The organism is Psychroflexus gondwanensis ACAM 44, assembly GCF_000355905.1.
GTDB lineage: Bacteria > Bacteroidota > Bacteroidia > Flavobacteriales > Flavobacteriaceae > Psychroflexus > Psychroflexus gondwanensis.
The window spans coordinates 1-54,684 of the sequence record NZ_APLF01000014.1 but is presented as its reverse complement, the minus strand read 5'-3'; the positions used below and the strand labels follow the sequence as shown (position 1 = coordinate 54,684).

At 36.8% G+C, this 54,684-nt stretch carries 60 protein-coding genes, 1 tRNA gene and 1 pseudogene; 49 read left to right on the top strand and 13 right to left on the bottom strand.

Annotation, left to right across the window (positions count from 1 at the left end):
* From PGOND44_RS12215 to PGOND44_RS12205, 3 genes and pseudogenes are all read right to left on the bottom strand, one after another.
* Positions 1–463 (bottom strand): annotated as a pseudogene (locus PGOND44_RS12215) (RagB/SusD family nutrient uptake outer membrane protein); the annotation flags it as partial.
* Positions 464–478: 15 nt separating this feature from the next.
* Positions 479–3,715: a SusC/RagA family TonB-linked outer membrane protein gene (locus tag PGOND44_RS12210; RefSeq protein WP_003442720.1), complete on the bottom strand. Its 3,237-nt coding sequence runs from the start codon at positions 3,713–3,715 to the stop codon at positions 479–481.
* A 119-nt stretch (positions 3,716–3,834) separates the two neighbouring features.
* Positions 3,835–5,490: a ShlB/FhaC/HecB family hemolysin secretion/activation protein gene (locus tag PGOND44_RS12205; protein WP_003442719.1), complete on the bottom strand. Its 1,656-nt coding sequence runs from the start codon at positions 5,488–5,490 to the stop codon at positions 3,835–3,837.
* A 239-nt stretch (positions 5,491–5,729) separates the two neighbouring features.
* Here PGOND44_RS12205 and rpsL point away from each other — a divergent pair, with 239 nt between their 5' ends.
* The 33 genes from rpsL to carA all read left to right on the top strand — a co-directional run bounded on the left by rpsL (position 5,730) and on the right by carA (position 23,807).
* Positions 5,730–6,104, top strand: a complete 375-nt coding sequence (gene rpsL / locus PGOND44_RS12200; protein WP_003442718.1) for a 30S ribosomal protein S12 — start codon at positions 5,730–5,732, stop codon at positions 6,102–6,104.
* A gap of 19 nt (positions 6,105–6,123) precedes the next feature.
* Positions 6,124–6,600 (top strand): 30S ribosomal protein S7, encoded by a 477-nt coding sequence (gene rpsG, locus PGOND44_RS12195; RefSeq protein WP_003442717.1) that lies wholly within the window; start codon positions 6,124–6,126, stop codon positions 6,598–6,600.
* Between the two features lie 6 nt (positions 6,601–6,606).
* Entirely contained in the window at positions 6,607–8,715 is a 2,109-nt protein-coding gene (fusA, locus tag PGOND44_RS12190) for an elongation factor G (RefSeq protein ID WP_003442716.1), read from the top strand.
* A 12-nt stretch (positions 8,716–8,727) separates the two neighbouring features.
* Positions 8,728–9,033: a 30S ribosomal protein S10 gene (rpsJ, locus tag PGOND44_RS12185; RefSeq protein ID WP_003442714.1), complete on the top strand. Its 306-nt coding sequence runs from the start codon at positions 8,728–8,730 to the stop codon at positions 9,031–9,033.
* A gap of 176 nt (positions 9,034–9,209) precedes the next feature.
* Entirely contained in the window at positions 9,210–9,824 is a 615-nt protein-coding gene (rplC, locus tag PGOND44_RS12180; protein ID WP_003442712.1) for a 50S ribosomal protein L3, read from the top strand.
* Complete coding sequence (rplD, locus tag PGOND44_RS12175) at positions 9,824–10,453, top strand: 50S ribosomal protein L4 (RefSeq protein WP_003442706.1); 630 nt, start codon at positions 9,824–9,826, stop codon at positions 10,451–10,453. The genes rplC and rplD overlap by 1 nt, the downstream gene beginning before the upstream one ends.
* 5 nt (positions 10,454–10,458) lie before the next feature.
* Positions 10,459–10,749, top strand: coding sequence for a 50S ribosomal protein L23 (rplW, locus tag PGOND44_RS12170; RefSeq protein ID WP_003442703.1), 291 nt, complete (start codon positions 10,459–10,461; stop codon positions 10,747–10,749).
* A 9-nt stretch (positions 10,750–10,758) separates the two neighbouring features.
* Complete coding sequence (rplB, locus tag PGOND44_RS12165; RefSeq protein WP_003442700.1) at positions 10,759–11,586, top strand: 50S ribosomal protein L2; 828 nt, start codon at positions 10,759–10,761, stop codon at positions 11,584–11,586.
* A gap of 3 nt (positions 11,587–11,589) precedes the next feature.
* Complete coding sequence (gene rpsS, locus PGOND44_RS12160; protein ID WP_003442697.1) at positions 11,590–11,868, top strand: 30S ribosomal protein S19; 279 nt, start codon at positions 11,590–11,592, stop codon at positions 11,866–11,868.
* A 7-nt stretch (positions 11,869–11,875) separates the two neighbouring features.
* Positions 11,876–12,283: a 50S ribosomal protein L22 gene (rplV, locus tag PGOND44_RS12155; RefSeq protein ID WP_003442693.1), complete on the top strand. Its 408-nt coding sequence runs from the start codon at positions 11,876–11,878 to the stop codon at positions 12,281–12,283.
* A 7-nt stretch (positions 12,284–12,290) separates the two neighbouring features.
* Positions 12,291–13,001: a 30S ribosomal protein S3 gene (rpsC, locus tag PGOND44_RS12150; protein WP_003442691.1), complete on the top strand. Its 711-nt coding sequence runs from the start codon at positions 12,291–12,293 to the stop codon at positions 12,999–13,001.
* 22 nt (positions 13,002–13,023) lie between these two features.
* The gene (rplP, locus tag PGOND44_RS12145) at positions 13,024–13,443 is read left to right on the top strand and encodes a 50S ribosomal protein L16 (protein ID WP_003442689.1); all 420 of its coding nucleotides are present in this window, start codon (positions 13,024–13,026) and stop codon (positions 13,441–13,443) included.
* Between the two features lie 6 nt (positions 13,444–13,449).
* A complete protein-coding gene (gene rpmC, locus PGOND44_RS12140; protein ID WP_003442686.1) occupies positions 13,450–13,641 on the top strand; it encodes a 50S ribosomal protein L29 in 192 nt (63 codons plus the stop codon).
* Between the two features lie 11 nt (positions 13,642–13,652).
* Positions 13,653–13,910, top strand: coding sequence for a 30S ribosomal protein S17 (gene rpsQ / locus PGOND44_RS12135; RefSeq protein ID WP_003442683.1), 258 nt, complete (start codon positions 13,653–13,655; stop codon positions 13,908–13,910).
* Positions 13,911–13,912: 2 nt separating this feature from the next.
* Complete coding sequence (rplN, locus tag PGOND44_RS12130; protein ID WP_003442681.1) at positions 13,913–14,281, top strand: 50S ribosomal protein L14; 369 nt, start codon at positions 13,913–13,915, stop codon at positions 14,279–14,281.
* Positions 14,282–14,290: 9 nt separating this feature from the next.
* Positions 14,291–14,602, top strand: a complete 312-nt coding sequence (rplX, locus tag PGOND44_RS12125) for a 50S ribosomal protein L24 (RefSeq protein ID WP_003442678.1) — start codon at positions 14,291–14,293, stop codon at positions 14,600–14,602.
* Between the two features lie 2 nt (positions 14,603–14,604).
* The gene (rplE, locus tag PGOND44_RS12120; protein ID WP_003442676.1) at positions 14,605–15,156 is read left to right on the top strand and encodes a 50S ribosomal protein L5; all 552 of its coding nucleotides are present in this window, start codon (positions 14,605–14,607) and stop codon (positions 15,154–15,156) included.
* Positions 15,157–15,158: 2 nt separating this feature from the next.
* On the top strand, positions 15,159–15,428 hold the full coding sequence (rpsN, locus tag PGOND44_RS12115; protein WP_003442674.1) for a 30S ribosomal protein S14: 270 nt from the start codon (positions 15,159–15,161) through the stop codon (positions 15,426–15,428).
* Between the two features lie 22 nt (positions 15,429–15,450).
* A complete protein-coding gene (rpsH, locus tag PGOND44_RS12110; protein WP_003442672.1) occupies positions 15,451–15,849 on the top strand; it encodes a 30S ribosomal protein S8 in 399 nt (132 codons plus the stop codon).
* 18 nt (positions 15,850–15,867) lie between these two features.
* Positions 15,868–16,410 carry a 50S ribosomal protein L6 gene (rplF, locus tag PGOND44_RS12105; RefSeq protein ID WP_003442669.1) on the top strand — a complete coding sequence of 181 codons (543 nt, stop codon included), beginning with the start codon at positions 15,868–15,870 and terminating at the stop codon, positions 16,408–16,410.
* Between the two features lie 2 nt (positions 16,411–16,412).
* Positions 16,413–16,769, top strand: coding sequence for a 50S ribosomal protein L18 (gene rplR, locus PGOND44_RS12100; protein WP_003442666.1), 357 nt, complete (start codon positions 16,413–16,415; stop codon positions 16,767–16,769).
* 4 nt (positions 16,770–16,773) lie between these two features.
* Positions 16,774–17,298 carry a 30S ribosomal protein S5 gene (gene rpsE / locus PGOND44_RS12095; RefSeq protein WP_003442665.1) on the top strand — a complete coding sequence of 175 codons (525 nt, stop codon included), beginning with the start codon at positions 16,774–16,776 and terminating at the stop codon, positions 17,296–17,298.
* Between the two features lie 11 nt (positions 17,299–17,309).
* Entirely contained in the window at positions 17,310–17,492 is a 183-nt protein-coding gene (gene rpmD, locus PGOND44_RS12090; protein WP_003442664.1) for a 50S ribosomal protein L30, read from the top strand.
* Positions 17,493–17,496: 4 nt separating this feature from the next.
* Positions 17,497–17,949, top strand: coding sequence for a 50S ribosomal protein L15 (gene rplO / locus PGOND44_RS12085; protein ID WP_003442663.1), 453 nt, complete (start codon positions 17,497–17,499; stop codon positions 17,947–17,949).
* Positions 17,950–17,960: 11 nt separating this feature from the next.
* A complete protein-coding gene (gene secY, locus PGOND44_RS12080) occupies positions 17,961–19,301 on the top strand; it encodes a preprotein translocase subunit SecY (protein ID WP_003442662.1) in 1,341 nt (446 codons plus the stop codon).
* Position 19,302: 1 nt separating this feature from the next.
* Complete coding sequence (gene infA, locus PGOND44_RS12075) at positions 19,303–19,518, top strand: translation initiation factor IF-1 (RefSeq protein ID WP_003442661.1); 216 nt, start codon at positions 19,303–19,305, stop codon at positions 19,516–19,518.
* A gap of 5 nt (positions 19,519–19,523) precedes the next feature.
* Positions 19,524–19,640 carry a type B 50S ribosomal protein L36 gene (gene ykgO / locus PGOND44_RS15365; protein ID WP_003442659.1) on the top strand — a complete coding sequence of 39 codons (117 nt, stop codon included), beginning with the start codon at positions 19,524–19,526 and terminating at the stop codon, positions 19,638–19,640.
* Between the two features lie 2 nt (positions 19,641–19,642).
* Positions 19,643–20,017, top strand: coding sequence for a 30S ribosomal protein S13 (gene rpsM / locus PGOND44_RS12070; RefSeq protein ID WP_003442653.1), 375 nt, complete (start codon positions 19,643–19,645; stop codon positions 20,015–20,017).
* 9 nt (positions 20,018–20,026) lie between these two features.
* Positions 20,027–20,410, top strand: coding sequence for a 30S ribosomal protein S11 (gene rpsK, locus PGOND44_RS12065; RefSeq protein WP_003442651.1), 384 nt, complete (start codon positions 20,027–20,029; stop codon positions 20,408–20,410).
* 75 nt (positions 20,411–20,485) lie between these two features.
* Complete coding sequence (gene rpsD / locus PGOND44_RS12060) at positions 20,486–21,091, top strand: 30S ribosomal protein S4 (RefSeq protein ID WP_003442648.1); 606 nt, start codon at positions 20,486–20,488, stop codon at positions 21,089–21,091.
* Between the two features lie 21 nt (positions 21,092–21,112).
* Entirely contained in the window at positions 21,113–22,105 is a 993-nt protein-coding gene (locus PGOND44_RS12055) for a DNA-directed RNA polymerase subunit alpha (protein WP_003442645.1), read from the top strand.
* Between the two features lie 27 nt (positions 22,106–22,132).
* Positions 22,133–22,615: a 50S ribosomal protein L17 gene (gene rplQ, locus PGOND44_RS12050; protein ID WP_040556129.1), complete on the top strand. Its 483-nt coding sequence runs from the start codon at positions 22,133–22,135 to the stop codon at positions 22,613–22,615.
* A gap of 73 nt (positions 22,616–22,688) precedes the next feature.
* Positions 22,689–23,807, top strand: coding sequence for a glutamine-hydrolyzing carbamoyl-phosphate synthase small subunit (gene carA, locus PGOND44_RS12045; protein WP_003442638.1), 1,119 nt, complete (start codon positions 22,689–22,691; stop codon positions 23,805–23,807).
* A gap of 140 nt (positions 23,808–23,947) precedes the next feature.
* Here carA and PGOND44_RS12040 read toward each other — a convergent pair whose 3' ends face one another.
* The gene (locus PGOND44_RS12040; RefSeq protein ID WP_040556134.1) at positions 23,948–24,493 is read right to left on the bottom strand and encodes a fasciclin domain-containing protein; all 546 of its coding nucleotides are present in this window, start codon (positions 24,491–24,493) and stop codon (positions 23,948–23,950) included.
* A gap of 217 nt (positions 24,494–24,710) precedes the next feature.
* Here PGOND44_RS12040 and eno point away from each other — a divergent pair, with 217 nt between their 5' ends.
* The 3 genes from eno to azu all read left to right on the top strand — a co-directional run bounded on the left by eno (position 24,711) and on the right by azu (position 28,137).
* Entirely contained in the window at positions 24,711–26,003 is a 1,293-nt protein-coding gene (gene eno, locus PGOND44_RS12035) for a phosphopyruvate hydratase (RefSeq protein ID WP_003442633.1), read from the top strand.
* A 304-nt stretch (positions 26,004–26,307) separates the two neighbouring features.
* A complete protein-coding gene (locus PGOND44_RS12030; protein ID WP_003442631.1) occupies positions 26,308–27,594 on the top strand; it encodes a citrate synthase in 1,287 nt (428 codons plus the stop codon).
* A gap of 30 nt (positions 27,595–27,624) precedes the next feature.
* On the top strand, positions 27,625–28,137 hold the full coding sequence (gene azu, locus PGOND44_RS12025; protein WP_003442628.1) for an azurin: 513 nt from the start codon (positions 27,625–27,627) through the stop codon (positions 28,135–28,137).
* Positions 28,138–28,208: 71 nt separating this feature from the next.
* Here azu and PGOND44_RS12020 read toward each other — a convergent pair whose 3' ends face one another.
* The 8 genes from PGOND44_RS12020 to miaB all read right to left on the bottom strand — a co-directional run bounded on the left by PGOND44_RS12020 (position 28,209) and on the right by miaB (position 36,308).
* Positions 28,209–29,702 (bottom strand): S10 family peptidase, encoded by a 1,494-nt coding sequence (locus PGOND44_RS12020; protein WP_003442625.1) that lies wholly within the window; start codon positions 29,700–29,702, stop codon positions 28,209–28,211.
* 201 nt (positions 29,703–29,903) lie between these two features.
* The gene (gene groL, locus PGOND44_RS12015) at positions 29,904–31,535 is read right to left on the bottom strand and encodes a chaperonin GroEL (protein ID WP_003442622.1); all 1,632 of its coding nucleotides are present in this window, start codon (positions 31,533–31,535) and stop codon (positions 29,904–29,906) included.
* 27 nt (positions 31,536–31,562) lie between these two features.
* Positions 31,563–31,838: a co-chaperone GroES gene (locus PGOND44_RS12010; RefSeq protein WP_003442619.1), complete on the bottom strand. Its 276-nt coding sequence runs from the start codon at positions 31,836–31,838 to the stop codon at positions 31,563–31,565.
* 133 nt (positions 31,839–31,971) lie between these two features.
* Positions 31,972–32,301, bottom strand: coding sequence for a preprotein translocase subunit SecG (gene secG, locus PGOND44_RS12005; protein ID WP_003442616.1), 330 nt, complete (start codon positions 32,299–32,301; stop codon positions 31,972–31,974).
* Complete coding sequence (locus tag PGOND44_RS12000; RefSeq protein WP_003442613.1) at positions 32,301–33,062, bottom strand: hypothetical protein; 762 nt, start codon at positions 33,060–33,062, stop codon at positions 32,301–32,303. Before PGOND44_RS12000 ends, secG begins: the two co-directional genes overlap by 1 nt.
* Complete coding sequence (locus PGOND44_RS11995; protein ID WP_003442610.1) at positions 33,062–33,562, bottom strand: LptE family protein; 501 nt, start codon at positions 33,560–33,562, stop codon at positions 33,062–33,064. Before PGOND44_RS11995 ends, PGOND44_RS12000 begins: the two co-directional genes overlap by 1 nt.
* A complete protein-coding gene (locus PGOND44_RS11990; RefSeq protein ID WP_003442607.1) occupies positions 33,562–34,836 on the bottom strand; it encodes a sigma-54-dependent Fis family transcriptional regulator in 1,275 nt (424 codons plus the stop codon). The genes PGOND44_RS11995 and PGOND44_RS11990 overlap by 1 nt, the downstream gene beginning before the upstream one ends.
* A gap of 14 nt (positions 34,837–34,850) precedes the next feature.
* Positions 34,851–36,308, bottom strand: coding sequence for a tRNA (N6-isopentenyl adenosine(37)-C2)-methylthiotransferase MiaB (miaB, locus tag PGOND44_RS11985; RefSeq protein ID WP_003442604.1), 1,458 nt, complete (start codon positions 36,306–36,308; stop codon positions 34,851–34,853).
* Positions 36,309–36,518: 210 nt separating this feature from the next.
* Here miaB and topA point away from each other — a divergent pair, with 210 nt between their 5' ends.
* The 7 genes from topA to PGOND44_RS11950 all read left to right on the top strand — a co-directional run bounded on the left by topA (position 36,519) and on the right by PGOND44_RS11950 (position 46,132).
* Positions 36,519–39,092, top strand: a complete 2,574-nt coding sequence (gene topA / locus PGOND44_RS11980; RefSeq protein WP_003442601.1) for a type I DNA topoisomerase — start codon at positions 36,519–36,521, stop codon at positions 39,090–39,092.
* A gap of 9 nt (positions 39,093–39,101) precedes the next feature.
* The gene (locus PGOND44_RS11975; RefSeq protein WP_003442598.1) at positions 39,102–40,259 is read left to right on the top strand and encodes a formimidoylglutamase; all 1,158 of its coding nucleotides are present in this window, start codon (positions 39,102–39,104) and stop codon (positions 40,257–40,259) included.
* Positions 40,260–40,334: 75 nt separating this feature from the next.
* A complete protein-coding gene (gene porK / locus PGOND44_RS11970; RefSeq protein WP_040556128.1) occupies positions 40,335–41,711 on the top strand; it encodes a T9SS ring complex lipoprotein PorK/GldK in 1,377 nt (458 codons plus the stop codon).
* A 36-nt stretch (positions 41,712–41,747) separates the two neighbouring features.
* Complete coding sequence (porL, locus tag PGOND44_RS11965) at positions 41,748–42,398, top strand: type IX secretion system motor protein PorL/GldL (protein ID WP_003442594.1); 651 nt, start codon at positions 41,748–41,750, stop codon at positions 42,396–42,398.
* A 24-nt stretch (positions 42,399–42,422) separates the two neighbouring features.
* Complete coding sequence (gene porM / locus PGOND44_RS11960) at positions 42,423–43,991, top strand: type IX secretion system motor protein PorM/GldM (protein ID WP_003442591.1); 1,569 nt, start codon at positions 42,423–42,425, stop codon at positions 43,989–43,991.
* A gap of 10 nt (positions 43,992–44,001) precedes the next feature.
* Positions 44,002–45,027 (top strand): type IX secretion system ring subunit PorN/GldN, encoded by a 1,026-nt coding sequence (gene porN / locus PGOND44_RS11955; RefSeq protein WP_003442589.1) that lies wholly within the window; start codon positions 44,002–44,004, stop codon positions 45,025–45,027.
* 55 nt (positions 45,028–45,082) lie between these two features.
* Complete coding sequence (locus PGOND44_RS11950; RefSeq protein ID WP_003442588.1) at positions 45,083–46,132, top strand: NAD(P)/FAD-dependent oxidoreductase; 1,050 nt, start codon at positions 45,083–45,085, stop codon at positions 46,130–46,132.
* On the opposite strand, the gene PGOND44_RS11945 is transcribed toward PGOND44_RS11950, so the two are convergent.
* Positions 46,104–46,499, bottom strand: coding sequence for a DUF983 domain-containing protein (locus PGOND44_RS11945; protein WP_003442587.1), 396 nt, complete (start codon positions 46,497–46,499; stop codon positions 46,104–46,106). The genes PGOND44_RS11950 and PGOND44_RS11945 overlap by 29 nt on opposite strands.
* A gap of 63 nt (positions 46,500–46,562) precedes the next feature.
* On the opposite strand from PGOND44_RS11945, the gene PGOND44_RS11940 reads away from it, so the two are divergent.
* The 6 genes from PGOND44_RS11940 (at position 46,563) to PGOND44_RS11915 (ending at position 54,635) form a co-directional block, all read left to right on the top strand.
* On the top strand, positions 46,563–48,473 hold the full coding sequence (locus PGOND44_RS11940; RefSeq protein ID WP_003442586.1) for an ABC-F family ATP-binding cassette domain-containing protein: 1,911 nt from the start codon (positions 46,563–46,565) through the stop codon (positions 48,471–48,473).
* A 62-nt stretch (positions 48,474–48,535) separates the two neighbouring features.
* The gene (locus PGOND44_RS11935; protein WP_003442585.1) at positions 48,536–49,705 is read left to right on the top strand and encodes an efflux RND transporter periplasmic adaptor subunit; all 1,170 of its coding nucleotides are present in this window, start codon (positions 48,536–48,538) and stop codon (positions 49,703–49,705) included.
* A complete protein-coding gene (locus PGOND44_RS11930) occupies positions 49,702–52,965 on the top strand; it encodes an efflux RND transporter permease subunit (protein ID WP_003442584.1) in 3,264 nt (1,087 codons plus the stop codon). The genes PGOND44_RS11935 and PGOND44_RS11930 overlap by 4 nt, the downstream gene beginning before the upstream one ends.
* Positions 52,966–52,970: 5 nt before the next feature.
* Positions 52,971–54,296, top strand: coding sequence for a TolC family protein (locus PGOND44_RS11925; RefSeq protein WP_040556126.1), 1,326 nt, complete (start codon positions 52,971–52,973; stop codon positions 54,294–54,296).
* On the top strand, positions 54,296–54,478 hold the full coding sequence (locus PGOND44_RS11920; protein ID WP_003442576.1) for a CPXCG motif-containing cysteine-rich protein: 183 nt from the start codon (positions 54,296–54,298) through the stop codon (positions 54,476–54,478). Before PGOND44_RS11925 ends, PGOND44_RS11920 begins: the two co-directional genes overlap by 1 nt.
* An 84-nt stretch (positions 54,479–54,562) precedes the next feature.
* A tRNA-Met gene (locus tag PGOND44_RS11915) sits at positions 54,563–54,635 on the top strand.
* Positions 54,636–54,684 lie beyond the last annotated feature (49 nt).

Below are 54,684 nucleotides of genomic sequence, written 5' to 3'. Positions count from 1 at the left end.
CCATTAAATCAGCTTCCTCTTCTGGTTGTGGTTCCTGTAAAACAGTCTCAATAACCAAATTTGATCTATTTATTACTCTATAGTAGTATCTCCATCCTTGGTAGTTCTCTTGTTGAGTAAAATCTAAAGGAGCTTGAAATTCTGTAATAGCAGCTCTGTACCATCCGTAAGTACTTAATGTAAGGGCTATGTCACCAGTTAGCATATCGCTATAAATATCAAAACCTTTCTGGCCAAAATCCGATTGTGAACCAGTTCCTCCTGTTCCTGTTGTGAACATTGTAGAGTAAACGCCAGTCATAAAGGCACCATTAATCTCTGGATTTACCGCACCAGCTTCTCCTATTTGTTTAATGGTAGGCTCATTCCCAGTTGGCTCTTCGACAAGAAAGTCATCACCGCAACTTACTAGAAGTAAGGCTATAACGGAGAACCACATCGTGTTTAAAATTGTTTTTTTCATGTTTATCATTTTTTATTAAAATTTAACTTTCACTCCTAATGTAAACGTAGATAATGGCGCATATAATCCTCTACCTGAGTTACCAGCCTGACTTGTTTGTGGGTTAAACCCTTCTCTTGAACTGCTTATAAATAAGTTATCACCAGACGCATATATATCTAAAGCGCTAATTCCAACTTTCTCCAGATACTCTCTAGGCACATTATAGCCTAAAAGTATATTATTCAACGCTAGAAAATCTGTTTTAGTAATAAACCTTGTTGACTGTGAACTAATATTTGGTATAACTCGATCTGCAATTAAAGGCACATCTGTAACATCACCAGGCTGTCTCCATCTGTTTCTTACATCTTTGTGCCTATTGGTGCCAATTATACCTGAATTATTGTCATGCATTAATTCTGCATATTGAGCATCGTAACCATACCCACCCACAGAATAGGTAAATTGAGTAGACAATCTAAAGTTATTAAATCTTGCGTTAAGTCTAAATGCACCAGCTAAGTCAGGGATACCTGATTTTCCAACGTATTTTTCAGTTGATTCTGCATAAGTCTTAGTGATCTGACGTTCTATATTCGCATCTGGGTTATCTCCTAAATAAGGGGTCAAACTTTGGATGGTTTCGTCTGTTCCAGGATTGAAAGTACCATTACCGTCAACATCGTTGTAATATTGATACCACATTGGGTAACCATCAGCAGTATCTACTCCTGCGTATTCTCTCATGTAGAAATCAAAAATAGAACTTCCTTGAGAGTATCCATATCTACCAACATTATTAAATAGTGCTGGAGCACCTGTTTCTGGATCTATTGGCATTGTAGTCAATTCGTTTTCATAAATAGCACCATTAACCGAAACTCCTAAACCAAATTTATCTGTTTCAATGACTTTAGCATTAAGATCGAATTCAAAACCAGAGTTTCTTAAAACTCCATCATTTACATCAATTACAGCTACACCGGAAGATGGAGCATTTCTTCTTGTAAATATTAGATTTTCTGTATCTTTTATATAATAATCGACACCTAAATCTAACCAGCCTCCAATACTTGATTCCACACCAATTTGATACATATTCGACTCTTCCCAAGTTAAGTCAGGATTAGCAAATAATTCAGGTGCTATAGAAAAACCATCTCTAACATTAGTAACACTAAATGTATTAATACCCGTGTAAACACCACCTATGTTTTCATCTCCTATAACCCCGTAAGATGCTTTTAACTTTAAAAATTCAATGATTTCAACATCAGCCAGGAAGTCTTCATTAGACATTACCCAAGATGCACCTACAGAGCCGAATGTACCCCATTTGTTATTAGCGAATCGAGATGAACCGTCACGTCTTGCAGTGGCAGATAAGTAGTACTTATCGTCAAAACTATAATTACCTTGTACAAAGTAAGATTCTAAGGTTCTTCTGTTTGTAAAACCTGTTGGTTGTTGTAAGTTAATAATATAATTATTTAGTTCCAACCCACCTGGAATAATGGCCTTGCCTTTAAAAGCAGTTTCGAAAGACTGTTCAAAATCGTTAGTTTCATGTGCAGCAAATACTTCTAAACTATGATCTCCAAAAGATTTTTTATAACGAAGTAATTGTAAAAAGTTCATGGTAGTCGTTTCTGTGTTTTGTACAAATAAATCTCCTTGAGTCACTGTACCAACACCATAGAATTGATTTGACCTAGACTTAAACGCGTTGTTTGAGTATTGTAGACCAAATCTAGTTTCAAAGGTTAAATTCTCTGTTAGATTCAATTCAGCATTGAAACTACCAATTATCTCATTTCTTATATCCCCGTTAAAATCATAACGTGCAGAACCAATTGGATTTAATGTATTTGAAGCTGCTCTATCTCTAAATCCTGATGCTCCACCATAATCAAGCTGATTTCCGCCAAAAATAGGGTCTGCTACTAAATTGTACTCATCATCTCTAAGGAAAACTGGATAAAAAGGATTCATTTTGTCTGCAAACTCAAATAAATTTTCAGCACCATCAGTTTGTCCATTCTGTATGTTTTCAGAATAGGTGTAACCAAGGTTTACATTAATCTTCATCCAATCCTTAACTTGAGAGTCTAAATTTAATCTCGTGTTATATCTAGTGTAGCCAGTGTTGATTGCATAACCATTATCATCTAGAAAACCTCCAGAAAAAAAGTATTTAGATTTTTCATCACCACCGCCCATTCTTACGTTAGCTTCAGTTCTAAGAGCCGGATTGAAGGCTACATCAGCAAAGCTTTCTGGAGTGTAACGTCTCGTTACTCCATTTCTAACCTGGCCAGTAGCTGGGTCAATAAGCTCACCACCGTTAGCGACATTCCACATATTGTAACCCGGAGGTAATATAGCGTTTGCTCCTGTTCCAAATAGATTGTCATTTACAAATCCAACAGGGTCTGGGTTTCCATTCAATCTTGCTCTGTTGACTTTAGCTTCCCATGCCAAACCAATTGATTCTTCTGGAGAAGTAATTACATCATAGCGCGGTATGATTTGAGTATTTAAACCAGTTCTCATATCAACTTCGATAAAATTCTCACGTGCAGTACCTGCTTTAGTTGTGATTAAGACAACACCATTAGCACCTCTAGATCCATATATGGCGGTAGCACTTGCATCTTTTAATATTATAGTGTTTTTAATATCACCTGGATTTATAGCATTTAAGCTTCCTGAGTAAGGAACCCCATCAACTACATATAATGGAGCTCTGTTTCCATTCACAGAACCAAATCCTCTAATTCTAACTTGAGAAGTTGTTCCTGGTTGTCCGGAGGTGTTAATAACATTTACACCTGAAGCCTCACCTGCTAGAGCCTGAGAAACATTCGAGAAGTTTTTATTCTCAATGTCTTCTGCGGAAACAACTGATGCTGTACCTGTAAAAGCTTGCATTGTCGAAGTACTATATCCCACAACTACAACTTCATCCAAAGCTTCTCCTCTTCCAAGTTGAACATCTATGTTGGTTTTGGTTCCAACATCAATGGTTTGTTTCTCAAAACCTATGTACGAAAATGTCAACTTATCAGAGCTACTAGCTTGAATGGAGAAATTTCCATCAAAATCAGTCTGAGTTCCCGTTCCTTGTCCCTCAATTAATACGTTTACACCTGGCAGCGGGAGCCCGTCAGGATCTGTTACCGTCCCAGTAACAGTTTTTGTCTGTGCAAAGGTTATTTGCATCACTAACACTAAAAGTAGCGTTAAAATTCCATTTAACTTTGTTCTCATTTGTTTGTTTATTTGAATTAGCCAAGTCCAAAAATCAAAAAATAAAGTTAATCCTACAACTTATATTGGTTTTATTTTAATATAAAAACTGTTAAATCTTAATATCTACATAATATTTATTAGAAAAAAGATGTGAAATTGATATGTATTCTCGTGTTAGAAAAGGTAGATTCTTGCACATCAGAGACCGAGTTTGCTATGATGAGGTTAAAAATGCCTGCCTGAGATTTTAGGCCAATACCTGCACCGTATCCCAGTATATTTTCGTTAACATTATTGAGTCTATTTTCATAATTTCCTACATCTATCACAGTATTTGCATAGAGATTTGCATCTAAAATGTATCTATATTCAGTTTGTAGGACTGCAAACCTAGAGGCTAAAAGGCTGTTTTCGGCAAACCCGCGTATAGAGTTGACCCCTCCGAATCGAAATAACTCATTGTTAAGAAAGTTGTCAGAAATTAGGATTTGGCTATTGAGATTCAGGTAAAGCCTGTTGCGATAATTGATGTTGATTTGATGTTGGCCGCTTAAACTTAGCTTGTACTGCTCTGTGTCATTTTTAGTTTTCCTGCTCCCCGCAGAAAGATTTAGATTCACAAACGTATTTACCCCAAAAAGTTGTCTAGGGCCTAGTTTTAGATATTCTGCACCAATTCCATAGAAGGAAGAGTTGTAATCATCTATTTCTGATATCGAATTGAGGTTTTCCTGTTCTAGACTGGTCGAGTTTGTGAATTCTGCTGCCCCTTTCAAGTTGAGCTTTTCATTGAGATAGTATTTAAGCTCCACAGTTTGTGAGCTATTGGAAAATGCAGAGTCTCTTCGGAAGATTCTTAAATCGGCTCCAATTGTTACAGGAGAGCTAAATACAAATGGTAATTCTACATTCCCTTCAAACGTTTGTTGTCCATTTCCATCGTTTTTATAAATCACCCCGAGTCGTTCTCCGAAATTCAGATTATTTAGAAGCACCATGTTCAGATAGCCATTTAGTTCGAAGTCGCTGGTTTCATTATTTCCGAACCCTAGAAAACCATCGAAGGTGTTGGAATTGAATTTTTCTAAATAAAGGAAGAGTTCCGTAGAGTCTTTTTTAAATAATACTTCAGTAGGTTTTTTAACAGAGATGAAAGGGATGTTATCGAGCTTTTCTGTTTTTTGTTGAATCTGTGACTCTATAAATTCGGATCCGATTTTAAGACCAGTTAGATAGGATATGTAGCTTTTGGGTAGTGATTCGTATCCTTTTATATTTATTTTATCAATTCTTCTTTTTAGGCCGCTGTCTATAACGAGTTTTGCATTTAGAGCATGGGCATTTCTATACTCTAGATCTGTTAAAAATGATTTACCAAAAGATAAGCCTTGAGCCTTCAGTTTTTCAATAATAGCTTTTTGAAAGATTTCAACATTCTGGTAGGGTAGACCAATTTCCAAATCATCGATTTTAATCCCCTTAGGAATATAAATTAAGTCTTCTTTTTTTATACCTATATATAAGGAGTCTATTTTTTGGTTTAAACGGATGGTAGCTAGAAGTTTTTTATCGGTAATCTGTTGGTCCAACTCTAAGAAAGGATACCCAACTCTTTTTAAGCTATCCATTTTCAGTTTTAATTCGGTTTCTGCTGCATTGAAGGAGTCAAATGTAAACTGCTTGGAGCTTAGCAAGGAATCCTTCAATGTGTCCACTTGTAAGTGGATGGTTTGGCAATGAGAATGAAAAGGAAGACCCACAACGCATAAAAAAGTAAATAGTAGTTTGAGCATGTTGCTGCAGAGGTCTAAGTTATATTTGTAATAGTATAGATATGCAAACGATTTTTATAGAGGAAGCGTATGTATAATTGCATGCTGTTGAATTGGATTGAATACTAAAGACGAGCCTAAGAAATCTTAAACGTCTTAATTGCTGAAAATTAATCAATTAAAATTTGTTATTTAGAATTATATATCTACATTTGCAATCCTTAAAAATAAGAGAATTTTTAAACAATACAAGTAAAACTATGCCAACAATTTCACAGTTAGTAAGAAAAGGAAGAACCAAGATGACTAAGAAGAGCAAATCGGCGGCTTTAGATTCTTGTCCTCAAAGACGTGGAGTTTGTACTCGAGTTTACACAACTACACCAAAAAAACCTAACTCAGCAATGCGTAAAGTTGCTCGTGTTAGATTAACAAATGGTAAGGAAGTAAACGCATACATTCCAGGTGAAGGACATAATCTACAAGAGCACTCGATAGTATTAGTTAGAGGCGGGAGAGTTAAAGATTTACCTGGTGTAAGGTACCATATTGTTCGTGGTGCTTTAGATACAGCAGGAGTAGAGGGTCGTCTGCAGCGCAGATCCAAGTATGGAGCTAAGAGACCTAAAAAATAATCAGAGTTAAAGTAAAGACATGAGAAAAAGACAGGCCAAGAAACGTCCTATACTTCCAGATCCAAAATTTCACGATCAATTGGTAACCCGATTCGTGAATATGATGATGTGGGACGGAAAAAAATCAATTGCTTTCAAGATTTTTTATGATGCAATGGATATCATAGAAGAGAAAAAGCAAGATGATGAAAAATCTGCTCTAGAAATTTGGAAAGAAGGATTATCTAATGTAATGCCTCACGTTGAAGTAAGAAGTAGACGTGTAGGAGGTGCTACCTTTCAGATTCCTTCTCAAATAAGACCAGATAGAAAAATATCTATTGCTATGAAATGGCTAATAGGTTATTCTAGAAAGCGAAATGAAAAAACCATGGCAGCTAAATTAGCTGGCGAGTCTATGGCCGCTGCGAAAGAAGAAGGTGCAGCAGTTAAGAAACGCTTAGATACACATAAAATGGCTGAAGCCAATAAAGCATTTTCACATTTTAGATTCTAAATAATAATGGCACAAAGAGATTTAAAATTTACCAGAAATATAGGGATTGCTGCTCACATCGACGCTGGTAAAACAACTACGACTGAGCGTATCCTTTATTACACGGGTATAAGTCACAAAATAGGAGAGGTTCATGATGGTGCGGCTACCATGGACTGGATGGAGCAGGAGCAAGAAAGAGGAATTACTATTACATCTGCAGCTACTCACTGTAAATGGTTATATAGAGACCAAGAATTCATCGTTAATATCATTGATACTCCAGGGCACGTTGATTTTACTGTTGAAGTAGAGCGTTCTTTAAGAGTTTTGGATGGTGTTGTTGCTTTATTTAGTGCAGTAGATGGTGTTGAGCCACAATCTGAAACTGTTTGGAGACAGGCCGATAAATATAAAGTTCCACGTCTTGGTTTTGTTAATAAAATGGATAGACAAGGGGCTAATTTCTTTAACGTGTGTAAGCAAGTTAGAGAAATGCTAGGAGGTAATCCTGTCCCATTACAAGTTCCAATTGGTGACGAGATTGACTTTAAAGGTGTTGTAGACTTAATTTCTAAGAAAGCAATTATCTGGAATGATGATGATTTTGGTATGACTTACGAGGTCATTGATATCCCTGCTGAGTTAGAAGCTGATGTGACAAAATATAGAACTGAACTCGTTGAAGCTGTTGCTGAATATGATGATCAGCTGATGGAGAAATTTTTCGAAGATGAAAACTCTATTACTGAAGACGAGATTATTGCTGCGTTAAGAGCTGCTACTATCGATATGTCTATCATACCGATGATGTGTGGTTCAGCGTTCAAAAATAAAGGTGTTCAAGCTATGCTTGATGCCGTGATGAGATATCTTCCATCTCCTGTAGATGTAGAAGCTATTGAAGGTCACAATCCAGATACTGGGGATGTTGAAACTAGAAAACCTCACGTAGATTCTCCATTTTCTGCCTTAGCTTTTAAAATTGCTACAGATCCATTTGTTGGTCGTTTAGCATTTTTTAGAACTTATTCTGGTAGACTAGAAGCAGGATCTTATGTCTTGAATAACCGTTCTGGTAAAAAAGAACGTATTTCAAGAATGTATCAAATGCACTCCAATAAACAAGAGCCAATTGATTTTATTGAAGCTGGAGATATTGGTGCTGCCGTAGGTTTTAAAGATATTAAAACTGGAGATACACTTACAGATCTTAAAAACCCAATCGTTTTGGAATCTATGACGTTCCCAGAACCTGTTATTGGTATAGCTGTTGAGCCAAAAACTAAAGCTGATGTTGAAAAACTAGGTGTTGCTTTAGGTAAACTTGCTGAAGAAGATCCAACATTTAAAGTGAAAACCGATGAAGTATCAGGTCAAACTATTATATCTGGTATGGGAGAGCTTCACATCGAAATCTTAGTGGATCGTTTAAAACGTGAATTTAAGGTGGAAGTGAATGAAGGTGAACCTCAAGTCGAATACAAAGAAGCTGTAACTAAAACGGCAAACCATAGAGAGGTTTATAAAAAGCAATCTGGTGGTCGTGGTAAGTTTGCTGATATTTTATTCGAGATGGGACCAGTAGATGAAGATTTTGAAGGACCTGGTTTACAATTTGTCGATAAAATTAAAGGGGGTAGAATTCCTAAAGAATTTGTTCCTTCCGTTGAAAAAGGATTCACAGAAGCCATGAAAAATGGTCCTCTTGCTGGATTTAGAATGGATACGTTGAAGGTGACTCTTTTGGATGGATCTTTCCACCCTGTGGATTCCGACCAACTTTCTTTCGAACTCGCTGCAAAGCTTGGTTACAAGTCAGCTGCAAAAGGTGCTGGAGCTATCGTTCTTGAGCCTATCATGAAAGTAGAGGTTGTGACTCCAGAAGAGAATATGGGAGATATTGTTGGTGACTTGAACAGAAGAAGAGGTCAAGTAAATGACATGTCCGACAGGTCTGGTGCGAAAATCATCAAAGCTGATGTGCCGCTTTCAGAAATGTTTGGTTATGTGACTACTTTAAGAACTTTATCTTCAGGTCGTGCAACATCTACAATGGAATTTTTAAAATTTGAAGAAACACCTTCAAGTATTTCAGAGAAAGTAATCAAAAGTGCTAAAGGTTTAAACGAATAATTAGAACTTATTATGAGTCAAAAAATAAGAATTAAACTAAAATCATATGACTATAACTTGGTAGATAAGTCTGCCGAGAAAATCGTCAAGACAGTTAAGACAACTGGTGCTGTGGTTACTGGACCAATTCCATTACCTACGCAACGTAAAATCTTCACTGTATTAAGATCTCCACACGTTAACAAGAAAGCGAGAGAGCAATTTCAATTAGATTCTTTTAAGCGATTATTAGACATCTATAGCTCATCATCAAAAACTATTGATGCTTTGATGAAGCTTGAGTTACCAAGTGGTGTAGAAGTAGAGATTAAGGTTTAATACAATATTGGAAGTGTTGCTTAAAGTAACCTTCAATAGCAAATCCTAAACTAGGTTTAGGGTAACATGTCCCGAGCATTTGACGAGGGAAAAACGGAAGAAAAATACATTCAGGGCGAACGTTTTTTTCGGCCCTGAATTTTTTTTAAATAAATAGTAATAATCAAAAATCAATTATGTCTGGGTTAATAGGAAAAAAAATCGGCATGACTAGCATCTTCGACGAGAATGGAAAGAATATTCCATGTACCGTTATAGAAGCTGGACCATGCGTAGTTACCCAAGTCAGAACCAACGAGGTTGACGGGTATGAAGCGCTTCAACTTGGTTTCGATGACAAATCAGACAAAAATGCCACCAAAGCAGACTTAGGTCACTTTAAGAAAGCTGGTACTTCTGTCAAACGAAAAGTCATGGAATTCCAAGGATTCAAAGAAGAGTATAAGTTAGGTGATCACATCACTGTAGACTTATTTAAAGAAAATGAATTTGTAGACGTAAGTGCTACATCTAAAGGTAAAGGATTCCAAGGAGTTGTAAAACGACATGGCTTTGCCGGTTCAGAACGAACTCACGGCCAACAAAGTATGTTGAGAGCCCCAGGTTCTGTAGGTGCTGCCTCATATCCAGCTCGTATTTTCAAAGGAATGAAAATGGGTGGACAAATGGGAAGTGTAAAAGTAAAAGTTCAAAATCTAAGAGTGTTGAAAGTGGTTCCAGAAAAGAACTTGATCGTGATCAAGGGCTGTGTACCTGGACATAACAACACTTATGTAACTATTCAGAAGTAATGAAAGTATCAGTATTAGATATAAAAGGAAAAGAAACAGGTAGAGAGGTCGAACTTTCTGAAGCTGTTTTTGGATTGGAACCTAATGATCATGTTGTTTATCTTGATGTAAAGCAGCACTTGGCAAATAAACGCCAAGGAACGCATAAAGCAAAAGAGAGAGCAGAGATCGTTGGTAGTACAAGAAAGATCAAGAAACAAAAAGGAACGGGTACAGCTCGTGCAGGTAGCATTAAATCTCCTATTTTTAGAGGTGGTGGTCGTGTTTTTGGTCCTAGACCAAGAGATTATCATTTCAAATTAAATAAGAAGCTTAAGCGACTGGCAAGAAAAACAGTTCTTTCCCAAAAACTCAAAAACAATCAGTTGATGATTGTTGAAGATTTTGGATTTGAAGCTCCCAAGACTAAAGAATTTTTAAATCTTCTTGATAATCTGAACATTAGAGACAAAAAATCTTTGATCGTCTTGGATGAGTCGAATAAAAACGTATATTTGTCGTCCCGTAATTTGAAAACTGCTAAAGTTGTAAATGTCTCAGAACTAAACACTTACAATATTATGAACAGTAATGTTTTATTAATATCGGAAAGCAGATTAGAAGAATTACAAAATAATCTCAACAAATAATAGCTATGGGCATCTTGGTAAAACCAATTATTACAGAGAAAGCAACAAATGAAAGCGAATTAAGAAATGCTTTTACTTTTGTTGTAGATCGTAATGCTAACAAAATCCAAATAAAGGAGGCTGTTGAGTCCGCTTATGGCGTTACGGTAGAAGGAGTGCGTACGTTGAATGTTATCCCAAAAATCAAATCTCGTTATACAAAAACGGGAATGGTGACTGGAAAAACATCCGCATATAAAAAAGCTATTATAAAAGTAGCTGAAGGAGAAACAATTGATTTGTATAGTAATCTATAAGCTTAAAACATGTCGGTTAAAAAATTAAAACCAAATACACCAGGACAGAGATTTAAGGTTGCTAATGGCTTCGATGCTATTACTGCTAGCAAGCCTGAGAAATCTTTGCTTGCCTCTCGTAAACGTTCCGGTGGTAGAAATAATCAAGGGAAAATGACTATGCGCTACATTGGTGGTGGTCATAAAAAACGTTACAGAATCATCGATTTCAAAAGAGATAAGAAAGATATCCAAGCTGAAGTCATGACTGTAGAATACGATCCTAACAGAACAGCTTTCATCGCCTTATTGAATTATGAGGATGGAGAGAAAAGATATATCATTGCACCAAGTGGAATAAAAGTGGGTCAGAAAATAGTGTCTGGTGCTTCTCAAGTTCCTACTGAAATAGGGAATGCAATGCCATTATCTCAAATACCTTTTGGAACTATTATCTCTTGTGTAGAATTAAGACCTGAACAAGGAGCTGTTATGGCTCGTAGCGCTGGTACTTTTGCTCAATTGATGGCTAAAGAAGGTAAGTACGTAACGATTAAGCTTCCTTCTGGTGAAACCAGAATGGTGTTATCGTCGTGCATAGCGACTGTAGGAGCTGTTTCGAACAGTGATCATCAGTTAACTATATCTGGTAAAGCTGGTAGAAGTAGATGGTTAGGTAGAAGACCAAGAACCAGACCTGTAGTGATGAATCCAGTCGATCACCCAATGGGTGGTGGTGAAGGTAAGGCTTCAGGTGGTCATCCAAGATCAAGAAATGGTATTCCTGCTAAAGGATTTAAAACACGTTCTAAGACGAAGTCTAGTAATAAGCACATTCTAGAACGTAAAAAGAAATAAGATATGGCACGTTCATTAAAGAAGGGACCTTTTGTCCATTATAAATTAGATAAGAAAGTTGCTCAGAACCTAGATTCAGGTAAGAAATCTGTGATCAAAACATGGTCTAGAGCATCCACCATTACTCCTGATTTCGTTGGTCAGACTTTTGGTGTCCACAACGGTAGACAATTTGTACCTGTTTTTATCACAGAAAACATGGTAGGTCATAAGCTTGGAGAATTTTCTCCAACACGTACTTTTCGTGGTCATCAGGGTTCAAAGAATAAAGGAAAAAAATAATTGAACAATGGGAGTAAGAAAAAGAAATAGAGCAGAAATGCTTAAAGAGGAAAAAAGTCAACTTGCTATTGCAAAATTGAACAATTGTCCAACCTCTCCGCGTAAGATGAGGTTAGTAGCCGATTTGGTTAGAGGAAAAGATGTTGCTCATGCTTTGCAAATACTAAAGTTTAGTACTAAAATTGCATCAGGTAGATTAGAGAAGTTAGTTCTGTCTGCTATTGCCAACTGGCAATCCAAAAATGAAGATGCAGATCTAGAGCAAGCTGGAGTTTTTATAAAGGAAATTAAAGTAGATAGTGGCAGTATGTTAAAACGTCTTCGCCCAGCACCACAAGGTCGTGCTCATAGAATTCGTAAACGTTCAAATCATGTCACTCTTATACTAGGAGAAAAAAATAACACTGAAAGCTAGATAGACTATGGGACAAAAAACAAATCCAATCGGTAATAGACTTGGTATCATTAAAGGATGGGAGTCCAACTGGTACGGAGGTAACGATTACGGTGATAATCTTGCGGAAGATTTTAAGATTAGAAAGTATATCCATGCTCGTTTATCTAAAGCTAGTGTTTCGCGCGTAATTATTGAGCGTACGCTTAAACTTGTAACCGTTACTATTACTACTGCAAGACCTGGTATTATTATTGGGAAAGGTGGTCAGGAAGTAGACAAGTTAAAAGAAGAACTCAAAAACATTACGGATAAGGAAGTCCAGGTCAACATCTTTGAGATCAAGAGACCTGAATTAGATGCTCACCTTGTTGCTACCAGTGTGGCACGACAGGTTGAAAACAGAATTTCTTACAGAAGAGCTACAAAAATGGCAATTGCAGCAGCTATAAGAATGAATGCAGAGGGTATCAAAATTCAAGTATCTGGACGTTTAAACGGGGCAGAAATGGCTCGAGTTGAAACTTATAAAGAAGGACGTATTCCTTTGTCAACGTTTAGAGCAGACATTGATTATGCTTTGGTTGAATCTCACACTACCTACGGTAGATTGGGTATCAAAGTTTGGATCATGAAAGGTGAAGTATATGGAAAACGCGAGTTATCTCCATTAGTTGGCCTTGCTACTAGCGACACCAAAGGAAAAGCGAGACGACCAAAAGCTCGTCGTAGAAAATAATCATTAAAGATTAATATAAGAGATGTTACAGCCTAAAAGAACAAAATTTCGTAAGCAGCAAAAGGGACGGATGAAAGGGGTCTCGCAAAGAGGTCATAGACTTTCAAATGGAACTTTTGGAATTAAATCTTTAGATTCTTCTTTTGTTACTGCACGACAAATTGAGGCTGCACGTATCGCAGCAACGCGTTACATGAAAAGAGAAGGTTCTATCTGGATCAAGATTTTTCCAGACAAACCTATCACTAAAAAGCCTCTTGAAGTCCGTATGGGTAAAGGTAAAGGTTCCGTAGAATATTGGGCAGCTGTTGTACAGCCTGGTCGTATTTTATTTGAAATTGGAGGTGTTCCTCACAGTGTTGCGAAAGAAGCACTTAGATTAGCAGCTCAGAAGTTACCTGTTAAAACAAAATTTATAGTCGCTAGAGATTATCAAGAATAAATAAAGATGAGACAATCTGAAGTAAAAGAACTTTCGGTAGAAGAATTACATGAAGAATTAATAAATCATAAGACAAAGTTGTCCGATTTGAAAATGACTCACGTACTTTCTCCTTTAGAAAACCCTTCTGAACTTAAAAAAGTTAGAAGATCAATTGCGAGAATCGCTACCGAAATCACAAAAAGAGAATTAGATTAATTCTACTTACAATGGAAAAAAGAAATTTAAGAAAAGAACGTATCGGTGTTGTGACAAGCAACAAAATGGACAAGTCCATTGTCGTTTCTGAAGTCAAGAAAATTAAGCATCCAATGTATGGTAAGTTCGTTTTAAAAACGAAAAAATATGTTGTGCATGATGAAAAGAATGATTGTAACGACGGAGATACCGTAAGAATTATGGAAACTAGACCTCTCAGCAAAACAAAACGCTGGAGATTGGTTGATATAATTGAAAGAGCTAAATAACTATGGTACAACAAGAATCAAGATTAAGAGTAGCAGATAATACTGGTGCTAAGCAAGTTTTAGTTATTCGTGTCCTCGGTGGTACGAATAGGAGATATGCTTCGGTTGGCGATAAAGTTGTAGTCAGCGTTAAAGAAGCAACTCCAAATGGTAATATTAAGAAAGGTGCTGTTTCTACAGCCGTGGTTGTTAGAACAAGTAAGGAAGTGAGACGTCCAGATGGATCTTACATCCGCTTCGACGACAATGCCTGTGTCTTATTAAATCCAACAGGAGAGATGAGGGGAACACGTGTATTTGGTCCAGTTGCCAAAGAACTTCGTGAAAACCAGTTTATGAAAATTGTTTCACTTGCACCTGAGGTGCTTTAATCTATCATTATGAAAAGAAGTAGAATAAAAAAAGGTGATCAAGTAAGAGTAATCGCTGGAGATCATAAAGGACAAGAAGGTAAAATACTTGATATACTTGTTAAAAAAGAAAAGGCTATCGTTGAAGAAATCAATATGATTTCTAAGCATCAAAAGCCTTCTGCAACTAATCCACAAGGTGGAATCACCAAGAAAGAGGCTCCAATTCACCTTTCTAATTTATCTCTTATCACAAAAGATGGTAAGAGCACAAGATTAGGAACTAAAGTTGAAGACGGCAAAAGGATTAGAGTTGCTAAGAAAACCAATGAAGCTATTTAATTATGAGTTACGTACCAAGATTAAAAGAAGAATATAACAGCAAAATACTTCCTGCTCTTCGTGAAGAGTTTAGTTATTCCAATACTATGGAGGTGCCAAGACTTAAAAAAATAGTTTTAAGTAGAGGTGTTGGTGCTGCGATTGCAGATAAAAAATTGATAGATCATTCTATCGAAGAATTTTCTACAATTACAGGTCAGAAAGCTGTTCAGACTATATCGAAAAAGGATGTTGCCTCTTTCAAATTAAGAAAGGGAATGCCTATAGGTGTTAAAGTAACATTACGTGGATATAGAATGTATGAATTTTTGGATAGATTAATCACTTCAGCTTTACCACGAGTAAGAGATTTCAACGGTATCAATCCAGATGGATTTGATGGAAGAGGAAATTATAACTTGGGGATTACTGAACAAATTATTTTTCCAGAAATAAACATTGATAGAGTAAATAGAATCCAAGGGATGGATATAAGTTTTGTCACATCAGCAGATACTGATCAAGAGGCAAAATCATTATTGACTGAAATGGGATTACCATTTAAAAAGAAATAATTATGGCAAAAGAATCAATGAAAGCCCGTGAGGTGAAACGCCGAAAAATGGTCGAAAAATACGCTGAAAAAAGAAAAGCTTTGAAAGAAGCTGGAGATTTTGAAGGTTTACAAAAACTACCTAAAGATGCTTCTCCAGTGAGAATGCATAACCGATGTAAGCTTACAGGTAGACCTAAGGGATATATGAGACAATTTGGTCTCTCTAGAGTTACTTTTAGAGAAATGGCTAATCAAGGTCTTATTCCAGGGGTTAAAAAAGCAAGTTGGTAATTAATTTAAAAAGTGCAATAAAATGAATATTGATCCAGTTGCAGATTATTTAACTAGAGTTAGAAACGCAGTTTTGGCTTCTCACAGAGTTGTTGAAATACCGGCTTCTAACCTAAAAAAGGAGATCACAAAAATTTTGTTCGATCAAGGATATATTTTAAGCTATAAGTTTATAGATGCTGATAATCAAGGTGTCATTAAGATCGCTTTAAAATACGATAAGTTTACAAACGACCCTGTTATCAAAAAATTACAGAGAGTGAGTAGACCTGGTTTGAGAAAGTATACCGGTTCCGATGAAATACCAAGAGTTTTAAATGGCTTAGGAATTTCAATCGTATCGACTTCCAAGGGAGTTATGACTGGAAAACAAGCTCAAAGAGAACACGTTGGAGGTGAAATTCTTTGTTACGTATACTAATATAAAAAGACAAAAATTATGTCAAGAATAGGTTACAGTCCAATTAGTATTCCAGATGGTGTTACAGTCGACTTAACAGTCGATACTATAACAGTAAAGGGTAAGCTTGGCGAGTTGAAACAAACTTTCCAAGAAATTACGGTCAAAATTGAAGATAATGAAATATCTTTTGAAAGACCTTCAGATAAAAAAACACATAAAGCTAAGCATGGTCTTTATAGATCGCTTGTGTTTAATATGATAGAGGGAGTTACTAAGGGTTTTACTAAAGAATTAGAACTTGTTGGGGTTGGATATAGAGCTACCAATCAAGGTCAAAAATTAGATATTGCCGTTGGTTATTCTCATAACATTGTTTTAAATTTGGCGCCTGAAGTTAAACTGGAAACGATTTCAGAAAAAGGTAAGAATCCAATTATAAAATTAACGTCATTTGACAAACAACTTGTTACTCAAGTCGCTGCTAAAATTCGTTCATTAAGAAAACCTGAACCTTACAAAGGAAAAGGTATCAAATATGTTGGTGAGTATATAAGAAGAAAAGCAGGTAAATCAGCTTAATTATGGGATTTTCTAAAGAAAAAAGAAGACACAAGATACGCAAGCGTATAAGAAAGACTATTACTGGTACTCCAGTAAAACCAAGACTTTCCGTATTCAGAAGTAATAACGAGATCTATGCGCAATTGATTGATGATGTAAATGCAATAACAGTTGCATCCGCATCATCAAGAGATAAAGAAATTGACGTTGCTAACAAAACAAAAAGCGAAGCTTCTGTTATTGTTGGTGAAGCCATAGCTAAAAAAGCTTTGGATAAAAAGATTGATTCAATTTCTTTCGACAGAAGTGGTTATTTATACCACGGTAGAGTTAAATCATTAGCCGAAGGTGCTCGTAAGGGAGGCTTAAAATTCTAAAAATATGTATCAAGATTATAAAAACGTTGAAACTGTAAAGCCTGGTGGACTAGATCTTAAAGATCGTTTAGTAGGAGTTCAACGAGTTACTAAAGTCACCAAAGGTGGTAGAGCTTTTGGATTTTCTGCTATAGTTGTAGTAGGTGATGAAAATGGAGTAGTTGGGCACGGATTGGGTAAATCCAAGGAAGTTGCCGATGCTATTTCTAAAGGTGTAGAAGATGCTAAGAAAAACTTAGTTAGAATTCCTTTACACAAATCTACTTTACCGCATGAGCAATTAGGTAAGTATGGTGGTGCCAGAGTATTTTTATTACCAGCTTCTGCAGGTACCGGTGTTATTGCTGGTGGACCTACACGTATGGTTTTAGAAGCCGTTGGTGTTCACGATGTATTATCTAAAAACCAAGGATCTTCCAATCCTCACAATATGGTAAAGGCAACTTTTGATGCTTTATTGAAATTAAGAGGTGCAGAGCAAATAGCTAAGCAAAGAGGAATTACCCTCGAGAAATTATTTAATGGTTAAGATACATTATTATGGCTAGAATCAAAGTTACTAAAACCAAGAGCGCTATTAAGCGTCCAAAAAACCAAAAGCTTACATTAGAAGCTATGGGTTTAAGAAAAATTGGCCAATCTAATGAATTTGATAAATCAGATTCTTTAATGGGAATGGTTAATAAAGTTAAACATTTAGTTTCTGTACAAGAAATAAACTAAAACTATGGAATTACATAATTTAAAACCTGCCAAAGGTTCTGTCAAAACTACAACCAAACGTCTCGGTAGAGGTCAAGCGACTGGTAATGGTGGTACTGCTGGTAGAGGACATAAAGGTGCTAAATCCCGTTCTGGATACTCGAGAAAGATTGGATTTGAAGGTGGTCAAATGCCCCTTCAAAGACGAGTTCCTAAATTTGGATTTACAAATCCTAACAGAGTGGAATACCAAACCATTAATTTGGACCGTCTTCAGGAGCTTGTTGATCATAAATTGATCAAAGATTCTGTCGATTTTGATATTTTACACAGTATGGATCAAGTCAATAAAAACCTACCTCTTAAAGTTTTAGGTAGAGGTGAATTGAAAGCTAAACTGAAAGTTTCTGCTCACAAATTTTCCGCTTCTGCAAAATCAGCAATTGAAGCAGCTGGAGGAGAAGCTATCACTATTTAACCAATCACCTTATGAAGTTTTTTGAAACATTAAAGAATATCTGGAAAATTGAGGAATTGAAGAATAGAATTCTTCTCACACTTGGTTTGTTACTGGTTTATAGATTTGGAGCACAAATCGTTTTGCCTGGGATCGATGCAGCTCAATTAGCTAGTCTTTCTTCTCAGACAGACGGTGGAATTCTTGGTTTATTAAATGCTTTTACCGGTGGTGCTTTCTCTAACGCTTCAGTTTTTGCTTTAGGAATTATGCCCTACATCTCTGCGTCTATTGTAGTGCAGTTGATGACCATAGCTATTCCATATCTTCAAAAATTACAGAAGGAAGGCGATAGCGGTAGAAAAAAGATTACTCAGATTACCCGTTGGTTAACGATTGCTATTACATTGGTTCAAGGACCAGGATATATTATCAATTTATATAATATACTTCCTTCCTCCGCTTTCTTAATGGATAGTACTTTTACTTTCGTGGTATCGTCTGTTATTATTCTTACTACTGGTTGTATTTTTGCAATGTGGTTAGGTGAGAAAATTACAGATAAAGGTATTGGTAATGGAATTTCGCTTTTGATTATGGTTGGAATTATTGCAACTTTACCTCAAGCTTTTATACAAGAATTCATATCTAGAGTTACTGAATCTAATGGTGGTTTAATCTTAATTCTTATTGAATTGGTGATTTGGTTTGTGATTATTCTTGCTTCCGTAATGTTAGTGAGAGCGGTGAGACAAATCCCAGTACAGTACGCAAGAAAAAATGCTTCAGGCAAATTTGAAAAGGCTTCAGTTGGAGGTGCTAGACAATTTATACCGCTAAGGCTTAATGCTTCTGGGGTAATGCCTATTATATTTGCTCAGGCAATTATGTTTATTCCAGCGGCTGTTGCAGGTCTTTCTGACACTGAAATGGCTCAAGGTATTACAGCAGCATTCCAAAATATGTTTGGATTCTGGTATAATTTAGTGTTTGGAATACTTATTATAGTGTTTACCTATTTCTATACGGCTATCACAGTTCCTACCAATAAAATGGCAGATGATCTAAAGCGTAGTGGCGGTTTTATACCAGGCATTCGTCCAGGATCTGAAACCTCTGAATATTTAGATAGAGTCATGTCTCAAATTACATTACCCGGATCTATATTTTTAGCTCTCATAGCAGTTTTCCCTGCTGTAATCGTTTCACTACTTAACGTACAACAAGGATGGGGTTTATTTTTCGGAGGAACGTCATTATTGATTATGGTGGGAGTTGCAATAGACACTATACAACAAGTCAACTCATACCTTTTGAATAGACATTACGATGGATTAATGAAATCTGGTAAAAATAGAAAAGCAGTCGCATAATATGGCAAAACAACCCTCGATAGAGCAAGATGGTACAATTATAGAAGCATTATCTAATGCGATGTTTCGTGTAGAACTTGAAAATGAGCATATTGTTACTGCTCATATATCTGGTAAAATGAGAATGCATTATATAAAATTACTACCTGGTGATAAAGTAAAATTAGAAATGAGTCCTTACGATTTAACTAAGGCTCGAATAACCTATAGATACTAAAGATTATGAAAGTTAGAGCATCAATAAAGAAAAGAAGTTCTGATTGTAAGATAGTTCGTAGAAAAGGACGTCTTTATGTCATTAATAAGAAAAATCCTAAATTCAAACAAAGACAAGGTTAATTATGGCTAGAATTGCAGGTGTAGATATACCAAAACAAAAAAGAGGAGTTATAGCTTTAACCTATATCTTCGGAATCGGTAACAGTAGATCTAAGAAAATACTGAAAGATGCCGGTGTAGACGAAAGTATCAAAGTTTCAGATTGGAACGATGATCAAATCGGTAAGATCAGAGAAGAAGTCGGTAAAAATACTATCGAAGGAGAACTAAGATCTCAAGTTCAAATCCACATTAAAAGATTGATGGATATTGGGTGTTATAGAGGAATTAGACATAGAACTGGTTTACCATTAAGAGGTCAAAGAACCAAAAACAACTCCCGTACAAGAAAAGGAAGAAGAAAAACAGTTGCTAATAAGAAAAAAGTAACTAAATAATAATTAACAATGGCAAAATCAACAACAAAAAAACGTAAAGTAGTTGTAGATGCATATGGCGAAGCTCATATTTCTGCCTCTTTTAATAACATCATCGTTTCGTTAACCAACAAAAAAGGCGATGTTATTTCATGGTCATCTTCAGGTAAGATGGGCTTTAGAGGTAGTAAAAAGAACACTCCTTATGCTGCTCAATTATCAGCTGAAGATGCAAGTAAAGTTGCTCACGAAGCTGGTTTACGTAAAGTAAAAGTTTATGTAAAAGGTCCAGGTAACGGAAGAGAATCCGCTATAAGATCTTTGCATAATTCAGGTATTGAGGTTACTGAGATTATTGATGTAACTCCAATTCCACATAATGGTTGTAGACCACCAAAACGAAGAAGAGTCTAATTTTTATAAATCAATTGATACTATTATCGAAGGATAAGACCTTAATTCATAATAGAGTAAATTAAATACACGACAATGGCAAGATATACCGGTCCTAAAACTAAAATAGCTAGAAAATTTGGTGAATCCATTTATGGTGACGACAAATCTTTCGAAAAAAGAAATTACCCTCCTGGCCAACACGGTAACAACAGAAGAAGAGGTAAAAAATCTGAGTATGCAGTGCAACTCATGGAAAAGCAAAAAGCTAAATATACTTATGGTATTTTAGAAAAGCAATTCCGTAACATGTTTAGTAAAGCCAACAGATCTTCTGGTATTACAGGTGAGATCTTATTGCAGTTATGCGAAGCTAGATTAGACAATGTAGCCTTTAGATTAGGTATTGCACCTACTAGAAGTGCTGCTAGACAACTAGTATCTCACAAGCATATTACTGTGAATGGCGAGTTAGTAAACATTCCTTCCTACCAAATTAAACCAAATGATGTTGTTAGTATTAGAGAAAAATCTAAATCACTTAACGTGGTTCAAGAGTCTTTATCTAATAATAAATCTGTTCACGAATGGATGACTTGGAATAGTGAGAAAATGCAAGGAACTTTTGTAAATGTTCCAGAAAGATCACAGATTCCAGAAAAAATTAATGAGCAATTCATCGTCGAATTATACTCTAAATAATAACTGACAACACTCAAATTTATGGCATTATTTAATTTTCAGAAGCCCGATAAAGTTATCATGATAGATTCGACTGATTTTGAGGGCACTTTCGAGTTTAGGCCCTTAGAACCAGGTTATGGTCTAACTGTCGGTAACGCTCTTCGTAGAGTTCTGTTATCATCCCTTGAAGGATTCGCTATCACTTCAGTAAGAATTGAAGGTGTTGATCACGAGTTTTCTACTATAGAAGGTGTCGTTGAAGACGTTACCGAAATCATATTGAACCTGAAACAAATCAGATTTAAGAAAAGAGCTGAAGATGTAGACAACGAAACAGTCTCTATCTCTTTTTCCGGTAGCGATAAGATGACTGCAGGTGACTTTCAAAAGTACCTTACAGGCTTTGATATCCTAAACCCAGATCTTGAAATCTGTACGATGGATAAAAAAGTTTCTCTAAACCTTGAGCTTACAGTTCAAAAAGGTAGAGGGTACGTTCCTGCTGAAGAGAACAAAACTTCAAAAGCTCCTATTGGAACTATCTTTACGGATTCTGTTTTTACGCCAATTAAAAACGTAAAATACAGTATTGAAAACTTTAGGGTTGAACAAAAAACTGATTACGAAAAATTAATTTTCGAGATCAGTAGTGATGGCTCTATTCATCCCAAAGATGCTCTTACAGAAGCTGCGAAAACCTTAATTCATCACTTTATGCTTTTCTCTGATGAGCGTATTACGCTTGAAACAGAAGAAATGTCACAAGCTGAGACTTATGATGAAGAATCTCTTCACATGAGACAATTACTCAAAACTAAACTTGTAGATCTTGATTTATCTGTTCGTGCTTTGAATTGTTTAAAAGCTGCAGAAGTTGAGACTTTAGGTGATTTGGTTTCTCATAACAAAAGTGACTTGATGAAGTTTAGAAACTTCGGTAAAAAATCACTTACTGAGCTAGAAGAACTTGTAGAAAATAAAGGACTAGACTTCGGTATGGACCTTTCTAAATATAAACTTGACAAAGACTAAACTTGTTAAGTACAAAATACATTAATCATGAGACATAGAAAGAAATTAAATCACTTAGGGAGAACGTCCTCACATAGGAAAGCAATGCTTTCGAACATGGCCTGTTCCCTAATTGAGCATAAAAGAATAAATACTACTGTTGCTAAAGCTAAAGCTTTGAGACAATACGTAGAACCCTTGGTTACTAAATCTAAATCCGATACTACCCATAACCGTCGTTTGGTTTTTTCTAAATTGAAAGACAAATATATGGTAGCAGAACTTTTTAGAGAAGTTGCCCCTAAGGTTGGAGAAAGACCTGGAGGTTATACTCGTATCATCAAACTTGGTAACAGACTTGGTGATGCAGCAGAAATGGCAATGATTGAGCTTGTAGACTTCAATGAGGTATATACACCTGGTAAGAAACAAGCTAAGAAGAAATCGACTAGACGTGCTGGTAAAAAAGCAAAAGAAGAGGATCAAGTAGAAACTACAGATAATTCAGATTCTAAAACAGATGAGGCTTAATAACTTCAACATATTTTTGTAAATCAAAGGGATAAACTTTTATTAGTTTATCCCTTTTTTTAAATCTACACCTATGAAATATAACTTAAAAACTCCTGCAGTTATCTTACTAGCTGATGGAACAGTATTTAAAGGCCAATCTTCAGCAAAGTTTGATTCCAATAGATCGGGCGAGATTTGTTTCAATACTGGTATGACTGGCTATCAAGAAATATTTACCGATCCTTCCTATTTTGGTCAAATCATGGTGACTACCAATGCACATATTGGTAATTATGGGGTTAATTCCGACGAGAGCGAATCTGATGGCGTAAAGATTTCTGGATTGGTTTGTAAGAATTTTTCATTTGCGCCCTCCCGAGCTAATTCTGATTCTAGTTTAGAAGAATTTCTAAATGAAGCAGATCTCCCAGTTGTTTTCGATGTAGACACTAGAGCCTTGGTCTCACACATCAGAAAGCATGGCGCAATGAATGCCATTATCTCTTCCGACGTCGATAACTTAGAGGCTCTTAAAGCCGAATTAGCTAATCATCCTTCTATGAAAGGTTTAGAGCTTGCTTCTTCCGTGTCTACAAAAACAGGATACACGCTAGGTGATAAATTATCTGACTCTAGAGTCGCTGTCCTAGATTTAGGAGTGAAAAAAAATATTTTGAGACGTCTTGAAGCAAGAGGGGCTTACATAAAGGTTTTTCCTTATAACTCTACTTACGAGGAGTTGATGGAATGGAATCCTTCAGGAATATTACTGTCTAATGGCCCTGGTGATCCAGAACCCCTAGCTTCTGCTATCGACTTGGCTAAGAAATGCATCAGCAATGCCATTCCTACCTTTGGCATTTGTCTTGGTCATCAAGTTATTGCCCTGTCTGTAGGCATACCAACTTTTAAAATGCACAATGGCCATAGAGGAATCAATCACCCTGTTATTAACCTAGTTTCTGGTAAGAGTGAAGTTACTTCTCAAAATCATGGATTTACGATAGACAAAAAGTCCACGGAGTCTAACGACAAGGTTGAAATTTCTCATATGCATTTAAATGATCATTCTGTAGCGGGTATCAAAGTGAATGGCAAGCCTTGTTTCTCGGTGCAATATCATCCAGAAGCTGGACCCGGTCCCAATGATGCTACCTATTTATTTGACGACTTTTTTGAAATCATGTCTTCAAAAAATGTTTCAGCATAAAAAAAGTGGGCCAGATGGCCCACTTTTTATTTTAATCGATAACCGAGATTAAAATGCTCCGAGACTTGTCTCGAATTATAAACTTTTCCTATATAACCCCTAGTGGGCTTGCCCCGAGGCAACTTACTATAATGAGTTAATTATGGTAAAAGTACTGTGTCTATAACGTGAATAACACCATTAGATTGATTTACATCTGCAATTGTTACCGTAGCAACATTTCCTTTGGAGTCTTTAATTTTTACGCTTTTACCGTCAAGCATAGCAGTAACCATACCACCACTTACAGTTTTAAGCTCTGCTTTCCCATTGCCTTTTTTAATGGCAGCAACAACATCGCTTGCACTAAAATTACCGGCAATAACGTGGTAAGTCAAAACAGTTTGCAATTGTTTTTTGTTTTCTGGTTTTAGTAAAGTCTCTACCGTTCCTTCAGGTAGATTTCCAAAAGCAGCATTGGTAGGAGCAAATACTGTAAAAGGCCCATCACTTGATAGAGTCTCAACAAGATCAGCAGCTTTAACAGCAGCTACCAAAGTAGTGTGGTCTTTAGAATTTACAGCGTTTTCTATAATGTTTTTAGAAGGAGACATTTCTGCTCCGCCTACCATTTTAGTCTGACCGTAACTCAGTGTTGTCATAATAACACTCATTACTAATACCAATTGAATTTTTAAATTTTTCATAGTTTTTATTTTATTATTTCTTAAATATACGTAGGCTCTCATCCTAAGGTTTTAAATAGTGGTAAATTTAACGTGATCTTTAGTAAGATTGATTTGAAGATGTTTCTTAAATCACTGTTAACTATATCGTTATAGCTTGCTACCAATCAAATAAGAATCAACTTTTCAGATAATTTAGTGTTTATTTCCTAAATTGCGATAAACAAAAAAATAAATTATGAGCGCTATATTAGACATACATGCAAGACAAATATTTGATTCTAGAGGGAATCCAGCTTTAGAGGTAGATGTAATTACTGAAACTGGTACATTGGGAAGGTTTGCCGTTCCATCTGGAGCATCAACTGGAGTTCATGAAGCCGTTGAGCTAAGAGACGGTGGCAAAGATTATATGGGTAAAGGGGTCCTAAAAGCCATAGAAAATGTAAACACAACAATCGCAGATCGATTACTGGGGATTTCAGTATATGAACAATCTGAAATTGACCAAATCATGATCGATTTGGACGGTACAGAGAATAAATCTAAACTTGGAGCTAATGCAATTCTTGGAGTTTCCCTTGCTGTAGCAAAGGCTGCTGCTAATGAGTTGAATTTACCTCTTTACAGATATATAGGAGGCGTGTCTACAAATACGCTCCCTGTTCCAATGATGAATATTATTAATGGTGGTTCACATAGTGATGCTCCTATTGCTTTTCAAGAATTTATGGTGATGCCCGTAAAAGCAGAGAGTTTTTCTCATGCCCTAAAGATGGGTACTGAAATATTTCACCATCTCAAAAAAGTTCTTAAGGACAGAAACTTGAGTACAGCTGTTGGTGATGAAGGTGGTTTTGCTCCAAAACTGAAAGGAACTGAAGATGCTCTTGACTCTATTAAATTGGCTGTTGAAAATGCAGGCTACAAATTTGGAGATGAAGTTATGATTGCTTTAGATTGTGCAGCAGCCGAATTTTATGAAGATGGAAACTACAATTACAAGAAATTTGAAGGAGATTCTGCTAAAATAATGTCATCTGAAGAGCAGGCTAATTACTTAACTGAGCTTTCAGAAAACTATCCTATTATTTCTATAGAAGATGGAATGGATGAGGACGATTGGGAAGGTTGGAAGATTCTAACCGAAAAGATTGGCAAAAAAGTACAACTGGTTGGTGATGATTTATTTGTAACTAACGTAAAACGTTTAAAGAAAGGTATTGAAAACAATATAGCCAACTCAATCCTTATCAAAGTGAACCAAATAGGAACCTTAACAGAGACTATCGCTGCTGTAAATATGGCTCATAATGCGGGTTATACGTCTGTTATGTCTCACAGATCTGGTGAAACAGAAGACAATACCATAGCAGATTTAGCCGTCGCCTTGTCCACAGGACAAATCAAAACAGGATCTGCCTCTAGGAGTGATAGGATGGCAAAATATAATCAACTTATTAGAATAGAAGAGGAATTGGGAGATAATGCTTACTTCCCACAACTCAATGCATTCAAAATTCAAAAATAACTACAAAATCTAAACTATTCCTTTTTGGAATAGTTGTTTATATAACCAAACTTATTAAAAAGGGTTTGGTTATTTTTTTTAAGTCAAATCGGTTCTTCTTTAAATAATAAAAATCAAATTTGCTTTTCTGTATCCTTGGATATTTTAGCGATTTGAAGATAGAATAATGCTCTTTTGCACTTTCAGGATTCAAACTTGAATGTGTTCACTATTATCTTCAATAGCTTCACATATATTTAATAGACCAAATTTTGTAATCGCATCTTTATACCTTAATTTGCATATTAAATTAAACAATTATAAAATGTCAGATAAAGCGGAATTAATTTTAGATGGAAAAAAAATTGAGCTTCCAATAGTTACGGGTAGTGAAAATGAAAAAGCCATAGATATAAGTTCTTTAAGAGCTTCTACAGGTTACATTACACTAGATCGTGGTTTTAAGAATACAGGGTCAACCTCTAGTAGTATTACTTTTTTAGATGGTGAAAAAGGGATATTAAGATACAGAGGTTACTCCATTGAAGATTTAGCGGAAAACGCAAGTTTTTTAGAAGTTTCTTACTTATTAATTTATGGTGAATTACCAGACAAGACTGCCTTGGCATCTTATAGAAAAGAGATTACATACCATACCTTAATTCATGAGGATATAAAAAATATAATTGATGGTTTCCCATCCAATTCCCATCCAATGGGAGTATTGTGCTCTTTGGTGTCTTCATTAACCGCATTTTATCCTGAATCATTAGATCCAAACAGATCTGCAAATGAAGTAGACCAAACTATCAAAAGACTTATCGCTAAGATGCCAACCATGGCCGCTTGGGCGTATAAGAATAAAGTAGGTCATAAAGCAAATTATCCTGACAATAGTTTAGATTACTGTTCAAATTTTTTAAAAATGATGTTCGCAGTTCCCTCCGAAGAATATGAGGTGGATCCTGTGATAGCTAATGCGCTTGATAAATTATTAATACTTCACGCAGACCATGAGCAAAATTGCTCAACTGCCACGGTAAGAGTTGTTGGATCATCGCACGCAAGTTTATATGCTTCAATTTCAGCTGGCATAAGTGCATTGTGGGGACCACTCCACGGAGGAGCCAACCAAGCGGTTATAGAAATGCTAGAAGCTATTCAAGCAGATGGTGGTGATGTGCAAAAGTACATGGCAAAAGCTAAAGATAAAGACGACCCCTTCCGATTAATGGGGTTTGGACATAGAGTTTACAAAAATTTCGATCCAAGAGCTAAAATTATTAAGAAAGCTGCTGATGAAGTTTTAGATAAATTAGGTATTGATGATCCGATTTTGGAAATAGCTAAAGGCTTGGAAGAGGTAGCCCTTAATGATGAATATTTCATCGAAAGAAAACTTTACCCTAATGTTGATTTCTATTCGGGAATCATTTATAGAGCGATTGGAATTCCAACTTCTATGTTTACGGTGATGTTTGCACTAGGAAGACTTCCAGGATGGATTGCACAATGGAAAGAAATGCGCCTTCAAAATGAGCCTATTGGACGACCAAGACAAGTCTATACGGGTGAGGCAAAACGTGAATTTAAATCAATAGAAAAAAGATAAGTTAAATATTAATAAATTAAAATAAATCAAATGAAAAAAACACTCGCTTTACTTTTTTTATCTACTAGCCTTTTAATAGGATGTGGAGGAGAAGCTAAAAAATCTGAGGAAAAACAAGGTATCAAGATCAACTCAAGTTCAAGTTCCAATGAGAAGGTAAAAGAGGAAGGAATTTCCGAAGTTTATCTATCTGGTAATGATCAAATGAAATATAATAAAAGCCAAATTACTGTTTCAGCTGGAGATGAAGTTGTGCTCACGTTCGAACACGTTGGGAAACTTCCAAAAGAATCGATGGGACACAATTTTGTTTTGTTGAAAAAAGGAACAAACGTTCAAGAGTTTGGACAAGAAGCTTTAGAGTATAAAGACAATGATTATATACCTGAAGACTCTGATGTTATTATTGTTCATACTGACATGTTAGGTGGTGGTCAAAAAACTACAATTACCTTTCAAGCGCCTGAAAAAGGAGATTACGATTTTATTTGTAGTTTTCCTGGGCACGTTGCTTTAATGAACGGAATATTTACAGTAGAGTAATTAAGGACTTAGTTTAATCAAAAAAGCCTGTTTGTAGCTACAAACAGGCTTTTTTTATGCTTCAACTATATCTAATACTTAATTGGAGAATTAGCTTTTGGTAGGCTAGTCTTTATAAATTCTCTAATGTCATTGTTAGCCGTTTCTAAATCTTCTTTTCTAAGATACATCATGTGGCCACTCTCATAGGTTTTGAAATGTAACCTGTCCTGCATTTTTCCACTTGCATCAATGTGCCACATGGTATACTTTGCATTAAAATAGGTAGTAGCTCCATCGAACAAGCCAGATTGAATCATGACCTCCATACTAGGGTTTTGAGCCATAGCTTGTCTTAACTCTTTGCCTGTATTATTGTTTTGAGTTCTGTCCCAAGGATATACATTACCAAACATGTTGTATTTTAAATCTGTCTTATAATTAAGCTCATTTTTAAGGTAATCGTTTATCGCTGGGGTAAAGGACTGTAACCATGCAGTTAGCTCGGAATTGTAATCTGGTCGAGTTCCTGCTTCCTTACCATCAAGGCCTAAATACCTTGAATCTAAACGTCCAACAGTATAGCCATCATCAATTTTTAAAGTTTTCCAAAACACATTAAAGGGTAATTCTAAATTGTTTTGAAGAAAGAGCTTTTCCTCTACGCTAGAATAATAGGACATCTTTTCGACAATAGCTTTCTTTTTCTCAGAATCTAAGAATCCACCCATTGTAAGGGCAGGGATAAGTTCTTGAATAGTGAAACTTTCTACTTCATCAAGTACATCTAGAATAGGTTTACTTTGTAATTCAGGGCTCAGTTTATCGTGGTACCAAGCTGCAGCGGTAAAATAAGGTAATCTATTGGCGACCTCAATAGGCCCATCTCTTTCTATCCCTAATTCTGTAGGAGAAACCAAAATGACTCCGTTGATATACATCCAATGTGAATTTTGAAGACTATTGGCCAAGCCAGATACCCTCGTTGTCCCATAACTTTCACCGATTAAATATTTTGGCGCAAGCCATTTGTCTTTTCTACTTACAAATGTGTTGATCCATTCTGCCAAATACTCCACATCGGCATTAACTCCAAAGAATTTTGACTTTTCAAAATTGCCTTTCTCGTCTAGTACAGGTCTTGAGTATCCTGTATTTACTGGGTTTACGTATACTATGTCTGCAACATCCAAAATACTGTAGGGGTTTTCCTTATACCCATAAGGTTGAACAGGAAAGCCTTCATCACTTATGTTTAGAATCCGCGGACCTGTATACGCAAGATGCATCCAAACGGAAGCAGAGCCTGGGCCACCGTTAAATGAAATGACTAGTGGTCTTTCTTTAGAAGTCTCATTTTTTTTAAGATTAGAAACTTTATAATACGTGTATTGTAGTCCTGCGATGGGTTTACCTTGTTGGTCCCAAACGGGTTGCATCCCTGTTTCTGCAGTGTAATTGAATTGTTTGCCATTTATAGTCACCTCATGGTTGGTAACGACAGTCTCATCAACGTTAAATTCAACAGACTGAGAATAAATTAGAGAAGTCCCAAAAATTGTAAGTAATGCTAAAATATATTTCATGATTATTAATTTTTGCCTAATATAATTAAGCTTTTCAAATTTTTGATGCTTATTCTTTTCAATTTTTGTTTTACCATTTCTAATTCTCTTTTAGGATACATTTGAAGTACTAATAGGTATGACTCACTCTCAAAATGTAAAAATGAAAAAAGCCGCTTCTAAAAAGAAACGGCTTCTATCTTATTCTATAAGGGATGATGCTTACATCATTCCTGGCATTCCGCCTCCCATTGATGGCATCCCGCCGCCACCATTATCGGCTTCCTTTATGTCTACAAGAGCGCATTCAGTAGTTAGAATCATTCCGGCAACCGAAGCTGCATTTTCCAATGCAATTCTCGTTACTTTCTTAGGATCTATAATACCTGCTTTTATCATATCCACGTAAGTGTTGGTCTTAGCATCGTAGCCTAGGTTACCTTCCAAGACTTTATTGATAACGACAGAGCCTTCACCACCTGCATTTTCTACGATAGTTCTCATTGGAGATTCAATCGCTTTTGCAATGATATTGATTCCTGTTTGCTCATCAGCATCATCAGCTTTAAGCTTAGAAAGAACTTTAAGCGTTCTGATGAATGCAACGCCACCACCAGCAACTATACCTTCTTCCACTGCTGCACGAGTTGCATGTAAAGCATCATCTACACGGTCTTTCTTCTCTTTCATTTCTACTTCTGAAGCTGCTCCTACATATAAAACTCCAATTCCGCCAGATAATTTAGCTAGACGTTCTTGTAATTTCTCTTTATCGTAATCGCTAGTTGTAGATTCTACTTGAGCTTTAATTTGATTCACACGGTTAGTGATATTTTCTTTTTCACCACCTCCGTTTACTATAGTTGTATTGTCTTTATCTAAGGTGACATTTTCTGCAGTACCCAACATATCTAGAGTAGTGTTTTCTAATGTAATTCCACGCTCTTCTGAAATAACAGTACCTCCTGTTAAAATAGCAAGATCTTCTAGCATAGCTTTTCTGCGATCACCAAACCCTGGTGCTTTTACAGCAGCTATTTTTAAAGAACCTCTCAATTTATTTACAACAAGTGTAGCTAAAGCTTCACCTTCTATATCTTCAGCAATAATCAATAGTGGTTTACCACTTTGAGCAGCTGGTTCCAATACAGGAAGTAAATCCTTCATAGAGTTGATTTTTTTGTCCACGATTAAGATATATGGATTCTCAAGATCAACAATCATTTTTTCACTATCGGTAACGAAGTAAGGAGAAAGATAACCTCTATCGAACTGCATCCCTTCTACAACTTCAACATAAGTTTCAGTTCCTTTAGCTTCTTCAACAGTGATAACGCCTTCTTTGCCTACTTTACCAAAAGCTTCAGCAATTAATTCGCCAATTTTGTCATCGTTATTTGCTGAAATGGAAGCGACCTGCTTGATTTCTTCAGAAGTATCTCCAACAGATTTTGCTTGCTTGGTTAATTCTGCAACGACAGCTGCTACAGCTTTGTCTATCCCTCTTTTAAGTCCAAGTGGATTTGCTCCTGAAGCTACATTTTTAAGTCCTTCGTGAACAATAGCCTGAGCTAAAACAGTAGCTGTAGTGGTTCCGTCACCAGCTAGATCATTGGTTTTGGAAGCCACTTCTTTAACCATTTGTGCTCCCATATTCTCTAAAGCATCTTCAAGTTCTATTTCTTTAGCAACGCTTACACCATCTTTGGTCACCATTGGTGCACCAAAAGATTTACCTATAATCACGTTACGACCTTTTGGTCCTAATGTTACTTTTACGGCGTTAGCTAAAGCATCTACACCTCGCTTAACACCATTTCTTGCTTCTATATCAAAAATTATATTCTTTGCCATTATATTGTGGGTTTGTTTATTTGTGAATTATACTATAGCTAAAATGTCGTCTTCTCTCATGATGAGATAGTCATGTTCTTCATGCTTTAACTCTGTACCTGAAAACTTTCCGTAAAGAACCATGTCTCCAACTTTTACTGTCATCGTATGTTTCTTTTTCCCACTTCCGACGGCAACCACTTTACCACGTTGTGGTTTTTCCTTTGCGGTTTCTGGAATAATAATTCCAGATGCTGTTTTAGTTTCTGCGGCTTGAGGCTCTATAAGCACTCGGTCTGCCAAAGGTTTAATGTTTACTGCCATTATAAATAAGTTTTTTGGTTTAATTTTAAAAATAAGGGTCTAAAAGTGTGCCAATAAACAAGGCCTGTCAATTACCAACAAAAAATGCCAGCTTGTCATAAGCTGGCATTTTGTAATGATTAAGAATCCCTATTTACTGCTGGTCTACAGGTGGTAAATTGTTGGATTGTGTGTTTTCAATAGGAGCTTGATTGCCGTCCAATAATTTGGAATCTTGAACACCTCTATTGTTTATGATAGTAACGTTTGATAATAAGATTAAAATCAATAATAAAGTAGCTAAAGCCCAGGTGCTTTTGTCGAGGAAGTCTGAGGTTTGCTTAACGCCTCCAACTTGCTGAGACCCTCCTCCTCCAAAAGAAGAGGAAAGACCTCCACCTTTAGGGTTTTGAACCATGATAACAACTATAAGTAGGAATGCTACTATTACGATTAGAACTAAAAATATGGAAAATGTACTCATTATAATTTATTTTCTTTAAGTCTTTCTATTTCTTGAATTTGGTCTGCAAAGAAAGAACTTTTTTCGGGATTATTCAAAATTAATATCTTAAATGCTTGGATCGCTTTATCATATCGCTTTTGTTCGGTGTAAACTCTTGCCAAAGTCTCCGTCATAAGGTGAGTTGACGGCTCGTGCTTGGCTATTATTTTCTCTGTAGATTCATAAGATTTCGTAGGAACAATTTTAGGGTTATTCTTTATAAATTCGTCTATGACTTGAAACTGAGGATTTATTGTTAACTCTCTTTCCACTTTTTCTATAGGCTGTAATTGGGTCAACTTCAGCCATTCTTGAAAAGAATGAGTCTCGGAAGGATTAAAATCTAAAGGCTGCCCTTGTTTGTTGGATTTTGATTTTTCTACAAAAAGGTCTGGATCGTTAATTTGGTCGACCACTTGTTTATTAATCTCGAACTCTTCACTGGAATGTTCTTTGCTTTTTTCAATGAGCAAATCAATTTTATTGGCGACGTCCAGTTGATGAAATTCTTCAGAGGTAATAAAATCAAATAAAACCGATCGGTCCTGAGTATAAGCAGCCGTAGTTTTTAAAAACCTATTGTATTGAAAACTTCCGTAGTAGTTCTGTAATTTCAGCTTTATAGCGTATAGAGGTTGAAAATACGGATACTGGTGAATCATCTCAGTAATAGCTGTTAAGCTATTCACCTCAAATTCCTTCGGTGATTTTATAAGATTTAAAACCGCTTCTTTATCCATTACCAATTCGTTAAGGAGGCATTAAATATATCTTGAGTGATCCTTAGGAACACTTCTCCAATAGCTTCATCCTTTGTAGCGCCAGTTAATTGTTCGTTTGCTGGAAAATCAAAATAAAATGAAAAATTTTGTTCAAAATCTTTTTCTGGATCTAAAGTATTATAAAATCGAACATTTACAGCTATGGTCAGTCGGTTTTGTGCAGCTTGGCTATCGGCAGTGGCAGTCATAGGCGCCACGTAGTACCGAGTGATTTCTCCTTCGTAAATAAGATCTGCGTTCGAGTTGGTAAGGCTTAACTTGGTTTGATTTTGAATTAAATCCTGCAAAGCTAAAGTAAAATCCCTATCAATACCCGGCTCAATAAGCTGAGCAGTATTTTCGAAGAAATTCACCTGAAAGTTTTCCGCATTTCCCGTATCGGCGCCGGTAAATGAATAATATCCACAGGATTGTAGGCTCAAAATCAATACTAAAACTCCAATTATTTTCAACTTCATTATAAATCGTATTGTTTTATTTTTCTATACAGCGTTCTTTCACTAATTCCTAGTTCATCTGCTGCAGGCTTGCGTTTTCCCTGGTGTCTATTCAAAGATTTTTTGATCAGTTCCACTTCTTTATCTTGAAGCGATAATGTCTCCTCTTCTTCGATATCTTCAGCATAATCGTAAGGATCTTCTATGTGTTGCTCAATCGGCTTTGTTTTCTTTTTTTCAGGGATTTGCAAAATTTCTAGCTGCTCTTGATGAGATTCTTCAGAGAATTCTTTTTTTGTGTCGGAGTCGCCGTATACTTTCCTAATTAAGCTTCTGTTTTCTTCTTTAAAGGTCTCATCATTTTCTTTTTCCATGAGCTCTAGAGTCAATTTCTTAAGATCGTGAAGGTCATTTTTCATATCAAAAAGAACTTTATAAAGAATTTCTCTTTCGTTGCTAAAATCGCTTTTGTTGCTTTTTGATTCTGAAATTACAGAGGGTAGATTGGAACTGTTACTTGGTAAATAATGCGTGAGTATGGCTTCATCTACTTCTCGACTAGTCTCTAATACTGATATTTGTTCTGCAACATTTTTAAGCTGTCGGATGTTACCCGGCCAGCTGCAGTTCTCCAGCGCTTTAATCGCTTGGTCTGTGAGGCGTATCGTTGGCATTTTATATTTAATCGCAAAATCTGAAGCAAACTTTCTAAACAATAAGTGAATATCCGATCGGCGTTCTCTTAAGGGTGAAAGTTGAATTTCAACAGTATTGAGTCTGTAGTATAAATCTTCTCTAAACTTATTTTCTTTTATAGCCTCAATCATATTAACGTTGGTTGCTGCAACGATTCTAATATCAGATTTTTGAACTTTAGAGGATCCTACCTTTATAAATTCTCCAGTCTCAAGAACTCTCAAGAGCCTTACCTGAGTGGTGAGCGGCAATTCTCCTACTTCATCTAGAAAAATAGTTCCTCCGTCGGCTTCCTTGAAATAGCCATCTCTGGATTGAGTGGCTCCAGTAAAAGCACCCTTTTCGTGACCAAATAATTCACTATCAATAGTACCTTCTGGGATAGCACCACAGTTTACAGCAATGTATTTAGCGTGTTTTCTGTGAGAAAGAGAATGTATGATTTTAGGTAGACTTTCCTTACCAACTCCGCTTTCTCCTGTGACCAAAACAGAAATATCTGTAGGCGCCACGCGTATAGATTTTTCTATAGCCCTGTTGAGGTTGGGATCGTTCCCTATAATTTCAAATCGCTGCTTAACAGCTTGTGGAGATTCCATAGTTTAAATTTATTTTAAGATGAAAGAGCTTGCATAGGACCATAACCAACGGGTTCGCCAATTAAAGTGGCACTCGTGCACTTTTTCATTTTTACTAAAACATAATCTCCTACTTTGTAGTCTTCTTTAGGAAATACGACGGTTGTGTTTTGAGTGTTTCGTCCGCTCCATTGCAGATTGGATTTTTTAGATTCCTTTTCGATTAAAACCTCTTCAACCTTACCGAGATGCTGTTCCGTTCTAAAACGTGAATGTTTTAGCTGAACGTCTATGATTTCCTGAAGGCGTTTTTTCTTGGTAGCCTCTGAAATGTCATCTTCAAATTTTTTAGCGCCAAGCGTTCCTGGTCGTTCAGAATAAGCAAACATATACCCGAAATCGTATTTTACATAGTCCATCAAGGATATGGTGTCTTGGTGATCTTCTTCTGTTTCTGAAGGGAATCCAATGATCATATCTTGTGAGATGCCACAGCCGGGTATGATTTTTCTAATATTATCTATCATCCTAAAGTACTCCTCTCGAGTGTGGAGCCTGTTCATTTTCTTTAAAATTCTATCGCTACCACTTTGAACGGGGAGGTGTATGTAATCGCAAATATTCTTATGTTTTGCCATGATTTCAATCACATCCATCGTCATGTCCTGTGGGTTCGACGTAGAAAAGCGAATGCGCATTCCTGGTTGGGCTTTTGCTACCATGTCCAGTAAATTTGAAAAACTAACTGCCGTAGCTTTTTGCATTTCGGTTGCGCTTTTGAAATCTTTCTTCAAACCGCCACCATACCATAAGTAACTATCTACATTCTGGCCTAGTAAAGTGATTTCCTTGTAGCCTTTACTCCACAAATCATTCACTTCATCAATAATACTTAAAGGATCTCGGCTTCGTTCTCTTCCCCGAGTAAATGGCACTACGCAAAAAGTACACATATTATCACAGCCTCTGGTAATCGACACAAATGCAGATACGCCGTTGCTTTGCAAACGGACCGGTGAAATATCACCGTAAGTTTCTTCTTTGGACAAAATCACGTTTATGGCATCTCTACCACTTTCAACCTCCTCCAGTAAGTTTGGTAAATCCTTATAGGCATCTGGACCTACAACCAGATCTACAATTTTCTCTTCTTCAAGAAATTTACTTTTTAAGCGTTCTGCCATACAGCCCAAAACTCCCACCTTCATAGAAGGGTTTATTTTCTTGACGGCATTATATTTTTCCAAGCGTTTTCTTACCGTTTGCTCTGCTTTATCTCTTATAGAACAGGTATTGACCAAAACTAGGTCAGCTTCAGAAAGTTCGTTGGTAGTATTGTATCCTTGTTTATCCAATATAGACGCTACGATTTCACTATCGCTAAAATTCATAGCGCAGCCGTAACTTTCAATGTAAAGTTTCTTAGTGTTATTTTCCTTCTTTTCTTTAACCAGGGTTTTCCCCTGTAGAGTCTCATCAATAATCTTCTCCATATGAAGTTGTAATAATTTAGGCAAAGATACAAGTTATGAAATTACTGACAAACTGTCATTTTATCAATTTTAGGAGTTAAAAATTTACTTCCTTTGCCAAAATTTGCTTTGGTGTAGAGGATTGAAATCGCTTCGAAAAGTTACTTTATAGGACTTTCTAAAATCAAAATCCAAAAATTCGTATACTTTTGTAACATAAATAAATCAATAATGGCAAAAAATCTAGTAATAGTTGAGTCTCCTGCCAAAGCTAAGACTATAGAAAAATTTTTAGGTAAAGATTATAAAGTGGCTTCTAGTTTTGGTCATATTGCAGATTTACCGTCTAAAGAGCTGGGGGTAGATGTAGACAACGACTTCAAGCCTACATATATAGTTAATACCGACAAAAAAGATGTTGTTAGAAAGCTCACCAAACTAGCAAAAGAATCGGAAATTGTTTGGCTAGCGAGTGATGAGGATAGAGAAGGAGAGGCCATAGCTTGGCATCTAGCGGATGAACTGAAGCTAGATGCAAAAAAAACCAAGCGAATTGTCTTTTCTGAAATCACCAAATCCGCTATACAAAAGGCGATAAAGAATCCAAGAGAAATTAATTACAACTTAGTTAATGCTCAAAAAGCGAGACGGATTTTAGACCGTTTAGTAGGGTACGAATTATCTCCAATTTTATGGAGAAAAGTGAAAGGTGGCCTTTCTGCCGGAAGAGTTCAATCGGTATCCGTTAGATTAATAGTGGAACGGGAAAGAGACGTATTAGACTTCGATCCTCAGGTGTTTTATAGAGTAGATGCTCAATTTCAAACTAAAAATGGGGCAAGCTTTAAAGCAAAACTCCCAAAGAACCTTGAGTCTCAAAAAGAAGTAGAAGGTTTTTTAGAAACCCAGAAACAGGCCAATTTCAATGTAGATGACTTAACCAAAAAACCTGCAAAAAAATCTCCAGCGCCTCCGTTTACAACTTCTACATTACAACAAGAAGCTGCTCGGAAGCTATATTTTTCTGTTAGTAAAACCATGAATATGGCTCAGCGACTCTATGAAGCTGGACATATCACCTACATGAGAACTGATAGTGTAAACTTATCTTCTCAAGCTAAAGAAGGAGCAAAAGATGAGATTAAAAGTGCTTATGGTGATAAATACCATAAGGCTAGAAATTATAAAGGAAAGTCTAAAGGAGCACAAGAAGCCCATGAAGCTATACGACCAACAAACTTTGCCGTACATCAAATTGATGCAGAACGGGACCAACAGCGTTTATACGAGTTGATTTGGAAACGAGGTATTGCTTCGCAGATGAGCGATGCTGAACTCGAAAGAACCAACGTTAAGATATCATCAGATAAAGACGATCGTCACTTTACAGCGAACGGTGAAGTTATTAAGTTTGATGGATTTCTAAAAGTTTATTTAGAAGGTCAGGATGAAGAAGACGAAGAGCAAAGTGGATTGCTTCCAGCCATGTCTGTAGGGGAGAAATTACAGAATGATTATATTCTAGCGACAGAGCGCTATACAAGGCCACCGTCTAGATATACAGAAGCATCTCTGGTGAAAAAGTTGGAAGAATTAGGAATTGGACGCCCATCGACTTATGCTCCCACGATTTCGACAATTCAAAACAGGAAATATATTGAAAAAGGAAATATTGACGGTAGCGATAGAGAGTATGTTCAATATACTTTAAAAGATAACGATATAAAAAGCAAAACACTATCTGAAAAAGTGGGAAGCGATAGAGGCAAACTTGTCCCAACAGATGTTGGTATGGTGGTGAATGACTTTCTGGTGAAACATTTTGAAGGTATTTTAGATTATAATTTTACAGCTAAACTCGAACAAGACTTCGATGAGGTTGCTGAAGGCAATGCCCAGTGGACCAAGGTGATGAGTGACTTTTACGTACATTTCCATCCTAATGTCTTAGACGTTGCTGCTAATGCAGAACGAGAGGTAGGCGAGCGAATATTAGGAGAAGACCCTGAATCTGGCAAACCTGTGAGTGCACGTCTGGGAAAATTTGGCCCTATGGTACAAATTGGTTCTGTAGAAGACGATGAAAAGCCTAGGTTTGCAAGTTTAAAACCTAGCCAAACCTTGTCCTCAGTGACTTATGAAGAAGCCATGGACTTATTTAAACTTCCTAAACAGTTGGGAGAATATAAGGAAGAAGAGGTCGAGGCCAACATTGGTCGTTTTGGTCCTTACGTTCGATTCGGGAAAAAGTTTGTTTCTCTAGATAAAGGCGAAGATCCTTTGGACGTCACTTACGATCGCGCTGTTGAGCTTATAAAAGCAAAAGAAAAAGCAGAAGAGCCTATATACTATCATAACGAAAAAGGAGTTCAGAAAGGAGTAGGTCGTTTTGGTCCGTACTTGAAATGGGACGATATTTTTATCAATGTGAATAAAAAATATGATTTCGACAATCTTTCTGAAGAGGATATTGTTGAATTGATCGAAGATAAAATTCAGAAAGAAAAAGACAAATTAATTCATGATTGGGAAGAACAAGGTATAAAACTAGAAAAGGCAAGGTGGGGACGTTTCAAACTTTCTAAAGGAAAGACTAAAGTAGAATTGCCTAAAACTACCGATGCAGAAGGAATGGCATTGGATGAAGCAGAAGCTATTTTAGCCAAAAATACAAAGACTAAGAAAAAAACGACTAAAAAAACAGCGGCGAAGAAAACAACGACTAAAAAGCCAGCCAAAAAAACGACTGCTAAAAAGAAAACAAGCACAAAAAAGACAACTAAATCAAAACCCAAAAAATCTTAATCCACGCCAATGGCATTCGAATTTTTAGAGCCTGTTCATCCTGAACTTCAACATAAAATTAAAGATTTCTCAAACCAAACCCTATCAAATTACGTCAGTTTTTTTGATGGGGATGAGGATATTCAGCTCGATAAGTTTCAATTGGCTATAGTTTGCATTAAAGAGGAAAGAAACAGTGTCTATCCAGAAAAATCAGATTTTTTTTATGATGAAATACGGTCGAGCTTGTATGCGATGTATGTGGGTAATTGGCAAGTAGATATTATCGATTTGGGAGATATCAATAGGGGTGATGAGGTTTCTGACACCGCTTATGTGGTAAAGAATATACTTTCTAGACTTTATAGGAAGTCTATTTTACCTATTATTTTAGGAGGGAGCCAAGACCTGACGTTTTCGCAATATAGAGCCTATGATGGGATTAAGTATATGGTCAACTTAGCAACAGCAGATCATAAATTTGATCTTGGCAATTCAGAGTTGCCAATGAATGCACAATCTTATGTGGGTAAAATGATTATTGATGAGCCTTATAACTTGTTCAATTTTGCTAATCTTGGGTATCAGACGTATTTATCTCCTCAAGAAGAGATTGATTTAATGGAAAAACTTTTTTTTGATGCGGTAAGGTTAGGGGCTCTGAAGTCAGATTTCACAAGGGCTGAGCCCATTTTGAGAGACACTGATTTATTTAGCATTGATATTTATTGTGTTAAATCTTCAGAAATTGCTGATTCGAATCATAAAAATATTAACGGATTCAGTACATTTGATTTTTGTAAGTTATCTAGATATGCAGGTATGAGTGATAAATTGAGTTCTTTTGGTGTTTATGAATTGCAGTCGATGCAGAAATCTGAGGGCCTTATCAGTTTAATATCGCAGATGTTATGGTATTTTATAGAGGGTTTTAGCTTGAGGTTGAATGAGCATATTACTGAAAAGAACCCGAATTTTATGAAATACAGCGTTCCGATCGAAGATGAGGTTTTAGTTTTTTTTAAGAGTGAGATCTCAAATCGGTGGTGGATTAAAATACCAAATGAAATTAATAATAATGTACATAAACCTTCGTTATTAGCTTGTGAAAAGCAAGATTATATGGATGCCACAGTATCTATAATCCCGGATAGATGGCTGAGGGCCAAATATAAAAACACTATTTAATTTGAATTTATTTTAATTAATGTTAAGAAAAAAATTGTTTATTTGCACGCTAGATTTGAATTTAATCACTTTATTATGAAACTATATTTTACATCTTCTAAAGGTTTTTGCCTTGCACTTATGGCGTTGTTAGTTATGAGTTGTGGAAAAAGCGACAAGGGCCAGCTCGTAGGAGTGGAAGGGAAGAAATGGTATCCTGAAAAGCCATTTGGGATGGTTTTAGTCAAAGGAGGTTCCTTTATTATGGGAAAATCTGACGATGATTTGGCAAGTGTCAAGAATGCTCCGCCCAAAACGGTTACCGTTCCTTCTTTTTATATGGATGAAACCGAAATCACAAATTCTGAGTATAGGCAATTTGTTTTTCACGTCAGAGATTCTGTTGTAAGGCAAAAACTTGCTGAGGCAGCGGAGGTAGCTGGAGACGTAGGTGAAGATGGGGGTGGTAGAAATAATATGTCGATCCAATCCTTTGCTTTTAAAAATGCAACTGCTGGTGATGATGAAGAAAACTTAAGTCCTTATCAAGAATTTTCGAGATACTACGATCCGTTAGACCAAGCTTTAAATTGGAATCCCAAAATTATTTGGAAGCCATCTCAATATCCAGATGAAGACTATGTGTATGTTATGGATGAGTTCTATCTCTCTAACGATCAATCATACAATGGGCAAAGAATGCTTGATGTCACTAAATTTAAGTATAATTATAAAACGATAAATCTCGATGCAGCGGCAAGAGCTAAAGGTGCGCGAACAAATTTCATTACAGAAGAAGAAGTGATGGTTTATCCAGATACTACGGTATGGATCAAAGACTTTAACTATTCTTATAATGAACCGATGCACAATGATTATTTCTCTCATACCGCTTACGACAATTATCCAGTTGTAGGAGTGACTTGGGGGCAAGCAAAGGCTTTTGCCAATTGGAGAACCAAATATCTAAACGATTTCAGAAAACAAAAAAATGAAGCTAATGTCAACTTCTTTAGATTGCCTTCAGAAGCAGAATGGGAATATGCTGCTAGAGGTGGTATAGAAGGAGGAACCTATCCATGGGGTGGTCCTTATGCCAAAGACGATAGAGCTTGTTTTTTGGCCAACTTCAAGCCCTTTAGGGGGGATTATGCAGCCGATGAGGCTCTGTACACGGTTGAATCTGACGCTTACGAACCTAATGATTATGGCTTATATAATATGTCTGGAAATGTTGCGGAGTGGGTCAATACTTCTTACGATCCAGCTTCTTATGAATACATGTCTTCTATGAATCCTAATGTAAATAACTCCGAGAACAAACGTAAAGTCGTTCGTGGTGGGTCCTGGAAAGATGTAAGTTATTATCTGCAAGTAAGCACAAGAGATTACGAATATTCAGATTCTGCAAGAAGTTACGTCGGTTTTAGAACTGTACAAGATTTCTTAGGGAATTCACTTGATTTAGACTAAACAAACCAAAATTAAACAATCAAATAATTTATTATTATGGCAAAATCAAACAGCAGAAAGAAAATAATGAGTATGGTGTATGGCCTTGGAGCGGCTATTGTAATTATTGGGGCACTATTTAAAATTCAGCACATCTCTATTGGACCTATAACAGGTGGCTTAATGTTGACTATAGGACTTATTACTGAGGCTGTAATATTTACAATATCGGCATTTGAGCCAGTAGACAAAGATCTGGACTGGTCTAAAGTTTACCCAGAATTAACTGGAGCTGATGCGTCATCTAAAGATCAAAAGCAAGAGTTTAAGGAGGAGAGTGGACTTTTATCACAGAAATTGGATGATATGCTAAAGGAAGCGAAGATCGATTCTAAACTTATGGAGAGCCTTGGAGAAAGTATTAAAAACTTTGAGGGTGCTGCAAAAAACATTGCTCCAACAACAGAGGCAATGAATTCACAAAAGAAATATGGTGACCAAATTTCAATGGCTGCTCAACAAATGGAATCATTAAATAACTTATACAAGGTTCAAGTGGAATCCGCTACACGTCAAGCTGAAATTAACGAAGCGGTAACCGATAATGCTGGTCGTCTTAAAGATCAAATGGAATCCTTAACTGCTAACTTAAATTCTCTTAATGGTGTTTATGGCGGAATGTTAACTGCTATGAGACCTAAAGCTTAATTTTAATTATATAAATTTACTATTATGGCTGGAGGAAAGGAAACCCCAAGACAGAAGATGATTAACATGATGTATTTAGTCTTCATTGCAATGTTGGCTCTGAACATGTCTAAAGAAGTATTATCTGCATTTGGAACAATAAATGAATCTTTGGAAAATACCAATACTAATTTCGAAGAGAAAAATGATGCAGCACTAGCGGGTCTTGCTGTGAAAGCATCTGAGTCTCCAGAGCAATTTGCTGAAGTAAAGAAAAAAGCGGAAGAAGTTTCTGCGGCAACCTCAGAATTATTTACTTATTTTGCTGGTCTTAAAGAAGGAATGTATGAGTCTGTCGAAGATCCAAAAGACTATGAAACCATGGATAAAACAGCTTATACAGATGAATTATTCGTAAGTGGTGAAAAACTTACATCAGCTGGTGAAGAATTCTTAGCTAAGATGAGATCTTATAAAGACAAGATGAATCAAGCTTTAGGGGATAACGCAAAGTACGATGTCTTTTTATCCACTATTAACGAAAAATTTAGTGGAGATCCTGTTTCTCCAGATTCTGGGGTTAAGGGTGCGGAAGTCAATTATGTAAGACATCACTTTGTTGGGTATCCTTTAATTTCATCAATTACTAAAGTTACCGCCCTTCAAAATGGCTTAAAGGTTCTTGAAAATGAAATTTTATCCTCTATGCTTTCTGGTCAATTAACCCAGATTGCATCCATGGATAATTATTCAACCTTATTAGAACAAAGTAGAAGCGCTTATTACCAGGGTAATACATTTGATGGATCTATTGTCTTAGGTCGTACCGATAATTCAACTGTTCCAAATGAAGTTAAATTGACTTTAGATGGAAGACCTCTAGTTAAGGGCAAAGATTTCACGCTCGAGGGTGGTCAGGTTAAGCTTAATGTGAATGCAGGAAGTGCTGGTGATCATAAAATTGAAGGTTTGCTTATTTTTAAACAAAATGGTAAAGACATTGAAGTGCCAGTTAATAAATCATTTTCAGTGATTCCTAAGCCTAACCAAGCAATTGTTTCAGCTGATAAAATGAATGTGGTCTATAGAGGTATTGAAAACCCAATTACCGTTTCTATGCCAGGAGTCCCAGAGAATAAAGTTAATGCATCTGCTGATGGTTTGAGACGTATAAAAGGGTCTCAATACACTGTTAGGCCAACCACAGGAACTGAATTAAAAATTAATGTGACTGGTGAAATCGAGGGTGAAAAGATTACTTCGACAACGATTTTCAGGATTAAAAGTTTACCTAGACCTACGCCTACAGTAAGAGGTCAGATCCAAGAGGGTGCGGCGGTACAGATGCCTAAAAATGCTTTAAAGGTTTCACCTATCGGTGCTACATTTGAAAATTTCGATTTCGATATTACTCCTGTGGTTAAGCAATTTACGCTAAGTATCCCAGGACAACCTTCGGTAGTAGTGAATGGAAGCAGAATGGATTCAAAGGCACAAGGTCTTTTAGATTTAGCTAGAACAGGTGATATTATTCAAATATTTGATATTAAAGCTGATGTTCCTGGTGTGAACGTTAAAAACATGCCAGCTATATTAGTTCAATTAACTAACTAAAATGAAGATGATGAGATATTCAAATTTTAAGATCTTTTTATGTTCGGTGATTGCTTTGAGCACGAGTTTAGCTTCAGCACAGTCGTCCAACATTCTGAACGCTAACAAACCCTCACAGGTAGGGGTTCTCACAGAAAATCAAAAGATTTCTGATGATGATAAGCCGTTGGAATATGGATATATTGGCGACAGAGATATTTTATGGTCTAAAATCGTTTGGGAGAAGATTGATCTAAAGCAAAAGATCAATTTCCCACTGCTATACCCTACTCAGGATGATGTTTTTTCGAAAGGAAGAAGTTCTTTATACAAAGTTCTATTAGATGCTATTGAAGAAGGCTCAAAAGATTCTACATCTGCCTCTGCAATTACAGAAGTATATTCCACTAGCTATTTCACTAAGAAAAAATCTTACGAAGATATCTTAAGTTCAACCAAGGCAATTTTTCTACCAGACGTTGCACGTGAAATTTTAGGTCAATATGGTGTTACTGGAACAGATAATGTTCAGGTATTTATCAACAGATCTTTAACGGGTAAGCTCTCTGAATTTCCTGAGCTTTACCCTAAAGAACTAGTGGTTCAGATGGAGCCTTATTTGATTCCTAATAAGATCACAAGTAGAGATATCCTCGAATATCATATTAAAGGCATGTGGTACTTTGATAAAATACAAGGGGAAATGAGATACCGTCTGCTCGGTATCGCTCCGGCAGGTTACGACATCAATAGTCAAAACCAGAGTTTTTCTGGGGAACCCCAAATTGTCCCTTATTTTTGGGTCTGGTTTTCTGATGCTAGACATGTTCTACATCAAGCTAAAGTCCTAAATAATCAAAACAGTTCTATGCCTTTTAGTTTTGATCACCTTCTTAACTCTAGACGTTTCGATGCAATGATTTATAAAACTCAAAACGTTTACGAAGACAGAGAAGTCGCAGACTATATTCAAGATAATGCTTTACTTCAACTTTTGGAGTCCAATAGAATAAAAGAAGAAATCAGAAATTTTGAATTGGATATGTGGAATTACTAATCCCGATTCCTTTTAAAACCATTAAATTAGCCCTTGCAACTGTAAGGGTTTTTTTATGAAAGATGTTTTGATTGTCGGTTTTGGTATTTCTGGTCTATGCGTAGCCAGACGATTAGAAGAATCTTCTAAAACTTTTGATATTATATCAGATGAAAGTCAGCAGTCCTCAAAAGTAGCTGGGGGAGTTCTCAACCCTGTAGCTTTAAAACGTTATAATTTAGTCTGGAATGCAGCTAAATTTATGCCTGAAGCCATTGATTTCTACACTCAATTCAATAAAGACTATTCTGAATCATTTTTTGAAGCTATTCCTGTTTATAAATTGTTTTCTTCTATTGAAGATCAAAACAACTGGACGGTAGCTTCAGACCAGTCTGCTCTTGAGCCATTTATGGATCCTGCAATTCAAAAGGTGTCGGCTTCAGTATCGTCTTCATTCAAACGCGGTCAAGTCCTTCAATCTCATCTTCTACATTTGAAAGGATTGTTAGCTATTCAAAAAAATAAATTCATTAGACATCATCAATTTAAAAGTGAATCCTTTTCGTACACCGATCTCAAGGTCGGTGAGGACCATGTGAGTTACCATGAGAACACCTATCGCAAGGTTATCTTTTGTGAAGGTTATGGGGTGCATTTCAACCCATTCTTTAATTGGCTTCCCCTGTATGGAAACAAAGGGGAGTATTTGATATTTGAGTCGAAAGGTTTAAAGGCCAATTCAAGTATCTTGAAATCGCGTTATTTTATCATTCCCCTTGGAAATGATCTTTATAAGTACGGAGCGACTTATTCTAGATATGAGTTAAACGACATCCCAACCTCAGGGGGTAGAAAAGACCTTGTGGAAAAACTATCTGAGCTCATTCAATGTGATTTTAAAATTGTAGATCAGATTGCTGGAGTACGTCCAACTGTAAGAGACCGTAAACCTGTCTTAGGTGAGCATCCAGAGCATCAACATCTTTATATTCTTAATGGATTTGGAAGTAGGGGGGTGATGTGTGCACCAACTTTGTCACGAGAATTAACAGAATATATCTTTGACGGCAAACCTATTGATCGGGAAACTAACATTACACGGTTTTTGAAGTTTTATTCTTAGCATCTTTATCGTAAGACAAGAATAAATTGATCCAGATGTTTCTGGCTAGCCTCATGTTAATGGGCATCATAAGGACTAAGATTACAATAATGGAGATGAAAGAGGGGATAACTTTGAAACCCAAAATAAAGTAGGAAGTAATAAAGGCAGCAACTGAAAATGCAACTCCTAAGCCATAGCTAACATACATAGCCCCATAAAAAAAGGAAGGCTCTATTTTGTATTTAGTATTGCATACAGAGCATCTCTTATACATGTCGTAAATTTTATTCAGCTTGAAAGGGTTGGGTTCTTTATACATTTTGCCTTCATGGCAAACTGGACATTTGCCTGTAAATACACTGTATAATTTTGAACCTTTGAGCATTTTGAATAAAGTTTAGCTTTGTTAGGCAAAAATACCAATATTTGCAGAAATTTTAGGTAACATATGCTACACATTCATAATCTTTCCGTTTCATTTGGTGGAGAGTATCTTTTTAAGGAGATCAGTTTCAAGCTAAGCGCAGGAAACAGGGTGGGTCTCATTGGTAAAAACGGGGCTGGAAAATCAACAATGCTTAAGATTATCTCCGGTGAAATGACCTTAGATACAGGTCAAATTGCAAAAGATAAAGAGATTAGTATCGGTTTTTTGAAGCAAGATATCGATTTTGAGGAGGGAAGAACCGTTTTGGAGGAAACTTATCAGGCCTTTGAAGCTATCAAAACGATAGAATCTAAATTAGATCATATCAATCAGCAATTAGTAGAAAGAACAGATTACGAAAGCGATTCTTATAATCAGTTGATGATTGATCTTAATGATTATCAGCATCAATATGAGATTTTGGGGGGTTATAATTACCAAGGGGATACAGAGAAAGTTCTTAAGGGTCTTGGGTTTACAACAGAAGATTTCGAAAAGCAAACGGATACCTTCTCTGGAGGTTGGAGGATGCGTATAGAGCTTGCTAAACTACTTTTACAAAGCAACGACATACTTTTACTCGATGAGCCTACCAATCACTTGGATATAGAAAGTATTCTCTGGTTGGAAAGTTTTTTACAAAACTTTGCTGGTTGTGTTGTTATCGTGTCTCACGATAAGATGTTCCTAGATAATGTGACCAATAGAACGATAGAATTGTCTCTGGGTCAAATTTACGATTATAACAAACCTTACTCCAAGTTCAAAGTTTTAAGAGAAGAATTGAGAGAGCAGCAATTGGCTGCTCAGAAGAATCAGCAAAAGGAGATTGAACAAACCGAAAAACTGATTAGTAAGTTTAGAGCCAAAGCCAATAAGGCCTCTATGGCTCAATCCCTCATTAAAAAGCTTGAAAAAACGGAAGTCATCGAAGTAGATGAAGAGGATAACCAAGTTATGAATGTGAAATTTACCACTTCTAAAAGCCCTGGAAAAGTCGTGATTGAAGCGGAAGACCTTTCTAAAGCTTTCGGGAAGGATACGGTTTTTAAAGATGTAGACTTTCTTATAGAGCGGAATTCTAAAATCGCATTTGTAGGTCAGAATGGTCAGGGGAAATCCACTTTAGCTAAAATTATAGTAGGAGAACTAGAGCACGGCGGAAGTATAAAGCTAGGCCATAATGTCCAGATTGGATACTTTGCCCAAAACCAAGCAGAATATCTAGACGGCAATAAAACTGTTTTGGACACGATGCTTGATGCTGCCAATGAAAGCAACAGAAGCCGTGTAAGAGATATTTTAGGGTCATTCTTATTTAGGGGAGATGACGTAGGGAAATTCGTTAAAGTCCTTTCTGGAGGAGAGAGAAACCGTTTGGCTCTGGCCAAAATGTCTTTAACTCCCTTCAATGTTTTGATTATGGATGAGCCTACCAACCATTTAGATATTCAATCTAAAAATGTTTTGAAGGCAGCGCTAAATAACTTCGATGGTACCTTGATTTTAGTATCACACGATAGGGACTTTCTTCAAGGTTTAGCAGATTCTATTTACGAATTCAGAAACCACCAAGTAAAAGAATTTCTAGGAGATATAAACGATTATTTGAAATATCGTGAGCTAGAGTCCATGCGTGAAGTTGAAAAAAAGGATAAACAAAAAAAGCAAGATAAAACAGCAACTTCAAATAAAAACGACTACGAATTTCAGAAGAAGCAAAAATCTCTTCAGAATAAACTAAGTGGAGTAGAGTCTAAAATCTCCAAGCTGGAAAAAGAAATCAAGAAAAGTGACCAAGATCTTGCATTGAAATATGAAGAGATCATAAAGCAACCGAACTTTTTTGATACCTACAATGCCAAGAAAAAGCAGTTGGAAACTTTGATGAAATCTTGGGAAGACCTTCAGGTTGAAATAGAAAGTCTTTAAGTTTTCATAAAATTTAAAACTAGGGTTCAACCTTCATCCTTCTATATTGTCTAAAACGTACTATGAGAAAAATTATATTATTTGTCCTTGGGGTTGTTTTATTGGTTGGAGCCATTTTTGGAGCCAAGTTTATCATCGATAGTAAAGAACCTCCAGAAACAAAAATCCGAAAAACTGTCAAAACTGTATTCGTAGATACCGTTAAAAATTCTACGGTTCCAATCCTCATTCCCGCCAATGGGAATCTTATAGCAAAACACAGAGTAGAGCTTTATGCCGAGGTGCAAGGAGTTTTTGAATTTAGTGCAAAGCCCTTCAGAGCAGGACAGGTATATAAAAAAGGTCAAGCTTTGATTAAAATAGATGCATTGGAATACCGAGCTTCTGTCCAATCTGCCAAAAGCGATTTGTACAATCAAATCACAGCCATCATGCCAGATTTGCGACTGGACTATCCTGAGGTTTATCCCAAGTGGCAGAACTATCTCAACGGCTTCAACATTGATAAAGCAGTGCCACCACTTCCTAAGTCTGAAACGGACAAAGAGCGATTCTTCATCAATGGTAGAGGCATCAATACAGTATATTATGATGTTAAAAATCTAGAAGAACGTCTAGTGAAATACCGAATTACGGCACCCTTTGATGGCGTTTTGATTGAGGCTCTAGTGACTGAAGGGACCCTTATACGAAGCGGGCAAAAGTTAGGTGAATTTATCGATCCTGACGTCTACGAACTTCAAGTCGCAATTGCTAAAGAGTATGCCGATCTCTTACAGGAAGGGGAGTCCGTTTTATTAACCAATAATAAGAAAACACAAAGTTATACGGGTACAGTGAGTCGAATTAATGCGAGTATAGATCAGGCGACTCAAACTGTTAGCGTATTTATAGAAGTTAGAGACGCTTCTTTAAAAGAAGGCATGTACTTAATGGCTAATATTGAAGCCAAAAAAGTAGAGAACGCCATCGCTTTAGACCGCAGTTTAGTGAACGATAACAATGAGATGTTTGTAGTAAAGGATACGATTTTGAGCAGTATTAAGGTGCAACCCATCTATTTTTCAGACAAACAGGTGGTGGTAAAAGGAATTCCTGACGGTGAAGTCATTTTAGCAAAGCAAATTTCAGGGGCTTATAAGGGCATGCTGGTAAAAGTTGTTAATGATGGTCTAAGCAAAAGGGAGAAAAAGAGCGACTCTAATTCAGCTCTAGAAGCCGTAAACCAATGAGAAAAATAATATCTTATTTTATAAAGTATCATGTGGCAGTGAATGTCATGATTTTAGCTTTCGTGATTTTTGGTTTTGTGGGGATGTTTAGCTTACAGTCGTCGTATTTTCCTTTGATTGAGTCGGAAATCATCAACATAAACGTGACCTATCCCGGAGCTGCCCCAGAAGAGATTGAGGAGGGTATTGTTCTCAAGATAGAGGATAACTTGAAAGGACTGGTTGGTGTGGAACGGGTGACTTCAACTTCCCGTGAAAACGGAGGAAGCATCACGGTTGAAATCGACACCGACGAGGATATTGATGTCATGTTGACCGAGGTTAAAAATGCAGTAGATCGTGTTCCCAATTTCCCCACGGGTATGGAACCTTTGGTGGTGGCGAAACAAGAAAATATCCGTGAAACCTTCGATTATTTTGTAAGTGGTGAAGATGTAGATCTTGCCACTCTGAAGCAGATTGCGAGGCAAATGGAATACGATCTTCGAGCCATGGACGGACTCTCGCAAATTGAAATCGACGGGTATCCCGAAGAAGAAATTGAAATCGCTGTAGATGAAAATAATTTATTGGCCTATAACCTCACCTTCGCAGAAGTTGCTGAAGCCGTATCTAGAGCTAATATTTTAACCACTGGCGGAAGTATAAAAACAGAAGCGGAGGACTTTCTTATTCGGGCCGATAATCGGTCTTATTATGGCAAAGAATTAAATAATTTGGTGGTGAAATCTCAACCGGATGGGACTCAAGTTACCCTAAGGGATGTGGCAACCATCCGTGATCGATTTTCGGAAACTCCCAATGCTTCCTATATCAATGGTAGGGTAGCGGTAAGTGTCAATATTTCTACGACCAACAACGAGGATTTGATGGCTGCTGCAGAAAAAGTGAGGCAGTACGTCAAGGAGTTTAACGAGAAAAACGATACCATTGAAATTATTGTGGAAGACGACCGGAGCATCACCTTAAGTCAGCGTACCGATTTGTTGATTGAAAATGGAGCCGTGGGTATACTTCTAGTTTTGGTGTTTTTATCCTTTTTCCTCAATACACGTTTGGCTTTTTGGGTAGCCTTTGGCTTACCGATTTCGTTTTTGGGGATGTTTATTTTTGCTAGTGCCTTTGGAGTGACTATCAACGTCTTGTCTCTTTTCGGAATGATTATAGTGATCGGAATCTTAGTCGATGATGGAATTGTAATTTCTGAAAACATCTACCAGCACTACGAAATGGGCAAAAAGCCTGTCCAGGCGGCCATCGATGGAACTATGGAGGTCCTTCCTCCGATTATCTCAGCGATTATTACCACCGTATTGGCCTTTTCTACCTTTTTATTTTTGGATAGCCGTATCGGTAAGTTTTTTGCTGAAGTGAGTACAGTGGTTATTTTAACCTTGTTGGTCTCATTAATTGAAGCCTTAATCATTTTGCCGGCTCACATTGCCCACTCCAAAGCTTTGGTGAGAGATAATGAAGCTGATACAAGTAAAAAAAGTGGTCTTGATCGTTTTTTCAAAAAGTTGAGAGGGCTGAACGTTTATGGTGACCGAGTGATGGTCTTTTTGAGAGATAAGTTCTATGAGCCAGTGGTGAGGTTTACAGTCAAAAACCGATTCATCAGCTTTTCTATTATAACAGCAATGCTCATTTTGACCATCGGTTCTATTATGGGAGGTGTTGTAAAAGTGACCTTATTTCCCAGTATTGCTAGTGATCGCGTAAGTATAAATCTGTTGATGCCCGAGGGGACAAACCCAAAGAAAACAGACAGTATCATCTCGATGGTTGAAGATGCAGCGATGAGAGTAAATGAAGATTTTTCGGCTCGGCAATCTGGCAACAAGCAAGTAGTGCGTAACATCGTTAGGCGAGTAGGCCCAGGGAATAACAAAGCTTCTCTGCGGGTTAACCTTTTGCCAGGTGAAGAGCGTGACTTTGGATCTCCAGAGATTACCAATGCCATCAGGGAAGAGGTAGGTAAAGTCTATGGGGTAGAAAGTCTCACCTTTGGCTCTGGAGGTAACTTTGGAGGTAAGCCCGTATCGGTTTCGCTCTTAGGAAATAATTTGAATGAGCTAGAACAAGCCAAGGAAGAGTTGAAAGCAGTTTTGGAAGAGAACTCTACTCTTAAAGATGTGACCGACACCGATCCTTCGGGGATCAAAGAGATATCAATAAATCTTAAGGATCAAGCTTACGCCCTCGAATTGAGTTTAGGTGAAGTGATGAGTCAAGTAAGAGCTGGCTTTTTTGGGCTACAGGCCCAGCGCTTTCAAAGAGGTCAGGATGAAATTAAAGTTTGGGTAAGATACGATCGTGAAAATAGGGAGTCTATAAATGATTTGGACGATATGCGAATTGTTACGCCTACTGGCGATCGTGTTCCTTTTGGTGAAATCGCCAGCTATACGATCCAAAGGGGAACAGAATCGATAAGTCATTTGGATGGATTGCGAGAGATACGCGTAGAAGCCGATATGGAAGATCCCAACGCTAGTGCTACAGATGCTATTGCCAATATATCTGATAATATTTTACCAAGTATTTTATCAAAATACCCTAGTGTTTCTGTCTCCTACGAAGGTCAAAACCGAGAGGCAGATAAGTTGACGGATTCGGCCAAGAAAGTGATGCCTGTGGTTCTCTTTCTCATCTACGCAGTAATTGCCTTTACCTTTAGAAGTTACAGTCAGCCCCTGCTTCTAATGCTGCTTATCCCGTTTAGTATTATTGGGGTAGCCTGGGGGCATTATTTGCACGGATTCCCAGTCAATATATTATCGCTTTTAGGAATTATTGCTCTGGTGGGTATTATGGTGAACGATGGGCTGGTTCTTATAGGGAAATTCAATGCCTATCTTCGGAAAGGAATGTCTTTTGATAATGCACTGATCGAGGCGGGTAAGTCTAGGTTTAGAGCTATATTTTTAACATCACTCACAACGATTGCAGGAATTGCTCCATTGCTTTTAGAACGCAGTAGACAGGCTCAGTTTTTAAAACCAATGGCTATATCCATAGCCTACGGTATTTTTATTGCGACTTTCCTCACCTTATTATTTTTGCCACTATTGCTTTCAATAACCAATTCAGCAAAGACAAAATACAAGTGGTTGTTGACCGGCGAGCATGTTAATAAAGAGTCGGTTGAACGGGCTATAAAAGAGCAAAAAGAAGAAATCCAGCGCCAAGAGGAAATCGATGAGGCCAAAAACAAAGCAGAACAAGAGGAGAACCAACTTCAATATCAAGACAAATAAGTAGTATGAGAGTATTTTATAAGAGCCTACTTGCGTTTTTTATAATGTTTGGGATATACAGTCCTTCCAGCGCGCAGGAGGTGTTGACCAAGCAAGAAGCTATTACTCAAATGTTGGACAATAATTTCGGCATTCAATTGGCGGAAAATCAGTTGGACATAGCAGATAATAATCAGGATATCCTCAATTCGGGATATCTTCCTTCCCTTACTGGAAATGCAGGAGCCAACTATACAAAAGACGATCAAGATGTGACCTTTAGAGATGGAGAGAGCAATTCCATTACAGGTGCTGAAACCACACGTTACAATGCCTCTGTTAATTTCAACTATGTCTTATTTGATGGATTAGGACGGTTTTGGAATTATAAAAGCCTCAAGGAGGAATACAATTTGTCTTCTTTACAAGCACGTGAAACCATAGAACTTACCCTTCTCCAGCTTTTTACCGTTTATTACGAAGTTGCTCGACTTACTGAAAACGAGCAGGTATTGAAACAGACCTATGGCAATACTCAACAGCGCTTAAAGCGCGCTGAATACAGCTTTGAATACGGTCAAGTCAATAAGCTAGAAGTACTCAATGCTGAGGTTGATATTGTGAATGATAGCATCAATTTATTAAATACACGGCAGTTATTAGAAAATGCAAAGCGTGATTTGAATGTGGTTATTAATACCGATTTGGATCGAAATTTTGATGTGGATACCTTGGTCGACTTCACCAACCAAATTCAATTGGAGAATTATGTCAATAGTGCAGATGCTAATAACGTAAACCTACTGCAGGCAGAAAAGAATATAACAATTAGTGATTACGACTATAAAGCCAGTAAGGCTGTATTTTTACCTTCAATTGGGTTGACAGGCTCATATGGTTGGAATGAGGGTAACTTTCCAGTGACGAGCTTTGCCACATCGAGTACCACCACTGGTGTTTCTGGAGGGGTAAGTCTTAGCTGGGATCTATTTGATGGAGGCCGAGGGATTACCACTACCAAAAACGCCAAAATACAGTACGACAATCAGCAACTCGTTAAAGAGCAGATAAAGAAAGAGGTCACCCGAGATATTTATAATGCAAGGGGAAACTACCAAAACCGACTTAATGTTTTAGATTTACAAAAGAAAAATATATCAACAGCCAAGAATAATTTTGAGCGCTCTAGTGAACAATATAAACTAGGGCAGATTACCTCTGTGGAGTTACGTCAGTCTCAGGTGAATTTGCTAAATGCCCAGACCAGTTCAAATTTGGCTAAGTATGATGCAAAGTTAGCTGAGCTTGAGCTTTTACAACTCACAGGTCAACTTTTAAATATAGAGTTTTAATGTTCGAACATCACTTTCAATGTCCTTATTGCTGGGAAGACATAAGCATGCTTTTAGACCCGTCTGTACGTCAACAAACTTACGTAGAAGATTGTGAAGTTTGTTGTAATCCTATCGAGGTTACGACCCGCTTTGAAGCGGAAGAACTTCAAGAGTTTAGAGCGGAAGATATAGAGCAATAATATTTCATATTTTATTTTGTTGGACTTATTATTTGTTTTATATTTGCAGTCCGATACAGAGAAAAATTATTTTCAAACATATATCGCGGGGTAGAGCAGCAGGTAGCTCGTCGGGCTCATAACCCGAAGGTCACTGGTTCGAGTCCAGTCCCCGCTACTAAGAAAAGCTTCACAGAAATGTGAGGCTTTTTTTTATTTTAAGAGTT

Coding starts and splice junctions, on each gene's coding strand:
- rplP (WP_003442689.1), top strand. CDS start 13,024: ATGTTACAGCCTAAAAGAACAAAATTTCGTAAGCAGCAAAAGGGACGG.
- rpsS (WP_003442697.1), top strand. CDS start 11,590: ATGGCACGTTCATTAAAGAAGGGACCTTTTGTCCATTATAAATTAGAT.
- PGOND44_RS12205 (WP_003442719.1), bottom strand. CDS start 5,490: ATGCTCAAACTACTATTTACTTTTTTATGCGTTGTGGGTCTTCCTTTT.
- rpsM (WP_003442653.1), top strand. CDS start 19,643: ATGGCTAGAATTGCAGGTGTAGATATACCAAAACAAAAAAGAGGAGTT.
- PGOND44_RS12000 (WP_003442613.1), bottom strand. CDS start 33,062: ATGGATAAAGAAGCGGTTTTAAATCTTATAAAATCACCGAAGGAATTT.
- rpsJ (WP_003442714.1), top strand. CDS start 8,728: ATGAGTCAAAAAATAAGAATTAAACTAAAATCATATGACTATAACTTG.
- rplV (WP_003442693.1), top strand. CDS start 11,876: ATGGGAGTAAGAAAAAGAAATAGAGCAGAAATGCTTAAAGAGGAAAAA.
- fusA (WP_003442716.1), top strand. CDS start 6,607: ATGGCACAAAGAGATTTAAAATTTACCAGAAATATAGGGATTGCTGCT.
- PGOND44_RS11935 (WP_003442585.1), top strand. CDS start 48,536: ATGAGAAAAATTATATTATTTGTCCTTGGGGTTGTTTTATTGGTTGGA.
- rplO (WP_003442663.1), top strand. CDS start 17,497: ATGGAATTACATAATTTAAAACCTGCCAAAGGTTCTGTCAAAACTACA.
- PGOND44_RS12010 (WP_003442619.1), bottom strand. CDS start 31,838: ATGGCAGTAAACATTAAACCTTTGGCAGACCGAGTGCTTATAGAGCCT.
- PGOND44_RS12055 (WP_003442645.1), top strand. CDS start 21,113: ATGGCATTATTTAATTTTCAGAAGCCCGATAAAGTTATCATGATAGAT.
- rplC (WP_003442712.1), top strand. CDS start 9,210: ATGTCTGGGTTAATAGGAAAAAAAATCGGCATGACTAGCATCTTCGAC.
- PGOND44_RS11990 (WP_003442607.1), bottom strand. CDS start 34,836: ATGGAATCTCCACAAGCTGTTAAGCAGCGATTTGAAATTATAGGGAAC.
- rplR (WP_003442666.1), top strand. CDS start 16,413: ATGGGATTTTCTAAAGAAAAAAGAAGACACAAGATACGCAAGCGTATA.
- rpsN (WP_003442674.1), top strand. CDS start 15,159: ATGGCAAAAGAATCAATGAAAGCCCGTGAGGTGAAACGCCGAAAAATG.
- groL (WP_003442622.1), bottom strand. CDS start 31,535: ATGGCAAAGAATATAATTTTTGATATAGAAGCAAGAAATGGTGTTAAG.
- rplW (WP_003442703.1), top strand. CDS start 10,459: ATGGGCATCTTGGTAAAACCAATTATTACAGAGAAAGCAACAAATGAA.
- rpsE (WP_003442665.1), top strand. CDS start 16,774: ATGTATCAAGATTATAAAAACGTTGAAACTGTAAAGCCTGGTGGACTA.
- PGOND44_RS11940 (WP_003442586.1), top strand. CDS start 46,563: ATGCTACACATTCATAATCTTTCCGTTTCATTTGGTGGAGAGTATCTT.
- secG (WP_003442616.1), bottom strand. CDS start 32,301: ATGAGTACATTTTCCATATTTTTAGTTCTAATCGTAATAGTAGCATTC.
- PGOND44_RS12040 (WP_040556134.1), bottom strand. CDS start 24,493: ATGAAAAATTTAAAAATTCAATTGGTATTAGTAATGAGTGTTATTATG.
- rplB (WP_003442700.1), top strand. CDS start 10,759: ATGTCGGTTAAAAAATTAAAACCAAATACACCAGGACAGAGATTTAAG.
- rplN (WP_003442681.1), top strand. CDS start 13,913: ATGGTACAACAAGAATCAAGATTAAGAGTAGCAGATAATACTGGTGCT.
- eno (WP_003442633.1), top strand. CDS start 24,711: ATGAGCGCTATATTAGACATACATGCAAGACAAATATTTGATTCTAGA.
- porK (WP_040556128.1), top strand. CDS start 40,335: ATGAAACTATATTTTACATCTTCTAAAGGTTTTTGCCTTGCACTTATG.
- miaB (WP_003442604.1), bottom strand. CDS start 36,308: ATGGAGAAGATTATTGATGAGACTCTACAGGGGAAAACCCTGGTTAAA.
- rpmD (WP_003442664.1), top strand. CDS start 17,310: ATGGCTAGAATCAAAGTTACTAAAACCAAGAGCGCTATTAAGCGTCCA.
- rplE (WP_003442676.1), top strand. CDS start 14,605: ATGAGTTACGTACCAAGATTAAAAGAAGAATATAACAGCAAAATACTT.
- rpsG (WP_003442717.1), top strand. CDS start 6,124: ATGAGAAAAAGACAGGCCAAGAAACGTCCTATACTTCCAGATCCAAAA.
- carA (WP_003442638.1), top strand. CDS start 22,689: ATGAAATATAACTTAAAAACTCCTGCAGTTATCTTACTAGCTGATGGA.
- rplF (WP_003442669.1), top strand. CDS start 15,868: ATGTCAAGAATAGGTTACAGTCCAATTAGTATTCCAGATGGTGTTACA.
- secY (WP_003442662.1), top strand. CDS start 17,961: ATGAAGTTTTTTGAAACATTAAAGAATATCTGGAAAATTGAGGAATTG.
- PGOND44_RS11945 (WP_003442587.1), bottom strand. CDS start 46,499: ATGCTCAAAGGTTCAAAATTATACAGTGTATTTACAGGCAAATGTCCA.
- PGOND44_RS11930 (WP_003442584.1), top strand. CDS start 49,702: ATGAGAAAAATAATATCTTATTTTATAAAGTATCATGTGGCAGTGAAT.
- rpsC (WP_003442691.1), top strand. CDS start 12,291: ATGGGACAAAAAACAAATCCAATCGGTAATAGACTTGGTATCATTAAA.
- PGOND44_RS12020 (WP_003442625.1), bottom strand. CDS start 29,702: ATGAAATATATTTTAGCATTACTTACAATTTTTGGGACTTCTCTAATT.
- PGOND44_RS12030 (WP_003442631.1), top strand. CDS start 26,308: ATGTCAGATAAAGCGGAATTAATTTTAGATGGAAAAAAAATTGAGCTT.
- porN (WP_003442589.1), top strand. CDS start 44,002: ATGAGATATTCAAATTTTAAGATCTTTTTATGTTCGGTGATTGCTTTG.
- PGOND44_RS11995 (WP_003442610.1), bottom strand. CDS start 33,562: ATGAAGTTGAAAATAATTGGAGTTTTAGTATTGATTTTGAGCCTACAA.
- rpsD (WP_003442648.1), top strand. CDS start 20,486: ATGGCAAGATATACCGGTCCTAAAACTAAAATAGCTAGAAAATTTGGT.
- rplX (WP_003442678.1), top strand. CDS start 14,291: ATGAAAAGAAGTAGAATAAAAAAAGGTGATCAAGTAAGAGTAATCGCT.
- rplQ (WP_040556129.1), top strand. CDS start 22,133: ATGAGACATAGAAAGAAATTAAATCACTTAGGGAGAACGTCCTCACAT.
- infA (WP_003442661.1), top strand. CDS start 19,303: ATGGCAAAACAACCCTCGATAGAGCAAGATGGTACAATTATAGAAGCA.
- rpsK (WP_003442651.1), top strand. CDS start 20,027: ATGGCAAAATCAACAACAAAAAAACGTAAAGTAGTTGTAGATGCATAT.
- PGOND44_RS11925 (WP_040556126.1), top strand. CDS start 52,971: ATGAGAGTATTTTATAAGAGCCTACTTGCGTTTTTTATAATGTTTGGG.
- rpsH (WP_003442672.1), top strand. CDS start 15,451: ATGAATATTGATCCAGTTGCAGATTATTTAACTAGAGTTAGAAACGCA.
- PGOND44_RS11950 (WP_003442588.1), top strand. CDS start 45,083: ATGAAAGATGTTTTGATTGTCGGTTTTGGTATTTCTGGTCTATGCGTA.
- topA (WP_003442601.1), top strand. CDS start 36,519: ATGGCAAAAAATCTAGTAATAGTTGAGTCTCCTGCCAAAGCTAAGACT.
- porM (WP_003442591.1), top strand. CDS start 42,423: ATGGCTGGAGGAAAGGAAACCCCAAGACAGAAGATGATTAACATGATG.
- ykgO (WP_003442659.1), top strand. CDS start 19,524: ATGAAAGTTAGAGCATCAATAAAGAAAAGAAGTTCTGATTGTAAGATA.
- azu (WP_003442628.1), top strand. CDS start 27,625: ATGAAAAAAACACTCGCTTTACTTTTTTTATCTACTAGCCTTTTAATA.
- rpmC (WP_003442686.1), top strand. CDS start 13,450: ATGAGACAATCTGAAGTAAAAGAACTTTCGGTAGAAGAATTACATGAA.
- rpsL (WP_003442718.1), top strand. CDS start 5,730: ATGCCAACAATTTCACAGTTAGTAAGAAAAGGAAGAACCAAGATGACT.
- rplD (WP_003442706.1), top strand. CDS start 9,824: ATGAAAGTATCAGTATTAGATATAAAAGGAAAAGAAACAGGTAGAGAG.
- porL (WP_003442594.1), top strand. CDS start 41,748: ATGGCAAAATCAAACAGCAGAAAGAAAATAATGAGTATGGTGTATGGC.
- PGOND44_RS11975 (WP_003442598.1), top strand. CDS start 39,102: ATGGCATTCGAATTTTTAGAGCCTGTTCATCCTGAACTTCAACATAAA.
- PGOND44_RS11920 (WP_003442576.1), top strand. CDS start 54,296: ATGTTCGAACATCACTTTCAATGTCCTTATTGCTGGGAAGACATAAGC.
- rpsQ (WP_003442683.1), top strand. CDS start 13,653: ATGGAAAAAAGAAATTTAAGAAAAGAACGTATCGGTGTTGTGACAAGC.
- PGOND44_RS12210 (WP_003442720.1), bottom strand. CDS start 3,715: ATGAGAACAAAGTTAAATGGAATTTTAACGCTACTTTTAGTGTTAGTG.